This window comes from Synechococcus sp. 'PEA 65AY6A-5F PE A' (assembly GCF_047462575.1).
In the GTDB taxonomy this organism is placed as follows: domain Bacteria; phylum Cyanobacteriota; class Cyanobacteriia; order Thermostichales; family Thermostichaceae; genus Thermostichus.
In genome coordinates this window covers 1-52885 of the sequence record NZ_JAOALE010000011.1, presented here as the reverse complement: position 1 = coordinate 52885, position 52885 = coordinate 1, and the positions used below count along the sequence as shown (strand labels likewise).

General features: G+C 60.1%; 66 protein-coding genes, 2 tRNA genes, 3 pseudogenes and 1 riboswitch (1 of these 72 cut by a window edge). Of the genes and pseudogenes, 42 read left to right on the top strand and 29 right to left on the bottom strand.

The features are described from left to right. From GG26_RS05615 to GG26_RS05605, 3 genes are all read left to right on the top strand, one after another. Positions 1-414, top strand: the 3' portion of a protein-coding gene (locus GG26_RS05615; RefSeq protein WP_414389290.1) for a hypothetical protein. Its footprint begins 138 nt before the window's first position; 414 of the gene's 552 nt are visible here — the last part of the coding sequence; its start codon lies beyond the left edge, outside the window; it ends in the stop codon at positions 412-414. Between the two features lie 106 nt (positions 415-520). Then, positions 521-611: transfer RNA gene (locus GG26_RS05610), tRNA-Ser, on the top strand. Positions 612-659: 48 nt separating this feature from the next. Further along, positions 660-1418 carry a DUF92 domain-containing protein gene (locus GG26_RS05605; protein WP_041438244.1) on the top strand — a complete coding sequence of 253 codons (759 nt, stop codon included), beginning with the start codon at positions 660-662 and terminating at the stop codon, positions 1416-1418. Between the two features lie 254 nt (positions 1419-1672). Here GG26_RS05605 and GG26_RS05600 read toward each other — a convergent pair whose 3' ends face one another. From GG26_RS05600 to clpP, 4 genes are all read right to left on the bottom strand, one after another. Beyond that, entirely contained in the window at positions 1673-2005 is a 333-nt protein-coding gene (locus GG26_RS05600; RefSeq protein WP_011430063.1) for a ribulose bisphosphate carboxylase small subunit, read from the bottom strand. 8 nt (positions 2006-2013) lie between these two features. Beyond that, positions 2014-2421: a RuBisCO chaperone RbcX gene (gene rcbX, locus GG26_RS05595; protein ID WP_011430062.1), complete on the bottom strand. Its 408-nt coding sequence runs from the start codon at positions 2419-2421 to the stop codon at positions 2014-2016. Positions 2422-2491: 70 nt separating this feature from the next. After that, the gene (locus tag GG26_RS05590) at positions 2492-3916 is read right to left on the bottom strand and encodes a form I ribulose bisphosphate carboxylase large subunit (RefSeq protein ID WP_011430061.1); all 1425 of its coding nucleotides are present in this window, start codon (positions 3914-3916) and stop codon (positions 2492-2494) included. Positions 3917-4424: 508 nt separating this feature from the next. Next, entirely contained in the window at positions 4425-5027 is a 603-nt protein-coding gene (gene clpP / locus GG26_RS05585; RefSeq protein WP_011430060.1) for an ATP-dependent Clp endopeptidase proteolytic subunit ClpP, read from the bottom strand. A gap of 131 nt (positions 5028-5158) precedes the next feature. Here clpP and GG26_RS05580 point away from each other — a divergent pair, with 131 nt between their 5' ends. Then, positions 5159-5281 carry a hypothetical protein gene (locus GG26_RS05580; RefSeq protein WP_414346774.1) on the top strand — a complete coding sequence of 41 codons (123 nt, stop codon included), beginning with the start codon at positions 5159-5161 and terminating at the stop codon, positions 5279-5281. A 72-nt stretch (positions 5282-5353) separates the two neighbouring features. Continuing rightward, positions 5354-5426 (top strand) — tRNA-Glu (locus tag GG26_RS05575). Between the two features lie 118 nt (positions 5427-5544). Here GG26_RS05575 and GG26_RS05570 read toward each other — a convergent pair. The 3 genes from GG26_RS05570 to cobO form a co-directional block, all read right to left on the bottom strand. Then, the gene (locus GG26_RS05570; RefSeq protein WP_011430058.1) at positions 5545-5892 is read right to left on the bottom strand and encodes a DUF1815 family protein; all 348 of its coding nucleotides are present in this window, start codon (positions 5890-5892) and stop codon (positions 5545-5547) included. Positions 5893-6637: 745 nt separating this feature from the next. Beyond that, positions 6638-8044, bottom strand: coding sequence for a cobyrinate a,c-diamide synthase (locus GG26_RS05565; RefSeq protein WP_099812197.1), 1407 nt, complete (start codon positions 8042-8044; stop codon positions 6638-6640). 17 nt (positions 8045-8061) lie between these two features. Next, positions 8062-8748, bottom strand: a complete 687-nt coding sequence (cobO, locus tag GG26_RS05560) for a cob(I)yrinic acid a,c-diamide adenosyltransferase (RefSeq protein WP_011430056.1) — start codon at positions 8746-8748, stop codon at positions 8062-8064. Positions 8749-8937: 189 nt separating this feature from the next. Between cobO and GG26_RS05555 the strand changes: the two genes are divergently transcribed. Continuing rightward, positions 8938-9306, top strand: a complete 369-nt coding sequence (locus GG26_RS05555) for a hypothetical protein (protein ID WP_011430055.1) — start codon at positions 8938-8940, stop codon at positions 9304-9306. A 68-nt stretch (positions 9307-9374) separates the two neighbouring features. Next, positions 9375-9485, top strand: a riboswitch (SAM riboswitch). Positions 9486-9787: 302 nt separating this feature from the next. Further along, positions 9788-11047, top strand: coding sequence for a methionine adenosyltransferase (metK, locus tag GG26_RS05550; protein WP_414389282.1), 1260 nt, complete (start codon positions 9788-9790; stop codon positions 11045-11047). A gap of 284 nt (positions 11048-11331) precedes the next feature. Here metK and GG26_RS05545 read toward each other — a convergent pair whose 3' ends face one another. The 6 genes from GG26_RS05545 to GG26_RS05520 form a co-directional block, all read right to left on the bottom strand. Next, positions 11332-11883, bottom strand: coding sequence for a hypothetical protein (locus tag GG26_RS05545; protein ID WP_099812198.1), 552 nt, complete (start codon positions 11881-11883; stop codon positions 11332-11334). A 167-nt stretch (positions 11884-12050) separates the two neighbouring features. Next, on the bottom strand, positions 12051-12626 hold the full coding sequence (locus tag GG26_RS05540) for a tetratricopeptide repeat protein (protein ID WP_414389280.1): 576 nt from the start codon (positions 12624-12626) through the stop codon (positions 12051-12053). An 89-nt stretch (positions 12627-12715) separates the two neighbouring features. Continuing rightward, on the bottom strand, positions 12716-13120 hold the full coding sequence (locus GG26_RS05535; protein WP_143597405.1) for a class I SAM-dependent DNA methyltransferase: 405 nt from the start codon (positions 13118-13120) through the stop codon (positions 12716-12718). 9 nt (positions 13121-13129) lie between these two features. Continuing rightward, positions 13130-13474 (bottom strand): class I SAM-dependent DNA methyltransferase, encoded by a 345-nt coding sequence (locus tag GG26_RS05530; RefSeq protein WP_049749740.1) that lies wholly within the window; start codon positions 13472-13474, stop codon positions 13130-13132. Positions 13475-13483: 9 nt separating this feature from the next. Continuing rightward, positions 13484-13984: a tetratricopeptide repeat protein gene (locus tag GG26_RS05525; RefSeq protein WP_041438233.1), complete on the bottom strand. Its 501-nt coding sequence runs from the start codon at positions 13982-13984 to the stop codon at positions 13484-13486. A 174-nt stretch (positions 13985-14158) separates the two neighbouring features. Further along, entirely contained in the window at positions 14159-16177 is a 2019-nt protein-coding gene (locus GG26_RS05520; protein ID WP_143596958.1) for a hypothetical protein, read from the bottom strand. Between the two features lie 410 nt (positions 16178-16587). Between GG26_RS05520 and rplC the strand changes: the two genes are divergently transcribed. The 23 genes and pseudogenes from rplC (at position 16588) to GG26_RS05405 (ending at position 30087) form a co-directional block, all read left to right on the top strand. Next, entirely contained in the window at positions 16588-17232 is a 645-nt protein-coding gene (rplC, locus tag GG26_RS05515) for a 50S ribosomal protein L3 (RefSeq protein ID WP_414389275.1), read from the top strand. A gap of 51 nt (positions 17233-17283) precedes the next feature. Next, positions 17284-17913: pseudogene (rplD, locus tag GG26_RS05510) on the top strand (50S ribosomal protein L4); the annotation flags it as partial. A gap of 343 nt (positions 17914-18256) precedes the next feature. Then, positions 18257-18556, top strand: a complete 300-nt coding sequence (locus GG26_RS05505) for a 50S ribosomal protein L23 (protein ID WP_011430045.1) — start codon at positions 18257-18259, stop codon at positions 18554-18556. 60 nt (positions 18557-18616) lie between these two features. After that, complete coding sequence (gene rplB / locus GG26_RS05500; RefSeq protein ID WP_011430044.1) at positions 18617-19501, top strand: 50S ribosomal protein L2; 885 nt, start codon at positions 18617-18619, stop codon at positions 19499-19501. Positions 19502-19579: 78 nt separating this feature from the next. Continuing rightward, positions 19580-19861, top strand: coding sequence for a 30S ribosomal protein S19 (rpsS, locus tag GG26_RS05495; protein WP_011430043.1), 282 nt, complete (start codon positions 19580-19582; stop codon positions 19859-19861). Positions 19862-19903: 42 nt separating this feature from the next. Next, the gene (gene rplV / locus GG26_RS05490; RefSeq protein WP_011430042.1) at positions 19904-20275 is read left to right on the top strand and encodes a 50S ribosomal protein L22; all 372 of its coding nucleotides are present in this window, start codon (positions 19904-19906) and stop codon (positions 20273-20275) included. Positions 20276-20316: 41 nt separating this feature from the next. Further along, on the top strand, positions 20317-21063 hold the full coding sequence (gene rpsC, locus GG26_RS05485) for a 30S ribosomal protein S3 (RefSeq protein ID WP_414389271.1): 747 nt from the start codon (positions 20317-20319) through the stop codon (positions 21061-21063). A 55-nt stretch (positions 21064-21118) separates the two neighbouring features. Beyond that, entirely contained in the window at positions 21119-21595 is a 477-nt protein-coding gene (gene rplP / locus GG26_RS05480) for a 50S ribosomal protein L16 (protein WP_011430040.1), read from the top strand. Between the two features lie 17 nt (positions 21596-21612). Continuing rightward, a complete protein-coding gene (gene rpmC / locus GG26_RS05475) occupies positions 21613-21849 on the top strand; it encodes a 50S ribosomal protein L29 (RefSeq protein WP_011430039.1) in 237 nt (78 codons plus the stop codon). Further along, entirely contained in the window at positions 21849-22100 is a 252-nt protein-coding gene (gene rpsQ / locus GG26_RS05470; protein ID WP_011430038.1) for a 30S ribosomal protein S17, read from the top strand. Before rpmC ends, rpsQ begins: the two co-directional genes overlap by 1 nt. Continuing rightward, entirely contained in the window at positions 22097-22465 is a 369-nt protein-coding gene (gene rplN, locus GG26_RS05465) for a 50S ribosomal protein L14 (RefSeq protein ID WP_011430037.1), read from the top strand. The genes rpsQ and rplN overlap by 4 nt, the downstream gene beginning before the upstream one ends. After that, a complete protein-coding gene (gene rplX / locus GG26_RS05460) occupies positions 22465-22863 on the top strand; it encodes a 50S ribosomal protein L24 (RefSeq protein ID WP_011430036.1) in 399 nt (132 codons plus the stop codon). Before rplN ends, rplX begins: the two co-directional genes overlap by 1 nt. A 56-nt stretch (positions 22864-22919) precedes the next feature. After that, positions 22920-23462, top strand: a complete 543-nt coding sequence (gene rplE, locus GG26_RS05455; RefSeq protein WP_011430035.1) for a 50S ribosomal protein L5 — start codon at positions 22920-22922, stop codon at positions 23460-23462. Positions 23463-23522: 60 nt separating this feature from the next. Continuing rightward, on the top strand, positions 23523-23927 hold the full coding sequence (gene rpsH / locus GG26_RS05450) for a 30S ribosomal protein S8 (RefSeq protein ID WP_414389265.1): 405 nt from the start codon (positions 23523-23525) through the stop codon (positions 23925-23927). A 26-nt stretch (positions 23928-23953) separates the two neighbouring features. Then, a complete protein-coding gene (gene rplF / locus GG26_RS05445; RefSeq protein ID WP_011430033.1) occupies positions 23954-24499 on the top strand; it encodes a 50S ribosomal protein L6 in 546 nt (181 codons plus the stop codon). A gap of 2 nt (positions 24500-24501) precedes the next feature. Then, on the top strand, positions 24502-24870 hold the full coding sequence (gene rplR / locus GG26_RS05440; protein ID WP_011430032.1) for a 50S ribosomal protein L18: 369 nt from the start codon (positions 24502-24504) through the stop codon (positions 24868-24870). A gap of 18 nt (positions 24871-24888) precedes the next feature. Then, complete coding sequence (gene rpsE, locus GG26_RS05435) at positions 24889-25425, top strand: 30S ribosomal protein S5 (protein ID WP_011430031.1); 537 nt, start codon at positions 24889-24891, stop codon at positions 25423-25425. A 23-nt stretch (positions 25426-25448) separates the two neighbouring features. Further along, entirely contained in the window at positions 25449-25922 is a 474-nt protein-coding gene (rplO, locus tag GG26_RS05430; RefSeq protein ID WP_011430030.1) for a 50S ribosomal protein L15, read from the top strand. A gap of 108 nt (positions 25923-26030) precedes the next feature. Then, on the top strand, positions 26031-27329 hold the full coding sequence (gene secY, locus GG26_RS05425; RefSeq protein WP_099812200.1) for a preprotein translocase subunit SecY: 1299 nt from the start codon (positions 26031-26033) through the stop codon (positions 27327-27329). Continuing rightward, the gene (locus GG26_RS05420; RefSeq protein ID WP_011430028.1) at positions 27329-27910 is read left to right on the top strand and encodes an adenylate kinase; all 582 of its coding nucleotides are present in this window, start codon (positions 27329-27331) and stop codon (positions 27908-27910) included. Before secY ends, GG26_RS05420 begins: the two co-directional genes overlap by 1 nt. A 38-nt stretch (positions 27911-27948) precedes the next feature. Continuing rightward, on the top strand, positions 27949-28722 hold the full coding sequence (map, locus tag GG26_RS05415) for a type I methionyl aminopeptidase (RefSeq protein WP_011430027.1): 774 nt from the start codon (positions 27949-27951) through the stop codon (positions 28720-28722). 130 nt (positions 28723-28852) lie between these two features. Continuing rightward, positions 28853-29077: a translation initiation factor IF-1 gene (gene infA, locus GG26_RS05410; protein WP_011430026.1), complete on the top strand. Its 225-nt coding sequence runs from the start codon at positions 28853-28855 to the stop codon at positions 29075-29077. Between the two features lie 29 nt (positions 29078-29106). Continuing rightward, entirely contained in the window at positions 29107-30087 is a 981-nt protein-coding gene (locus tag GG26_RS05405) for an alpha/beta fold hydrolase (protein ID WP_011430025.1), read from the top strand. 172 nt (positions 30088-30259) lie between these two features. On the opposite strand, the gene GG26_RS05400 is transcribed toward GG26_RS05405, so the two are convergent. The 4 genes from GG26_RS05400 to GG26_RS05385 form a co-directional block, all read right to left on the bottom strand. Next, positions 30260-31153, bottom strand: coding sequence for a PRC-barrel domain-containing protein (locus GG26_RS05400; protein WP_011430024.1), 894 nt, complete (start codon positions 31151-31153; stop codon positions 30260-30262). Between the two features lie 97 nt (positions 31154-31250). Beyond that, complete coding sequence (locus tag GG26_RS05395; protein WP_414389259.1) at positions 31251-32372, bottom strand: glycosyltransferase family 4 protein; 1122 nt, start codon at positions 32370-32372, stop codon at positions 31251-31253. Between the two features lie 60 nt (positions 32373-32432). After that, on the bottom strand, positions 32433-32894 hold the full coding sequence (locus GG26_RS05390; protein ID WP_228375465.1) for a ubiquinol-cytochrome c reductase iron-sulfur subunit: 462 nt from the start codon (positions 32892-32894) through the stop codon (positions 32433-32435). 308 nt (positions 32895-33202) lie between these two features. Continuing rightward, entirely contained in the window at positions 33203-33631 is a 429-nt protein-coding gene (locus tag GG26_RS05385) for a hypothetical protein (protein WP_099812202.1), read from the bottom strand. A 118-nt stretch (positions 33632-33749) separates the two neighbouring features. Between GG26_RS05385 and glmU the strand changes: the two are divergent. The 6 genes and pseudogenes from glmU to GG26_RS05355 form a co-directional block, all read left to right on the top strand. Then, positions 33750-35099 (top strand): annotated as a pseudogene (gene glmU, locus GG26_RS05380) (bifunctional UDP-N-acetylglucosamine diphosphorylase/glucosamine-1-phosphate N-acetyltransferase GlmU); the annotation flags it as partial. Next, on the top strand, positions 35082-35615 hold the full coding sequence (locus GG26_RS05375; protein ID WP_346426061.1) for a PPC domain-containing DNA-binding protein: 534 nt from the start codon (positions 35082-35084) through the stop codon (positions 35613-35615). The pseudogene glmU and the gene GG26_RS05375, both read left to right, overlap by 18 nt. 117 nt (positions 35616-35732) lie before the next feature. Continuing rightward, a complete protein-coding gene (locus GG26_RS05370) occupies positions 35733-36209 on the top strand; it encodes a pentapeptide repeat-containing protein (RefSeq protein WP_011430019.1) in 477 nt (158 codons plus the stop codon). Positions 36210-36231: 22 nt separating this feature from the next. Beyond that, complete coding sequence (locus GG26_RS05365; RefSeq protein WP_011430018.1) at positions 36232-36507, top strand: lipopolysaccharide assembly protein LapA domain-containing protein; 276 nt, start codon at positions 36232-36234, stop codon at positions 36505-36507. 147 nt (positions 36508-36654) lie between these two features. Further along, the gene (locus tag GG26_RS05360; protein ID WP_011430017.1) at positions 36655-37935 is read left to right on the top strand and encodes a 4-hydroxy-3-methylbut-2-enyl diphosphate reductase; all 1281 of its coding nucleotides are present in this window, start codon (positions 36655-36657) and stop codon (positions 37933-37935) included. A gap of 5 nt (positions 37936-37940) precedes the next feature. Then, positions 37941-38903 (top strand): AEC family transporter, encoded by a 963-nt coding sequence (locus tag GG26_RS05355; protein ID WP_414389254.1) that lies wholly within the window; start codon positions 37941-37943, stop codon positions 38901-38903. Here GG26_RS05355 and GG26_RS05350 read toward each other — a convergent pair. Both GG26_RS05350 and GG26_RS05345 read right to left on the bottom strand, forming a co-directional pair. Continuing rightward, complete coding sequence (locus GG26_RS05350) at positions 38900-39094, bottom strand: hypothetical protein (RefSeq protein WP_099812204.1); 195 nt, start codon at positions 39092-39094, stop codon at positions 38900-38902. The two genes, GG26_RS05355 and GG26_RS05350, sit on opposite strands and share 4 nt — an antisense overlap. A 130-nt stretch (positions 39095-39224) precedes the next feature. After that, positions 39225-40763: a hypothetical protein gene (locus tag GG26_RS05345; protein ID WP_414389251.1), complete on the bottom strand. Its 1539-nt coding sequence runs from the start codon at positions 40761-40763 to the stop codon at positions 39225-39227. 93 nt (positions 40764-40856) lie between these two features. Here GG26_RS05345 and GG26_RS05340 point away from each other — a divergent pair, with 93 nt between their 5' ends. After that, positions 40857-41858: a YgfZ/GcvT domain-containing protein gene (locus tag GG26_RS05340; protein WP_414389249.1), complete on the top strand. Its 1002-nt coding sequence runs from the start codon at positions 40857-40859 to the stop codon at positions 41856-41858. A 15-nt stretch (positions 41859-41873) separates the two neighbouring features. Here the strand turns inward: GG26_RS05340 and GG26_RS05335 are convergent, their stop codons facing one another. The 8 genes from GG26_RS05335 to GG26_RS05300 all read right to left on the bottom strand — a co-directional run bounded on the left by GG26_RS05335 (position 41874) and on the right by GG26_RS05300 (position 47944). Then, positions 41874-42128: an HNH endonuclease gene (locus GG26_RS05335; RefSeq protein ID WP_414389247.1), complete on the bottom strand. Its 255-nt coding sequence runs from the start codon at positions 42126-42128 to the stop codon at positions 41874-41876. 3 nt (positions 42129-42131) lie between these two features. Continuing rightward, positions 42132-42467: a KGK domain-containing protein gene (locus tag GG26_RS05330; RefSeq protein ID WP_414389245.1), complete on the bottom strand. Its 336-nt coding sequence runs from the start codon at positions 42465-42467 to the stop codon at positions 42132-42134. A 15-nt stretch (positions 42468-42482) separates the two neighbouring features. After that, a complete protein-coding gene (locus tag GG26_RS05325; protein ID WP_414389243.1) occupies positions 42483-42860 on the bottom strand; it encodes a KGK domain-containing protein in 378 nt (125 codons plus the stop codon). Positions 42861-42895: 35 nt separating this feature from the next. Continuing rightward, the gene (locus GG26_RS05320; protein WP_414389241.1) at positions 42896-43291 is read right to left on the bottom strand and encodes a KGK domain-containing protein; all 396 of its coding nucleotides are present in this window, start codon (positions 43289-43291) and stop codon (positions 42896-42898) included. Positions 43292-43347: 56 nt separating this feature from the next. Further along, positions 43348-45873: a dynamin family protein gene (locus GG26_RS05315; RefSeq protein ID WP_414389239.1), complete on the bottom strand. Its 2526-nt coding sequence runs from the start codon at positions 45871-45873 to the stop codon at positions 43348-43350. 114 nt (positions 45874-45987) lie between these two features. Continuing rightward, positions 45988-46647 carry an SDR family oxidoreductase gene (locus GG26_RS05310; protein WP_099812211.1) on the bottom strand — a complete coding sequence of 220 codons (660 nt, stop codon included), beginning with the start codon at positions 46645-46647 and terminating at the stop codon, positions 45988-45990. A gap of 244 nt (positions 46648-46891) precedes the next feature. Next, on the bottom strand, positions 46892-47710 hold the full coding sequence (locus GG26_RS05305) for a CsgG/HfaB family protein (RefSeq protein WP_414389322.1): 819 nt from the start codon (positions 47708-47710) through the stop codon (positions 46892-46894). 3 nt (positions 47711-47713) lie between these two features. Continuing rightward, positions 47714-47944 (bottom strand): hypothetical protein, encoded by a 231-nt coding sequence (locus GG26_RS05300; RefSeq protein WP_240527684.1) that lies wholly within the window; start codon positions 47942-47944, stop codon positions 47714-47716. A gap of 323 nt (positions 47945-48267) precedes the next feature. Between GG26_RS05300 and GG26_RS05295 the strand changes: the two genes are divergently transcribed. From GG26_RS05295 to GG26_RS05275, 5 genes are all read left to right on the top strand, one after another. Next, on the top strand, positions 48268-48450 hold the full coding sequence (locus GG26_RS05295) for a 50S ribosomal protein L32 (protein ID WP_011430004.1): 183 nt from the start codon (positions 48268-48270) through the stop codon (positions 48448-48450). Positions 48451-48544: 94 nt separating this feature from the next. Then, positions 48545-48943, top strand: coding sequence for a J domain-containing protein (locus tag GG26_RS05290; RefSeq protein ID WP_011430003.1), 399 nt, complete (start codon positions 48545-48547; stop codon positions 48941-48943). Between the two features lie 127 nt (positions 48944-49070). Continuing rightward, complete coding sequence (locus tag GG26_RS05285; RefSeq protein ID WP_414389236.1) at positions 49071-49334, top strand: DUF3143 domain-containing protein; 264 nt, start codon at positions 49071-49073, stop codon at positions 49332-49334. A 6-nt stretch (positions 49335-49340) separates the two neighbouring features. Beyond that, positions 49341-50099 carry a hydroxyacylglutathione hydrolase gene (gloB, locus tag GG26_RS05280; RefSeq protein ID WP_414389234.1) on the top strand — a complete coding sequence of 253 codons (759 nt, stop codon included), beginning with the start codon at positions 49341-49343 and terminating at the stop codon, positions 50097-50099. 170 nt (positions 50100-50269) lie between these two features. Further along, positions 50270-51340, top strand: coding sequence for an EAL domain-containing protein (locus GG26_RS05275; protein WP_414389232.1), 1071 nt, complete (start codon positions 50270-50272; stop codon positions 51338-51340). On the opposite strand, the gene GG26_RS05270 is transcribed toward GG26_RS05275, so the two are convergent. Both GG26_RS05270 and GG26_RS05265 read right to left on the bottom strand, forming a co-directional pair. Continuing rightward, a complete protein-coding gene (locus GG26_RS05270; RefSeq protein ID WP_011429999.1) occupies positions 51291-52481 on the bottom strand; it encodes an MFS transporter in 1191 nt (396 codons plus the stop codon). The genes GG26_RS05275 and GG26_RS05270 overlap by 50 nt on opposite strands. Before the next feature lie 41 nt (positions 52482-52522). Next, positions 52523-52789, bottom strand: a pseudogene (locus tag GG26_RS05265) (DUF190 domain-containing protein); the annotation flags it as partial. Positions 52790-52885 lie beyond the last annotated feature (96 nt).

Here is a 52885-nt window from a genome sequence, read left to right as displayed (position 1 = left end):
GAGGAAAATTTGCAGGGCTGGATTGCCTTCTGTGGCCTGCGGGTTAACCACGAGGCCGGCAATGTCCTGTACTGGCAAGGGCAGCCGCTGCGGGCCAGCCGCATTCGCTTTTTCGTAAGAAATGTAGCCTGGCGCTATGGCTTCTCTTTCTCCACTAGCATTCGCTCCCCTCTCGGCAAAGGGATCCCCACGCCTTCGGAGTGGCGCTACCCCGGTCTTTGCCGCTACGGCCTGGTGCTGTTCCAGCCCAACGCCCGGTTGGTGGCCCGGCAGGTCTGGGAATCCTCGCCGGAGCAGCCGCAAGAGGTGGATCTGGATCCCAACTTGGATATCGCCTTCAACGTCAATGACGCCAAGGGCAGCTACGGCGACAACAGCGGCAGCTTCGATATCTATGTGCAGGTGGTGAACTGAGCTGCAGCAGGGATCCCGCTCGAGAACAGTTGCCGGGTGGGATCCCATCTTCTACAATAGGTGAACCGGCGGCTGGATCCCAGCTTGCTGAGGTCTCTGCCGCTCTGGAGAGGTGGCTGAGTGGTCGAAAGCGGCTTCCTGCTAAGAAGTTACGGGGCCCAAAAGCTCCGTCGAGGGTTCGAATCCCTCCCTCTCCGTTGTTGTGGCCAGTTCCTAGCCGCCCTTGCCGGTGGTGGAGGGCACCCATGGGTCAGGCGTGGCTGCTGAGTCAGTGGGGGGTGGCGCTCTGGCTCAATCTGGCCTTGGTGGCGCTGGCCCTGCTGAGCCCCCAGAAGGCGCTGACGCGAGCTGGGGTTCTCCACGCGGGCCTGCTGGGCCTGTTGGTGTGGGGGGGCCTGGGAGGGCGGGGTTACCTGGTCGTAGCCGCCTATTTTTTAGTCGGCACCGCCGTAACCAAGCTGGGGATCCGCCGCAAGCAGGCCCAGGGGATCGCCGAAAAGCGAGAGGGGGCGCGAGGGCCGGAAAATGTCTGGGGATCTGCCCTGACGGGAGCTGCCTGTGCGGTGGGATATGCGCTTTTTGCCCATCCCCTCTGGTGGTTGGGGTATAGCGCCAGCTTCGCCGCCAAGTTGGCCGATACCGTCAGCAGCGAGGTGGGAAAAGCCTACGGACGTCAGACCTTTTTGATCACCACCTTGCAGCCGGTGCCAGCAGGCACTGAGGGAGCCGTCAGCCTGGAGGGATCCCTGGCGGGGGTGGCGGCAGCAGGAGGGATGGCCGCCTTGGCCTGGGGCATTGGCGGAGAATGGGTGGGAGGGAATCTCCTATGGTTGGGAATCTGCTGGCTGGCCGGGATCCTGGCCACTTTGGCAGAAAGCTGGATGGGGGTGGTGTTGCAGCCTCGCTTGGCTTGGATGAGCAATGAAGTGGTGAACGGCATTCAAACGACCCTAGCAGCTCTTTTAGCAGTGGGTCTGGGGGCGCTTTTGGGGATCGGATCCTAAAAAGATGCCCAAGCGCTCCGCGCCGCTGCCCTCACCCCCAGCCCTTCTCCCTCTGGGAGAGGGGAGTTAGAGCGTTGCGTAGCAATAACGAGGCAAAGAACCGTTTCGTTGCTGTTTGAAATGACTGTATTTTTGAGATTGAGAATGGCGCCGTTGCCATTGGGAATGGCTATGCAAAGCAAGAAAATAAAGAGGGAGAAGCTCTCCCTCTGCGCCGATTGGCTGGGAACTAGACCGATTGCTCTGGACCTCTCCTAGCGCAGGCCGCTGGGCTTGTAAACCAAGAAGCTGAGCACCTGGCACTGCTTAATGTTGTCGAAACCCACCACACGGATGAAGCAATTGGGGTAGGCGCTGCGGCAGGCCTGTACCTCGGTCAGCACCTCCTGGGGAGAAGTGGCGCTGAACAGGGGCAATTTCCACAGCGTCCAGTAGTGGTCGGTGGGCTGCGAAGACTCGTTGAATTCGATGGCAGGAATGTAGCCTTGATCCAAGATGTACTGCACCTGCTTGAGGATCTGCAGATCCGTCATCGGAGGCAAGTAGGAAAAAGTTTCGTAGCGGCGCTCTTTCGGCAAGGTTTGCATGACTGAAGTTACTCCGTTTCAGGTGTAGGGTTCTGAAGAGGGGATCCCGCTTCCGGGTGCGTGGCCAGCGGGGATCCCGCTGCTGAGGTAAGCCGTTCCAGGTGGCTACGGCGGTGTTCCATGTTGGCTTGCTGGATGCCGGTCTTGGCCATCTCCGGCAAGTAGTCCACCACCTCCGCCGCAATGTGCTCGCGAACGGTCATGATGCGATAGGCCAGGTCAGGACGCTCTGCCAGCAAAGCCCGCAGGTAGGTTTCCCCCTCCTGAAGGTTTTGCCGAGCCGAGAACTGCTGCAGCCACAGGGCCCTGGGAGGATCCGTCTCGCTCAGTTGGGCCAGCACCGTGCGCATTGCCTGATAGGTCAGGTAGCTGATCAAGGTTTTGGCCGTATCTTTGGCGATCTGTTTCAGATCCATGGCCAGTCCAGGGGTAAGCCGAAGCAGCGGGGCAAGAGAACTCTGGGGATCCCTTGCCCCCGGCAGATCTCTAGAGCGTATCGACGGGCTTGAACTCGAACTTGATCTCCTTCCACAGCTCGCAGGCAGCCGCCAGTTCCGGCGACCACTTGGCCGCTTCGCGGATGATCTCGTTGCCCTCACGGGCCAGATCCCGACCCTCATTGCGGGCCTGGATACAGGCTTCTAGGGCCACCCGGTTGGCAGTGGCGCCTGGCGCGTTCCCCCAGGGGTGTCCCAGGGTTCCGCCACCAAACTGCAGCACCGCGTCGTCGCCGAAGATCTCCACCAGCGCCGGCATGTGCCAGACGTGAATGCCACCGGAGGCCACCGGCATCACCCCAGGCATGGAGGCCCAATCTTGGGTGAAGAAAATGCCGCGGGAGCGGTCGGCCTCCACGTAGTTTTCCCGCATGAGATCCACAAAGCCCATGGTGATGGCGCGGTCGCCCTCCAACTTGCCCACCACCGTACCGGCATGCAGGTGGTCGCCGCCGGACATGCGCAAGCACTTGGCCAGCACCCGGAAGTGGATGCCGTGGTTTTTCTGGCGGTCAATCACGGCATGCATGGCGCGGTGAATGTGCAGCAGGATGCCGTTGTCGCGGCACCACTTGGCCAAGCTGGTGTTGGCGGTAAATCCGGCAGTCAGGTAATCGTGCATGATGATGGGGGCACCGATCTCCTTGGCAAACTCCGCCCGCTTGAACATCTCCTCACAGGTGGGCGCCGTCACGTTCAGGTAGTGCCCCTTGATCTCGCCAGTCTCTGCCTGCGCCTTGTGGACAGCCTCCATCACAAAGAGGTAGCGATCCCGCCAGCGCTGGAAGGGCTGGGAGTTGATGTTTTCGTCGTCTTTGGTGAAGTCCAACCCGCCCCGCAGCGCCTCGTACACGGCCCGTCCGTAGTTTTTGGCGGAAAGGCCCAGCTTGGGCTTGATGGTGCAGCCCAGCAGCGGACGGCCGTACTTGTTCAACTTGTCCCGCTCCACCTGAATGCCGTGGGGAGGGCCCTGGAAGGTCTTCAGGTAGGCCACCGGGATCCGCACATCCTCCAGCCGCAACGCTTTCAAGGCTTTGAAGCCAAAGACGTTGCCTACAATCGAGGTGAGCATGTTGGTGACCGAGCCTTCCTCGAACAGATCCAGCGGGTAGGCGACGAAGCAGAAGTATTGATTCTCTTCGCCCGGGACCGGCTCGATGTCGTAGCAGCGGCCCTTGTACCGATCCAAGTCGGTGAGCAGATCCGTCCACACGGTTGTCCAGGTGCCGGTCGAAGATTCAGCCGCCACAGCCGCCCCGGCCTCTTCGGGGGGAACGCCCGGCTGAGGAGTAACCCGGAAACAGGCCAAGACGTCGGTATCCTTGGGCGTGTAATCGGGCGTGTAATACGTGAGTCGGTAATCCTTTACGCCGGCTTGATAGCCCTTTTTGGTTTGGGTTGCTGAGTAGGCCACGTTGATCTCCCTCTAAACGAATCACAAAACCAGAAAATGCCATTCACGGATGCAATCAAGAGGCAAAACTCAGGGCCAAAACCACAGACCACCGAGTTTTCGTGAATGAACTCGCCTCACAACTGTGAGGCCCTACTTGGGCTTCGAGACAGTCTTCATCCAAGCGGATGTAAAGTCCTAAACCCTCCTTTTCAAGCGCTGCCAATCGCTAGCCTCAACCGCCTGGATTTTGGAAATCCAGTGGCGAGATTTCTATACACTGTCTAGGCTAGAACTTTGACAAACACAAGCCTACATTGGTTTAATCCTAAGCTATCATCCGCAAAGACAGGCTGATCGTTACTTTCTTTATGAGTTCGATTAGTTTGATTAAAGTAAGCCCCCTTGGTTGGCGCCGAAAATATAGATTTCTTTGGCTTTCTTAATATCCCTGGGTGGGATCCCTGGAAAAGGCAAAAGCTCCCTTGAGAAGGGAGCTGGGTGGGTTTGTCTGCAGCGGCCAGAGGGGCTAAGAAACGGCGGCCAAGGATGGTTGGGGTCTCCTGGTGATCACCTGGTCGATGAGGCCGTATTCTTTGGCCTGCTCTGGAGTCATAAAGTTGTCGCGGTCGGTATCGCGCTCGATGCGCTCCAGGGGCTGGCCAGTGTGGTAGGCCAGCAGGCTGTTGAGACTGTTTTTGATAAAGAGGATCTCTTTAGCCTGAATCTCGATATCGGTGGCTGGCCCCTGGGCTCCACCGAGGGGTTGGTGAATCATGATGCGGGCGTGGGGAAGGGCAATGCGTTTGCCTTTGGCACCTCCTGCCAGCAAAAAGGCTCCCATGCTGGCGGCCAAGCCAATGCAGATGGTGGAGACATCCGGCTGAATGTGCTGCATGGTGTCGTAGATGGCCATACCGGCATAGACGGAGCCGCCGGGAGAGTTGATGTAGAGGTAAATATCTTTCTCGGGGTCTTCAGATTCCAGGTAGAGCATCTGGGCCACGATCAGGTTGGCAATGTCGTCGTCCACCTGGGTGCCCAAGAAGATGATCCGATCCCGCAATAGACGCGAGTAGATATCAAAGGCGCGCTCGCCGCGTGCAGATTGCTCAATAACGGTGGGAATCATGCCAGTCCAAGCGATGGGTTGTTACTTTTTAGTGTAGTGTAAGCCACTGGACGGCTGCTCCGCCTAGGACGGTTTGCCGCCCTGAGGCTGTGCTGCGTTGCTCGGAGCCAGCAGCCTGTAAAGTTGACAGCTTGAGGCCTAGCATGGATGTGATCCCGGATGAACCCCTCGTGATTGCCGGCTTGCTGGGCCTGGCTCTGCTGGGGATTTTGATCCTGAACTTGGCAGAACGGGACTCGGGAGACGCCGACTAGGAGAGGACATAAGTTTAAGTTGACAAAATTACACCTCTCTCTTTACAATCAGAATCGCGTCATTTCTGGGATGCCCCCATCGTCTAGAGGCCTAGGACACATCCCTTTCACGGATGCGACAGGGGTTCGAATCCCCTTGGGGGTATGAAGGCCGGTGACAAGTGTTGGAGGGGGAAGGTGCTCGGGAGGCGCCTTGAGTCTAGCTTAGCTTCGGCTAGGCCCAAAGGGCCGTAGGCTAGGCTTCTCATCCAACTGCATGGGAATCAACTGCTGGCAGCTAGAGCTTCTGCCGGCGCGGCAGCAGCAACCAGATCGTCTTTGATCAGCTCTGCCAGATCCTGGAGTTGGCGAATGGCTTCTGCCCCTTCTAACTTCATTAGCTCCCGGTCATCCCGCATCTCCGTCCAACTGATGGAGCATTCGGAAACCAAAAAGCGAATCAAGTGCCCCTCCCGTAAGCTGACCATGAAGGAGGCGCTCTCAAATGAGGTGCCGCAGGTGTAGCAAGAAGCCGGGTAGCCCCGCTTCTCCAAAACAATGGCCAGAGCCTGCAAACTCATCACCAGGTCTTGAACGTAGCTGCGGTATTGTTCCGCCAACCGTGCGAACATCACACTCCTCCCATAGCGAGTTGGCCCATCGGGGCGCGTTCTAGTAATTTATGCCTAGTCACTTAGAGTCATATCTAGCATAACGATCGACAAATCCTCAAGAAAGGGATCCGTTTAGCATCTCTCCAGAGACTAAGCAAGACTACTGAAGGCCAAATAGCATGCTAGGCAAAGTCTAAGGCAGGAGGATGTTGTATTTAACACTCCTCTCAGAACAGACATTAAAGTTTACCCTAATTCAAAACTCTTGCCCGCTGGGATCCGATCCCTGCCGAGAACCGGTCAGTTTTCCTTTGGCGGGGCTTGGGCCTTGATCCCGAAGTGCTTTATCGGTGAAGATTTTGCCCACCCTTTGGCCAGGACGATTGTGGCACGTCTAGAAAGGGTTGACCCGTTTGCGAGGTCAAGTGGGCTAGGTCTTACAGACGGATGGAGGTAGGATAGGTTCCCGAGGAATTGTGGTGGGAAAAGGCTGAGGAATATCACGGATAACTAGAGGGAAACACTCGATGCTGTGGCCCGGGGATTGGGAAGAAGGGAGACTGATTGCTCAAAGAGTCTCAAAGCAGTTGGGGATCGCTGAAGCCTGCTATCGGAGCGGATTTTGAACCCTGAATGGCGATCTTTTCACTGATCTGCTTTGAATCTGCTTCCAGAGCAGGGCGGCAGCTTTTTTAGACAATTGCCGGAAAGCGGCTAAGGCGGACGCAGCAACGGGAGACTGGGGCTGCATCGCTGCTTTATTTTAAGCGGGATCAGGAGCGCCTTGAGCAATTCTTAAGAAATTCTGGAGTAGCCGCACTGCCAGATCGGGACGGGATCCCCAGTGAAGGTGCAGATAGGAGGCGTGCAGGCGCTGGCCGGCCCAGCCTTCCCGGTGGGGCGGGGATCCCCAGCTGTAGATTGGGCTGGGGGAGGTGGGGGTGCTGCGGGAGCGGTGAAATTCGTGCCCGCGTAGGCGATCCCCGGCCTCGACCAGCAGGGTGGGGCGCAAAACAGTGGCCTCGCGGTAGCCCAGACACAGCCGGCTGCCCATGTCCACCGTGATGGGCAGCAGCCCGGCCATGGGGTAGGTCTTTCCCTGCAAATCGGTGAGAGATCGTCCCAGCACCATCAGTCCGCCGCATTCGGCATACAGGGGTGGGTGGGCGGGCGGCGGTGGCTGTCGGGCTATTTTCTCAGAGAGGGTGGCGGCAAACAGTTCTGGGAACCCGCCCCCCAAGAGCAGGCCGTCGCAGGGATCCGGCGGCCACAGCCCCACCTGCAGGGGAGAGTACGCCAGCAGCTCGGCGCCACAGGCCCGCAGCAAGTCCAAGTTGTCGGCGTAGTAGAAGTTAAAGGCGGCGTCTTGGGCCACCCCTACCCGAACCCGTTCACGGTGGCGGGACGGAGTCCTTTCCGCGAGAGAGGGGATCCCTGGCCATAGCTCTCCTGCTGCCGGGGGAAGCGTTCGAATCAGCGGCAGCAGCTTGTCCCAATTCAGGTGCTGCTCGGCCAGGTCGGCCCAGGCCTCCTGCCAGTGGGGGAAGTGATCCAGCTCTGAGACGGGCACCAGCCCCAGGTGGCGGCTGGGCAGGCGCAGATCCTCACGGCGGGGCAATTGGCCCAAAACCGGGATCCCTACCGCTGCCGCCGCTTGCTGTAAAATCTGGCCGTGCCGCTCCGAGGCCACCTGGTTGAAAATGACGCCGGCGATGGCCAGGCCGGGATCGAAGCGGCTCAGGCCGTAGAGCAAAGCGGCCACTGTCATTCCCATGCCGCTGCCGTCGATGACCAGCACCACGGGGATCCCCAGCAGGCGGGCCACATGGGCGCTGCTGGCAAAAAAGGGCTCCGTTCTGCTCGTGGGATCTGGCGGGGATGCGGGCGCCCGCCCATCGAAGAGGCCCATCACCCCCTCTACAATTGCCCCATCTTTGCCCTGGCAGTGGTGGCGAAAGCAGCGCTGCACAAAGTTCTCATCGGTTAAAAAGGGATCCAAGTTACGACAGGGGATCCCGCTCACCGCCGTGTGGAACAGGGGATCGATGTAGTCAGGCCCCACCTTGAAGGGCTGGATGCGCAGGCCCCGCCGCCGCAGGGCGGCCAACAGAGCCAACGTGACGGTGGTCTTGCCGCTGCCGCTTGTGGCTGCCGCCAGCAGAATGGCCATCTTGCCCCACCCAAGGACTAGAACTCGATGCCGATTTGCGCTTTGATCCCTTGGTCGCGAAAGGGATGCTTGATCAAGGTCATCTCGGTAACCAAGTCGGCCCGCTCGATCAGGCCTGCCGGCGCGCCCCGCCCAGTTAGGATCACGTGCACTCGCTCCGGTTTCTCGGCCAGGCCGGCCAACACCTGCTCCAGGGAGAGATACCCCAGCTTGAGGGCAACATTGATCTCATCGAGGAGCACCAGGTGGTACTCGCCGCTGCTGAACAGCTCCCGCCCCTTTTCCCAGGCCGCCTGCGCGTGGGCGATATCCCGCTCCCGATCCTGAGTTTCCCAGGTAAAGCCCTCCCCCATGGCGTAAAAGGCAATTTTCCCCAGCTCCAGCTCGGGATGGGCGGCCAACTTGCGCAACAATTTGGCTTCGCCCGGATCCCAGGCCCCCTTGATAAATTGCACCACCCCCACCGATAACCCTTGGCCGAGGGCACGGAAGAGGGTGCCGAAGGCCGCTGTGCTCTTGCCCTTGCCCTGCCCCGTATAGATGATCACCAAGCCCTTGTCGTCGCGCATGCTCGCCAGGCGCTGCCGCTGGATCTGCTGGCGGCGTTGCATCCTTTGGCGGTGTCGCCGGTTTTGTTCGGCTTCCGGCTCGGGGGCCGAGGTGGGCAGGGATCCGGGCGTTTCCGGCAGGGGAGAGGGGGGCATGGCTATGGAGGGTTGGGAAGCCGCAGGAGGGGTCTGGCAGGCCGAAGTTTTCGCTCAGCAGACTGCTCTTCATCCTAATCTGGCTTTCAGGTTTTCAGGTTTCAGGAGAGTTGGGGCAGATGGGTTAGGATCCCTGTCAAGCCAGAAGTTGGGTTTTGCTGCATACTCATCCCCAATTGGGCTGGGATCATGAAAGAGCCGGCTGCCGCTTTTCGAGATAGCCTGCTGATGTACTCTTTCATCTGGGCCGTGCTGGCGATAGGGTGTTTTCAAGTCTTGCCACGCCTGGAAATTGCCTCTGCTGCCCAGTTGCAGCCGTGGCTGGGGCCCGCCTATCTGGCTGGGCTGGGTGGATCCCTGTTGGCGGCTTTGGGATCGATGTTGGCCGTCTTGGCAGAAACAGCCGCGGGCGCTGCCAGCAAAAGACACCTGCATCGCCTAGCTTGGGCGCTGGGGACGGTCGGTTTTCTCGGCGTCCTCTTTCCCTTGGGCTTGGCCAGCGTCTTTTTTCTCAGGGCCGCCCAGTCCACCGACTGGTGGCAGAAGCTGTTGGACTGAGGCTCACTCAGCAACCATTTTTTTGACAAATGCGTCGAGGTTAGGGGTACGATAAGGACAAGTTCCGTTCTTTATCCAGAGCAGACTGAGGGATCAGGCCCAACGAAGCTGCGGCAACCGGCGGAAGCCTCCGCTACGGTGCCAACTCCTGCGGTTAGTCAGTAACCGAAAGATAAAGGAATAAAGCTTTCTCTAGAGGACAGTCCTCTTGCCAGGGGGACTTTTCTGACGACTTCGCCCTTTAGCGCTTCCCAATAGCTCTGGTTGCAGCAGCGGAGCGAGGCTCTATTGCTTCGGCGGCAAAGTCCTCGGTGCGATACGGCGCTCTTGCTCCTGCGTCGGCCACGGCCTAGGTCTGTTCTTCTGCTCGGCTGAGGTGGAAGGGATCCCTGCTCAGGCCGGCGGATGATGAACGGCAGCAGCAGGCTCTGCTTTCTGGGCAGTTCTTGGTTGTATCTGTTTCGTCTTAAGGAGAGGTTCGTTGTCCAAGTCGTTTTTGTTTTCCTCAGAGTCGGTGACAGAAGGGCACCCCGACAAAATTTGCGACCAGATCTCTGACGCCATCGTGGATGCCCTCTTGACGGCGGATCCCTTAAGTCGAGTGGCGGCAGAGGTGGTGGTGAATACAGGCATGGTGATCCTGACCGGGGAGATCACCTCGCAGGCGCATGTCAACTTCACCCGACTGGTGCGGGACAAGGTGGCCGAAATTGGCTATACCGACGCCAAGAACGGCTTCTCTGCAGAAAGCTGCGCGGTGTTGGTGGCTTTCGATGAACAATCCCCCGACATCGCCCAGGGGGTGAACTTGGCTCTGGAAAGTCGCACATCTCAGGAAGATGAATTCGACTTGATCGGGGCCGGGGATCAGGGCTTGATGTTTGGCTTCGCCTGCGACGAAACCCCCGAGTTGATGCCACTGCCCATCAGCTTGGCCCACCGCCTCAGCCGCCAGTTGGCCGCGGTTCGCAAAAACGGCACCCTGCCCTACCTGCGTCCGGATGGCAAAACGCAGGTGACTGTAGCCTATGAGGAGGGGCGGCCGGTGGGCATTCACACCCTGCTGATCTCTACCCAGCACACGCCGACCATCGGTGCCATTACAGAAGAGGCAGCGGTGCAGGAGCGGATCCGCGCCGATCTCTGGGAGGCGGTGGTGCAGCCGGTGTTTGCCGAGCTGCCCATCAAACCCGATAGCAACACCCGCTTCCTCACCAATCCCACCGGCAAGTTCGTCATCGGCGGACCCCAGGGGGATGCCGGCCTGACCGGACGCAAGATCATCGTCGATACCTACGGCGGCTATTCCCGCCACGGGGGCGGGGCCTTCTCCGGCAAGGATCCCACCAAGGTGGATCGCAGCGCCGCCTATGCCGCCCGCTATGTGGCCAAGAACATCGTGGCCGCCGGCCTGGCGCAAAAATGCGAGGTGCAGGTCAGCTACGCCATTGGGGTGGCTCGTCCCATCAACCTTTTGGTGGAAACTTTTGGCACCGGCCGCATCCCCGATGAAGCTCTGCTGCGGCTGGTGCAGCGCCACTTCGACCTGAGGCCGGCGGCCATTCTGGCGCAGTTCCAACTGCGAGAGTTGCCCCGCCAAAGGGGAGGGCGCTTCTATCAAAACGTGGCGGTCTACGGGCACTTCGGGCAAACCCATCTGGATCTGCCCTGGGAGCGCACGGATAAGGCTGCCCTGCTGCGGGAGGAAGCTTTCGCCGGGGCGACCGCCATCCTAGGCTAGGGGGATCAAGGGGGACAGGCTGGGCTCAATGCCTGCCCTGGTGCAGTTGCTCGACAAGTGGGATAGCTCCGGCAGGATAGGCTGTGCACAGCCAGTTCACTGCCGCCGTGGAGCCTGGCGTCGAGAACTCCCGCTCAGCCCTGATAGGCTATGGCGGGAGCTTGACCTTCAACGCCAGTCTTGACTAGACCTGACACTCCTATCCCCCATCCCGCCAAGCTCTGCTGGGGTGGGAGCAGGCCGGAGTTTGTGATGGCAAGGATCCCTGAGGCAAAATCGCAAACTCACCCAGGCTGCCCTTGGGATGGCTGGTCAGGATCCACAGGGTCGGCAAGCTGCAGCTCCAAAGTTACCAAAAGCTCCGTCCCACCAGCGCGAGCCGCCGAGGAGGTCGGCGGGGCAGGATGAACATGAACGAGCAGGTGGCGCAGCTTGGGCGGGAGATCCTGCAGCTCATCCAACAACAAGTCGAGAGAAATGGCCGATTCTCCGGAGAAGAGGGATCCTCTCCTGAGCGGGGCTGGGAGCGGTGAGGGAGGGCGGGCAAAAGAGCTGGCGGCAGTCGAGACCAAAGACCGGATCAGCTCCTGTTGTTCCCGCCACAGGGATTGGCTGATTTCGGGGGGAAAGGTGAGGTGAGGAGCGCCACGGCGCTGCCAGAGGCGGAGGATCTGTTCCACAGAGGTGGCCTTGTAGCGACCCTGGTAGAGGGCTTCCAGCAGGGCCGCCGGGATCCAAGAGGCTGGGAACTGTTTGCTCCAGCGCTCCACCCAGGCCTGACTGGCTTGCCCCTCTAGCTCAAACCCGTAGCGCTCCAAAAAGGTCGCGGGATCCATCAGGGCCCAAGGACACTCAACCCAAGGCTAACCCAGATCCGGCGAGATAAAAGGGAGATAAAGCCTTATCCCCGGATCCCGCAAGACAGCTCCCGTCAGAGGATGCCGCTGTTGGCCTTCCATGCAGGCTCTGTGAAGAGGCCATGAAGCTGCAGTACGGTGAAGACTCAGTGGTCAACAGGCCCCAGCCCCAGCGCTGCCTCCAGAGCGCGATCGCTGTCGGGAAATTGCGCCAGCAGCCGCCCTAGGAAGGCAGCCTCTCCCGTCAGGCCGTCCAGACTCATGAGCACATCCCCGGCATAGCGGCTCTGCGGGAAGCGGGCCAGCAGCTCATTGCCGGCGTAGATTGCCTGGCGGGCATAGCCGTCCCGCAAGGCTTTGGCTGCCAGAAAGTAGCGATCTCCAGGGTCGCCGGGATCCACGTAGTCGGGCAGCGGCGTGTCAAAGGCGTAGCTGCGGCGGCTTGGGTCGGCGGATCCTCCCCAGCGAGCCAATACGGGGTAGGTGAGCGGAAACCAGCGGTCGCTTGGGCCGGGATCGAACGCTGTCACATCTCCATAGCCGGAGAAAGCGGCGTACCGATAGAGGATCAGATCCCGGTGCATCTGCAGCCGTAGCCGCTGCAGAAGGGCGTAGGCCCCGCCAGGAGGCCGGCGGCGAGGGCCAGCGTTGCCACAGGACGAACGGGGAAGCGGCGGGACGAGGGCGCAGCAGGCGGGGTGTCCGGATTCATAAAAACCCAATCCAAATCCAGGCGGGCGCCCCCACTCTACTCGATTCTTTCCGGGCGCGGATAGAGGGCCTACAGCCATTTCGGGCCAGCCGCTTTCGATCACGGCTGCCGACGTAAACACCACACGGCTCCGGGCACGTCGGTTTCTCCCTCTCGCCGCAGGGTAAAGTTCTGGTGATAGACGGGATCCAGCCCTGCCCGTTCTGCCTGCTGCAGCACGTAGGCGGCGGAGTGGGCAGAGCGCCCCGTGGTGGATCCCAGCTCGTAGCCGGGGGCGGATCCCTGCTCGACGGTGAAGGCCAAAAGCCCGCCGGGATTGAGCACCCGCCCACAGGCCGGCAAGACCTGGGCCAGATCCCCCAGATAGATAAACACATCTGCCGCCAGGAGCAAGTCGTAGCGCTCTGAGGTCTGCTGCAGCAGCTCCAGCAAGTCCCCCTGAATCAGGTGGTCGTAGATGCCCTTTTGCCGGGCAATCTCCACCATGCGGGCGGAGAGATCCACACCCCGCAACTATCCAACGTAGGAGCGCACCTGGGATCCCGCCAGGCCGGTGCCACAGCCCAGATCCAGCGCCCGCTCAAACCAAGGAGACGCTCCCCCTGCGGCAGCCAGGATCCCTTGCCGCACAGCCTGTGGCCCCTGGTAGTTCAGTTTTTCCAGCAAATGCTGCTCAAAGCGGGGCGCATATTCGTCAAATAGACGTCGCACCCACTCCGGAGGAGTCCTGTCGGGCAGGGGCAGCTCCCCCACAATGGCCAGCATGTAGCGGGCATCGCTGTGTTCGGGCTGCAGGGCGAGCGCCCGCCGAAACCAAGAGCTGGCCACCTCCACTTGTCCCTGCTTCCAAAAGCCCATGCCGATCTGCTAAGGAATGTCTGCCTCTTGCTGGGATCCCTGCCAGGCCTGCAAATAATGGGCCAGAGCCGCCTCGTATTCTCCTCGCATCTGCAGCAGGTCGGCCAGCCCCACCCGCGCCATCAGCAGCGCTGGATCCCGGGCCAGGGCTTGCTCGAAGAGCCGTTGCGCCTGCTTTTTCTCGCCCATCTGCCGCAGTACTCCCCCCAGCAGCGCATGAACCTCAGCGGCCAAGCTGGCGGGAGCAGCAGGGGGACAGGCCACGATGGCCTGTTGGTAGTGCAGCATGGCGGCAGGGTAGCGACCGGATCCCTCCTCGATGCGCCCCAAAAGAGCATGGGCTTGCGTCAAGGCAATGGCCTCTTCCAGATCAGACCGGTCGGCAGCGGCGAGGATCTGCTCACAGAGCTGCCGGCAGCCAGCCCATTCCCCCCGCCGGAAGCGGCCTGCCGCCTGTCGGGCCGAGAGGAGCGGCTGTTTTTTCGCCGGTTTTCCAAAGCCCTTAGCCATCTCCCCAGTGTAGGAGAACCTAGCTTTCTCTCACGATATGCCCACGATAGGGGCATTCCAAATTGGCGACAATCTTGAGCACTCCCCAGTTGGGGATCGACACAACAGACAGCTTCGCTATGCTCTGGAACCTGGGTCTGGTTGCGGCTTGGGATGGGTGTAAGGTTGCTCCTCTCAGGCTGTGGCCATGGCCTTCGCGGCCTTTAAAATGAGGTAATCCAACATGCCGGTGTTCTCTTCGCCGCGGTAGTTAAAAGTGGAGCGCACCAGCCACAGCCCCTTCCGAGTTCGGCAACAGAGGTTGAGCAGCGTGCGAGCCAGGATTTGGTGACGTGCCTGTAGGTCTTGGGCTGCATTGAAAACCTCCCCATCCCACTCCGGCGTCAGCACACGGCTGTTGTAAAGCACACGCCAAAGAGAACGGGACCAAAGCGGATTCGTGATGTCGAACCAGAACTGATAATCCGCCTGCAAACCTCGGTTGATATAGGCCACCGGCGTCGCCACCACGAGGTAGCGGGAATAGTCGGGCTCGAAGCGGCTGTTGCTGGGGGTTTGTCCCGAGCGGATCATGGCCAAAAAGGCACGATCCTCTTCCGCAGGAAAGGCCCGGCGAAACCGTTGTGCCGCGTCGATCAGCGCTTGCAGCAGCTCTTGGTCTTGGGGCAAATCCATCCCCTGGGCTAGGTGCTCGGCGAAAAACCGCTGGAAGAAAGCGGCCAGGGAGGGCCCGCCGCGGTAGCTGCGCAGCCAATCCAGCAGCTTCTGGTAGCGCTCCAGGTTGGCAAACCCCACCCGCTCCGGCTGTCGCACGGCGGTCTTGGGCCGCAGGGAACGCCCTACCGGGTCAAGGGTATCTTCGGCCAGCAAAGCCGCCCGGATGGGATCCAGATCCAACACCCTGCCCAGGAGCAGTCGCCAGGCCGGCAAGGTGGGAAAAGCTCCCCACTCGGGATGGGCCACTTCCGCCGCCGTCAGCAAAGCCCGCACCAGTGGGTAGCGGATCAACGCCGGGAAAGGGGCGATCGGCAAGACCTCCGGCAACTGCTCCTGCAAGCTCAAGCTCACCCCCGCATCCATGCGAGGCAGCAGGACGGCGATGCGAGAGGCCGGGATCCCGGCCCGCAAAAGCTGCCGGATCTGGGCAACCATCGCCTCCACCGCCGCGAATTGGGTCTCGCCCTCCAGCACCTGCACCCTTGGCAGCCTCTCTGCCAGAGGCTCCGTCAGGGGATGGTCAAACCGCGGATCCAGCACCCGCGCAATCTGCAGTCCCAGGCGGATCATGCCGGCTGAGCCGCGGTAGCTCCCCTCCAGAAGCTGAACCTGGGTGTTTTCCCTCAGAAAGCGAGCCACGGCCTCTGGGATCCCCGTCAAAGAGACCCCGCCGCCGATGGTATAGCTGAAAAACTGGCTTTGCAGATGGGCTTGCCCTTGCCGGTAAAACTCCAGCGCCACCCCGCAACTGTCCTCCGCCTGATCCACGATCAAGTGATCCCACTCCTGCCAAAACTCCGCCAGCGGCAGGATGTGCTCGCCAAACAGCCGGATTTGCAGGCCGAAGTCCAGGGATCCCAGCCGCAACCCCACCTCCCACAGCCGCTCCACACAACAGCCCATCGCCTGCAAGGCCTCTGCCCGCCCCGGATCCCCCTCCGCCGGCCAGGCCGCCGCCAGCCGGGATCCCACCGCTTCCGCCGCCAAACCCGAAGCCCCCGCAATATAGGCAGCGCTGCTGATCTGATCCCAAATCTGGAACTCCTCCAGCCCAAGATCGGCAAAGACCTCCCCATGCCGCGGACACAAAGCACAGGCTCGCCCACAGAGAAATTGGGCCAGATCCTTGGCCAAGGGAATTGGCTCAAACGAGCGCGGCAACTGGGGAACCCGCTCGCACACCTGCGGCCAGTGATCGGCCAGAGAGCGCCCCACCCGCTGCAAAAACGTCTCGATCCGCCACGGGCCCACCCAGCTCGAGCTGAGCTGCTGTAAGCGCCGCAACACCCCCTCTGCCTGCCGCTGGCTGCGCACCAAAAACAAGATCCGGCCCGGATCGGTTCCCGCCCGCAACAAATCCAGGTAGCGATCTACACAAGCCTGGGTCAGCCCGCTGCCCGCCCACCCCATCACACTCCTAAAAGGAGGTGGCTCTTGCCGTCGATAGCTCTTTTCGCCCACCAGAGCGGCTTTCACAGTCGCTGCCCCCCGACCGAGCCATTTTCTCGGCAAAATCTGGACAAACAGGTCTTCACCTCATTATGATGTACTACTGTTGCCAATTAAGTCCGCCCGCTCTGACGACGGCTCTCGGCAACCTAGCGTACTGCTAAACCAGATACTGCCTCTTTGCAGGTAAGTCTGAGCAGTCTTTGAAAGCAGTTTGGCGTGTGATTTGAGGGTGAATTAAGCAAAGGGAGCAGCGCTGCTGGCGCTGTTTGGCCTGCGGGGATCCAAAGATTCCTTTTCGTTGCTTTTTCGCCTGAGCGGGCAGCCTCAGCTAGTCCTGAGCTTCCTGCTGCCGCGCCGTTGCTGCCTGGATCCGGCTCATTGAGCCAGTTGCAAGCTGACAGAAGCGAGTCGCAGAGGCTCGAGAGGAGGTTCTCGTGGCGCTTGGCATCCTTGGAAGAAAAGTCGGCATGACCCAGATCTTCTCTCCGGAAGGGTTGGCCATTCCGGTCACGGTCGTGCAGGCGGGGCCTTGCACGGTAACCCAGATCAAGACCCAAGCCACAGACGGCTACAACGCCGTGCAGTTGGGCTACTGGCCCACCGCCGAAAAGCACCTCACGCGAGCCCAGCGGGGCCACCTGAGCAAAGCGGGGGTGACGGAGCTGCTGCGCCACCTGCGCGAGTTCCGGGTCGACCAGCCAGAAGCTTACCAGTTGGGGCAAAAGATCACCGTCGAGATCTTCTCTCCGGGCCAGTTGCTGGATGTAGCCGGCACTTCCATCGGGCGGGGGTTTGCCGGCTACCAGAAGCGGCACCACTTTGGTCGCGGCCCCATGTCTCACGGCTCCAAGAACCACCGCCGACCGGGTTCTGTTGGCGCCGGCACAACCCCTGGCCGCGTGTTTCCGGGGCTACGCATGGCGGGCCGGATGGGAAGCTGCCGCGTCACCATTCGCAAACTGCAGTTGGTGCAGGTGGATCCGGAGCGGAACTTGCTGATCATCAAGGGCTCTGTGCCCGGCGTGGAAGGGGGGCTGCTGGAGATTACCCCTGCCAAGCAGGTGGGCAACAAACGCTAGGAAAGGGATCCCTGGCAAAGGCTGACCAGCATCTGCAAAGACGAGGAAACCATGGCAAGTTGTGTGGTGAAAAATTGGCAAGGGGAAACGGTGGGCAGCGCGGAGCTAAGCCTCAAAGTTGCCCGTCCCGAAACGGCCTCCCACATCCTCTATCTAGCTCTTCGCCGGCAGATGACCAACGCCCGCCAAGGCAACGCCCACACCAAGACCCGGGCTGAGGTGCGCGGTGGCGGCCGCAAGCCCTGGAGGCAAAAAGGCACCGGCCGGGCCCGCGCCGGCTCCATTCGCTCCCCCCTTTGGCGCAAGGGTGGAGTGATCTTCGGCCCCCGCAAGCGGGAGTACAACCTGGCCATGAACCGCAAAGAGCGGCAACTGGCTCTGCGCACTGCCCTGCAAAGCCGGGTGGAAGACCTGATCGTGGTGGAAGATTTCCAGGATCAGCTCAACCCGCCCAAGACTCGCGCCGTGGCCCAAGCTCTGCTGCGCTGGGGGGTGATGGAGGATCAGTCGGCACTGCTTATCGTCGCCGAGCGCTCGGAAGCCGTCGAGCGAGCCGTACGCAACATCGCCCGCGTCAAGCTGATCGGCCTGGATCAGCTCAATGTCTTTGATCTGCTCAACGTCGATTGGGTGCTGATTACCACCTCTGCCCTGGAGAAGCTCAAGGCCCGCTGGGGATCCGGCGCGGCAGCAGCAGCTCCAACCCAAGCCGATCGCCTTGAAGATCAGGCTCAGGCGGCAGAGCGAGAAGCTCGGCCAGTCGAACAAGCAGAAGGTCAAAGCCAGGAGCAGGAAGAGCAAGCAGAAGCTCAAGCCCAGCCAGAGGCTCCCCCGGCGCAGGCTGATCAGGCTAATCAAGTAGCTCTAGCAAACCCACAAGTTCAGGAAACCCAGGAAGAAGAGCTGGCCCAAGCACAAGAGCGAGAAGTTCAGGGACAAGCGGAACTAGCCCAAGAAGCAGAGCCCCTTGCCCAGCCGCCAGCTGGCGAGGAGGCCGAAACAGCCGCAGCAGAGGAGGAAGACAATGACTGAGAGCAAGCGGATCCTGGCCGATGTCCTGTTGCGTCCCGTCATCACCGAAAAGGCAACTGCCCTGATGGAACAGCGCAAATACGTCTTTGAAGTGATGCCCACTGCCACCAAGCCGCTCATCCGAGCTGCCGTCGAGGAGATGTTTGGGGTGCGGGTCACCGCCGTCAACACCCTTAAACTGCCCCGCAAGCAGCGGCGGGTAGGCCGTTCTGTCGGCTATCGCAGCCGTCCCAAGCGAGCCATCGTGACCTTGGCCGAAGGCGACTCCATCACCCTCTTCCCCGACACCTAACCAAACCCCTCTTCCCGCTTCGAGTTTTATTGCCACCCGTCCTTCACCCCCCCTCGAGCCATGGGCATTCGTACCTTCCGACCCTATACCCCCAGCACCCGCCACATGACGGTCTCCAACTTCGAGGAGCTGTCGCGGGACGAAAACGGCAAGCGGCCCAGACCGGAGAAGTCGCTGCTGCAATTCATCCACCGCAAAAAAGGGCGCAACAACCGCGGCGTCATCACCTGCCGCCACCGAGGCGGCGGCCACAAGCGGCTCTACCGCATCATCGACTTCCGCCGCGACAAGCGCGGGATCCCGGCCACCGTCAAGACCATCGAGTACGATCCCAACCGCAGCGCCCGCATCTGCTTGGTGGAATACGAAGATGGCGAGAAGCGATACATCCTCGCTCCCCGCAACCTCGAGGTGGGAGCCACCATTATGGCGGGGCCCGATGCCCCCTTTGAGCTTGGCAACGCCATGCCCCTGGAGCGGATCCCGCTGGGGACGGTGGTTCACAACGTGGAGCTGTATCCCGGCCGCGGTGGGCAAATTGTTCGCGCCGCCGGGGCCGGCGCCCAAGTAGTAGCCAAAGAGGGCAAGTATGTCTCCCTCAAGCTGCCCTCCGGCGAAGTCCGCATGATCCGAGGCGAGTGCTACGCCACCATCGGCCAAGTGGGAAATGTTGACCACAGCAACCTCAGCCTCGGCAAAGCGGGGCGTAGCCGCTGGCTAGGTCGCCGTCCCCACGTGCGCGGCTCGGTGATGAACCCTGTCGATCACCCCCATGGCGGTGGGGAAGGAAAAGCCCCCATCGGCCGCAGCACCCCTGTCACCCCCTGGGGCAAGCCCACCCTGGGATACAAAACCCGCAAACGCAACAAACCCAGCAACAAGTTCATCGTGCGCGGTCGCCGTCGTGGCGGCCGCCGGGACAAGAGCGGGAGGGCCGCTCAATAAGAGTCCGGCCATCTGCTGCGCCCCTGAATTTTCTTTTTCTTTCGACCCTTACCAGCTTGCCAGACTGTTGAGGTTGCTATGGGACGTTCACTCAAAAAAGGCCCTTTTGTCGATGCCAAGCTGCTTCTCAAAATCGAGAAGATGAACGAGCGCAATGAGAAGCACATGATCAAAACCTGGTCGCGAGCCAGCACCATCCTGCCCGTCATGATCGGCCACACCATCGCCGTGCACAACGGCAAGCAGCACGTGCCCATCTACATCACCGATCAGATGGTGGGCCACAAGCTGGGGGAGTTCGTCCCCACCCGTACCTTTCGCGGCCACGCGGGCAGTGACAAAAAAGCTGCCCGCCGTTAAGTCCAGCAACGAACAGAAGAGGCAATAAGCTAGGAGAGCGCCATGGCCGATCCATCCCCTGAAATCAAAGCGGTAGCTCGCTACATCCGCATGTCCCCCTATAAGGTGCGGCGCGTGCTGAACCAGATCCGGGGGCGCACCTATGCCGATGCCCTGATCCTGTTGGAGTTCATGCCCTACGCCGCCTGTGAGCCGGTTCGCAAGGTGCTGCGCTCGGCGGTGGCCAATGCCGAACACAACAACGGCTTGGATCCTCGGGACCTGGTCATCAGCAAGGCCTACGCTGACCAGGGGCCGACGCTGAAGCGATTTCGCCCCCGCGCCCAAGGTCGTGCCTACCCAATCCGCAAGCGCACCTGCCACATTACCATCGCCGTCCGGCCCATAGAACCTGAAGCGGCGACGGCCTCCTAGACGCCTGTACCCCCAGACTTTACCCCTCAACTGACACCACCATGGGACAGAAGATTCACCCCACCGGTTTCCGCCTCGGCGTTATTAAGGAACATCGCAGCCGCTGGTTTGCCGAGCCAGCTCGCTACCCAGCCCTGCTGCGAGAGGACGATCTCATCCGCGCCTACCTGACCAAGCAGTTGAGCAGCGCCGGCCTGGCCGACATTCAAATTGAACGCAAAGCGGATCAGATCGACCTCGAGATCCGAGCCGCTCGCCCTGGAGTGGTGGTTGGTCGTGGGGGATCCGGCCTCGACGCCCTGCGCCAGGGCCTGCAGAAAGAGCTGAGCTCACACGGTAGCCCCGAGCGAACCATTCGCATCAATGTAGTAGAGGTCACCCGTGCCGATGCCGAGGCGGTTTTGCTGGCAGAAAACATCGCCCAGCAGTTGGAGCGGCGGATCGCCTTTCGCCGCATCGTGCGCCAGGTCATCCAGCGGGCCCAGCGGGCGGGGGTGCAAGGGATCAAAATTCAAATTGCCGGGCGGCTGAACGGAGCCGAGATCGCCCGCACCGAATGGACCCGGGAAGGGCGGATCCCTTTGCACACCCTGCGGGCAGATATCGACTATGCCGACCACATCGCTCAGACCACCTTTGGTGTCATTGGGGTCAAGGTCTGGGTTTTCAAAGGAGAAGTTCTCCCCGGGCAGGAACGGCCCGAACAAAAAGTTCCCCTGCAACAGCCCAAGCGGCGGCAGCAGCGGCGGCGGCCCACTTTTGAAGACCGCTCAGCAGTGGAGGCCTGAGGGCCAGCACCCGAAAATCCAGGGATCCCCATCGCAGTTGATTTAAGGAACGGCCATGTTAAGCCCCAAACGAACCAAATACCGCAAGCAACAGCGCGGGCGCATGAAAGGCAAAGCGACTCGCGGCAACCGCATCAACTTTGGGGAATACGGCCTTGTGGCTCTAGAACCCGCCTGGATCACCGCGCGGCAGATCGAGGCCAGCCGTCGGGCCATGGCCCGCTACGTCCGGCGGGGAGGCCAAATCTGGATCCGCATCTTTCCCGACAAGCCCGTTACCCAACGGCCTGCCGAAACCCGCATGGGATCCGGCAAAGGCAACCCCGAATACTGGGTTTGCGTCGTCAAGCCGGGCCGTATCCTCTTCGAGATGGGAGGAGTTCCTGAAGCCACGGCCCGAGAGGCGATGCGCCTTGCCGCCCAAAAGCTGCCGATCAAAGTCAAGTTTGTAACCAAGGCTAACTTTGAGGAGCCGGAACCTGTTCAGAAAGCAGCTCCAGAAACAACAGAAGTAGCAGCCAGCGCTATTTGAGGGAGGAGAGTTGAGCCATGCCCATGCCTAAAATTGCCGACGCTCGCGCCCTATCCGACGAAGAATTGAGCCAGGAGATCTACGCCGTCAAGAAAGAGCTGTTCGAGCTGCGTTTGCAGCAGGCCACGCGGCAGTTGAACCAGCCCCATCTCATTCGCCTGCGCAAACACAAGCTGGCCCAACTGCTGACCGTTGAGTCAGAGCGCAAGCGCGGCAAGTCCTTGTCCTCAACTCAGACCCAGAAGGAGGAGTAATGCCTGCTCGCGAAAAGATCGGCGTTGTCGTCAGCAACAAGATGCAAAAGACAGTGGTCGTTGCTGTGGAAAACCGGGTTGCCCACCCCAAATACGGCAAAATCGTCGTCAAAACCAAAAAGTTTAAGGCCCACGACGAAGAGAACCGCTGTCAAGAAGGGGATCTGGTGCGCATTACGGAAACCCGTCCCCTCAGCCGCACCAAGCGTTGGCGAGTGGCCGAAATCATACGGGAGGTCAAGAAACTATGATTCAGCAGCAGACCATGTTAACGGTAGCTGACAACACCGGCGCCCGCAAGCTGATGTGCATCCGCGTCCTGGGCAGCAGTGGCCGTCGCTACGCCAGCCTGGGAGATGTGATCGTTGGCGTCGTCAAAGACGCCCTGCCCAATATGCCGGTCAAAAAATCCGACGTCGTCAAGGCTGTGGTCATCCGCACCGTCGATACGGTACGCCGCCCCGACGGCATGTGCATCCGCTTCGACGACAACGCTGCCGTGATCATCAACGACGACGGCAACCCCCGCGGAACCCGCGTTTTCGGCCCTGTAGCCCGCGAGCTGCGGGAGAAAAACTTCACCAAGATCATCTCCCTTGCCCCGGAGGTTCTGTAATGGTTCGTCCCCTCAAGCCCAGCCAAATTCGACGGCTGATTCGGCAGACCGGCGTTCGCAAGCACCGCAACAGCCTACGCTACAAAATGCGCATCAAGAAGGGAGATACCGTCCAGGTGATCTCCGGCGACGACAAAGGCAAAATCGGCGAGGTGCTGCAGGTTTTTCCCGAACGCAACATGGTCTTGGTGGAAGGGGTAAACATAGTAACCTACCACCGCAAGCCGCAACGGGAAGGCGAAAGTGGTCGCATCGAGACCAAAGAAGCCCCGATCCACGCCTGCAAGGTGATGCTCTATTCCAAGAAGCAGGAAGTGGCCAGCCGTATTGGCTATCAAATCACCGCCGATGGCCGCAAAGTCCGTGTCCTCAAGAAAACCGGCGAGATCCTCGACTAGCCGTCCCTTTTTCGATAAAGCTCTGACCCAGCCCAGAGCCCCCAGGAGAACCGACCATGCCCCAGCGTCTGCAAATCCTCTACAACACCGTCATCGTTCCCAAGCTGCAAAAAGAGTTGGGCTACACCAACATCCATCAGGTGCCGCGTCTGGAAAAGATCGTGATCAATCGCGGCCTGGGAGATGCCTCCCAAAACGCCAAGGCCCTGGAATCCTCCATCGCCGAGATCAGCGCCATCACGGGCCAGCGTCCGGTGATTACCCGCGCCAAAAAGGCGATTGCCAGTTTCAAAATCCGCAAGGGCATGCCGGTTGGCCTGATGGTGACCCTGCGGCGGGAGCGCATGTACGCGTTTTTGGATCGGCTGATCAACATTGCCCTCCCTCGTATCCGCGACTTCCGTGGCGTCAGCCCCAAATCTTTTGATGGGCGGGGCAACTACACCCTTGGTATTCGCGAGCAACTGATCTTCCCCGAAATCAACTACGACTCTGTAGACCAGATCAGAGGTATGGACATCTCCATTGTGACCACCGCCGAAACCGACGAAGAGGGCCGTGCCCTGCTCAAAGAGTTTGGCATGCCCTTTGCCTCTTAAGGTTTGCCCATCTGCAATTGTCTCGACTTGATCGATCTTCCGAGGAGCACCGACCCACCCATGGCCCACACCAACGACACGATCGCCGACATGCTCACCCGCATTCGCAATGCCACCATGGCTCGGCATGAATCGGTGGCGGTCCCGGCCACACGCATGACCCGCAGCATCGCTCGCGTTCTTCATGAGGAAGGTTTTGTGAGCGACTGGAAGGAAGAGGGAGAAGGGAGCCACGCTCAGCTTGTGTTGCGGTTGAAGTACAAGGGCAAAGGTCGTAAGCCGATCATCAATGGCCTGAAGCGGGTGAGCCGGCCCGGGCTGCGAGTTTACTGCAACCACAAAGAACTGCCTCGGGTGTTGGGAGGAATTGGGATTGCCATCATCTCCACCTCCAACGGCATCATGACCGACCGGGATGCTCGCAAGCAGGGCATCGGCGGCGAAGTGCTCTGCTACGTCTATTGAGTTGTTCTCTTGCCAGGAGTTGGCCCATGTCTCGCATTGGCAAACGCCCCATCGCCCTTCCTGCCAAGGTAGAGGTTCAGATCGAGGGGCAGCAGATCTCGGTAAAAGGCCCGAAGGGAGAACTGTCTCGCAGTTTGCCCCCCTTGATTGCGGTGCATCAAGAAGCCCAGACGCTCAAGGTCAGCCGGGTCAACGAGTCTCGCCCGGCCCGCCAACTGCACGGCCTCTGCCGCACCTTGGTTGCCAACATGGTGGACGGCGTATCTAGGGGATTTGAGCGCAGGCTGGAATTGGTGGGTGTGGGCTACCGGGCTTCCACCCAGGGCAACAAGTTAATCTTGAACGTTGGCTACAGCCACCCAGTGGAGATCCCTTTCCCGCCAGGGATCCAAATAGCGGTTGAGGGCAACAACGTCATCGTCGTCTCAGGTATCGACAAAGAGCTGGTGGGCAACACGGCGGCGCGGATTCGGGCCGTCCGTCCGCCAGAGCCCTACAAGGGCAAAGGGATTCGCTATGTAGGGGAACAGGTTCGTCGCAAAGCAGGTAAATCCGGGAAGGCCAAGAAGTAGCTATGAAAATCACTCGCAAAGCTGCCACCCAACGTCGCCATCGCCGCATTCGCCGCAAGGTCTTCGGGACGCCCGAGCGGCCCCGTTTGGCCGTGTTTCGCTCCCATCGCCACATCTACGCCCAGGTGATCGACGATGTAGCCCAGCACACTTTAGTCTCTGCCTCCACGCTGGACAGGGAGCTGCGGGAAGCCTTCAAAGACATTGGCACGGCCACCCGAGAGGCTGCCGCCGTGGTGGGTCGCTCCGTCGCCCAACGGGCCTTACAGGCAGGCATTTGTCAAGTGGTGTTCGACCGCGGCGGCAAGCTCTACCACGGGCGTGTCCAGGCCCTGGCGGAAGCCGCCCGCGAAGCAGGCTTACAGTTCTAGGCCCTGAGGAGATGGCATATGGCTGAGCAAAGAGAACGTCGCAGAAGCAAAAAGAGCCGCGAAGAGCAGACTAGCGAGTGGCAGGAGCGGGTCATCCAGATCCGGCGCGTCACCAAAGTAGTTAAGGGCGGCAAAAAGCTGAGCTTCCGGGCCGTGGTGGTGGTGGGCAACGAGCGCGGCCAGGTGGGGGTTGGCGTGGGCAAAGCCAACGACGTCATCGGGGCTGTGCGCAAAGGAGTTGTGGATGGCAAAAAGCACCTAATCGAAGTGCCCCTCACCAAGGGTCTGTCTGTACCCCATCCCATGCGGGGATCAGGCGGTGGGGCCACTGTCCTGGTGATGCCGGCAGCTCCCGGGACAGGGGTCATCGCCGGGGGAGCGGTGCGCACGGTTCTGGAGCTGGCGGGCGTGCGCAACAGTCTGGCTAAGCAACTGGGATCCAGCAACCCCCTCAACAACGCCCGTGCCACCATTGACGCGCTGCGGCGGATGCGCACCTTTGAGCAGGTAGCTGAAGATAGAGGGATCGACGTGCGCCGCCTGTTTGGTAAGTAACAGCAAGTTAGCCGGAGGTCAGTATGCGACTAGAAGACATTCGCCCCCAACCAGGTTCGACGCGGCGGCGACGACGCCTGGGCCGTGGCATCGCTGCTGGACAGGGAGCCTCCTGTGGCAAGGGAATGCGGGGACAGAAGGCGCGCAAAGGAGGCGGTCCCCGGCCCGGCTTTGAGGGAGGCCAGACCCCCCTCTATCGGCGGCTGCCCAAGCTCAAGCACTTCCCCCGCTACGTGCGGCGCCCCCAGTACACCCTGATCAACCTGCGCGCTTTGGCCAAGTTGCCCGCTGGCAGCGAGGTCAGCTTGGAAAGCTTGATGGATTTGGGGATCGTGACCACCAACGATGGCCCGCTGAAGATCTTGGGAGACGGGGAAGTGGGCGTGCCCCTGACGATCAGAGCGGCTGCCATCACCCCCTCAGCCCGAGCCAAGGTCGAGGCAGCCGGGGGTCGGGTGGAGCTCGTGGGATCCCAGACTGCTTCCGCTGGATCCTAAAATTGGGCTGCAGTTTGCAGCTTCTCTATTTTGCCGACTTTCCCACCGGCAGCGTAGAGTGGTAAATAGCTCACCTTGCCTTTCCCTTCCGCGAGGTTTTCTAGATTTATGGCTGACCCACGAGGCTCCGCTCCCTCCGCCCAAGAGACCTTCATGCAGATGGCCATGGCTTCTGGCCTGCGCAGACGTCTGTTTCTTACCCTAGGCCTGTTGCTGTTGGTGCGGCTGGGCATTTACATTCCCATCCCCAGTATTGACCGAGCTCGCTTTGCCGCCGAAGCCGCCAACAGCCCTGTGTTTGGCTTTCTGGATGTCTTCTCGGGCGGCGGTATCTCCGCTTTGGGGATCTTCGCCCTCGGCATCCTGCCTTTCATCAACGCCTCCATCATCATGCAACTGCTGGTCTCGGCCATTCCGGCCCTGGAGAACCTGCAGAAAAACGAGGGGGAGCAGGGGCGGCGACAGATTTCCCAGTACACCCGCTACGTTACCCTGATTTGGGCCATCATCCAGGGCATCGGCATCTCCTTCTGGGTGCGGGAGTTCGCCAACACCAGCAACGAGTTGGCCTTTGTGGCCTCCACCACCCTGGCCCTGACGGCAGGTTCCATGTTTGTCATGTGGTTGGGGGAGATGATCACGGAGAAGGGGGTGGGCAGTGGGCCGTCGCTGTTGATCTTCGTCAACATTGTCGCCACGCTGCCCCGCGCTCTGGGCCAGACCATCAGCCTAGCCCGTGCTGATAGCAGCACCATCGGCGGCATCTTGGTGTTGATGGCCGTCTTCCTAGCCACCATTGTCGGCATTGTCTTCGTCCAGGAGGGCAGCCGCAAAATCCCTATTGTCTACGCCAAGCGCCAGGTGGGCAACAAGCTATTCCGTGAGCAGAAGAGCTACCTGCCCCTGCGGCTAAACCAGGGGGGCGTGATGCCGATCATCTTCGCCTACTCGGTGATGTCCCTGCCCTTTGCCTTGGCCCAGTACACCCAGAACCTGACTTTGGTGCAGGTGGCCAACCTTTTGGCCCCTACCTCTTGGTTTTACATTCCCTTCTACTTCGTGCTGATCCTCCTCTTCAGCTATTTCTACGCCTCTTTGATCATTAACCCGGTGGATCTGGCGCAGAACCTGAAGAAGATGGGGGCCAGCATTCCGGGAGTCCGCCCGGGCAAGGCCACTGCTGAGTACATCGAAGGGATCCTCAACCGGCTGACCCTGCTGGGGGCCTTGTTCTTGTGTGCGGTGGCCATCATCCCGACGACGGTGGAGCGGGCGACCGGCATCACCACTTTTCAGGGCTTGGGGGCAACTTCGCTGCTGATCCTGGTGGGGGTGGCGATCGAGACCTCCAAACAGATCCAGACCTACGTCATTTCGCAGCGTTACGAAGGGATGGTCAAGCAATAGTGCCGAGGTTAATCTTTTTGGGGCCGCCGGGAGCGGGCAAGGGCACCCAGGCAGAGCGGCTGGCAGCGATCTACCACACGCCCAAAATTTCTACAGGCGACCTGCTGCGGGCAGAGGTGAAAGCCCAAACGCCGCTGGGGTGCCAGGCTAAGGTGTACATGGATGCGGGAGAGCTGGTGCCTGACGAGGTGTTAATTGGGATGGTGAAGGGCCAGTTGCAACACTCGCCAGCGCAGGGCTGGATCCTGGACGGCTTCCCCCGCACCCTGGCGCAGGCGGAGGCTTTAGAAGAGCTGTTGCGGGAGTTGGGGCAAGACTACGACCACGTTCTCAACCTGGAAGTGCCGGACGACGTGGTGGTGGCACGGCTGTTGGCCCGCGGCAAGGAGCAGGGGCGCAGCGACGATGCCGATGAGGCGGTGATCCTCAAACGCTTGCAGGTGTATCGGGAGCAGACGGCTCCGCTGATCGACTTTTACGAGGCCAGGGGTCGTCTGCGACGGATCGATGGCAACCAGCCGATGGAATCGGTACAAGAACATCTGCGGGCTCTCTTGGAAGGCTTCAGGAGGACAGCGTGATCAAGACGGGGGCGGGAAATCTCTCCCCGCGGCGGGGCATGCAGCTCATTGAGATCAAGTCCCGCCGGGAGGTGGAGAAGATGCGGCGGGCCGGGCGGGTGGTGGCCCAGGTGCTGCAGGAAATTGCCGAGTGTCTGGAGCCAGGCTGGACAACGGCAGACATCGATGCCTATGCCGAGCGGCGGGTAGCGGAGTTGAATGCCCTGCCCAGCTTCAAGGGCTACTACGGCTTTCCCGCCTGTGTCTGTGTCAGCGTCAACCATGAGGTGGTACACGGGATCCCCAGCCCCCGCAAAGTGGTGCAGCCGGGGGACATCGTCAAGGTGGATTTTGGCGCCATGGTCGAAGGCTGGCATGCCGACTCTTGCATCACCATTGGCCTGGAGCCCCTCGGCGATGCCGCCCGCGACCTGATCGACACAGCGGCCAAAGCGCTGCAGACGGGCATTGACCACGTGCGCCACGGCGTCTGGCTGCAGGATGTCTCAGGCGCCATCGAGGACTACATCCAGGGGCGGGGCTACTCCGTGGTGAAGCAGTACGTCGGCCACGGCGTGGGGCGCAACTTGCACGAGGAGCCGCAGTTTCCCCACTACCGCACCCGCGACCTTCCCAATCCCAAGCTGCGCTCCGGCATGACGGTGGCAATCGAGCCGATGGTGAATGCAGGGGGAGAGGCCACGCGGGTGCTCTCGGATGGCTGGACGGTGGTGACGGTGGACGGCTCTTGGTCGGCCCAGTTTGAGCACACGGTCTTGATCACGGACTCTGGGGCTGAGATTTTGACGGATCGCACCCCTTTTCAGTCCTAGGGATCCCTTGCTGAAGGGCGGCAACGGCTAGGATAGAAGAGGTGGAGTATTGTTTCGGCTCTTAACTCGCTCTTAACAGGGCGGGTTTCCTATCGATATTTCTGTTGTGTTGTTTTTTAAGGAGGGTTCCTTGTCTAAAGAAGACGCCATTGAAGTGGAAGGGGTGGTTACCGAGTCCTTGCCCAACGCCATGTTCCGGGTGGACCTGGACAACGGCTTTAACGTCCTTGCCCACATCTCCGGCAAGATCCGCCGCAACTACATCAAGATCTTGCCCGGCGACCGGGTCAAGGTAGAGCTCAGCCCCTATGACCTGAACAAAGGGCGCATCACTTACCGCCTCAAGAAAAAGTAGCCGTCTGGCCTTAGCTGGGGCCGCTGAGCATGAAGGAGCTGAGCCAAGTTCTCAAAACCGGCCTCTGGGTTGCGGCCGGCGGGGTAAGTGCCCTGGCCGTGCTCAACGCCTGGATCGCTTCTCGAACCCAGCCTCTGCCCAGCCTCTTGCCGGGGGAGGAGAGGCACTATTTTTGGCGCGGCCACCGTCTGTTTTACAAGGTTGCGGGATCCGGCCAGCCCTTGTTGCTGCTGCACGGCATCGGGGCCGGCTCTTCCAGCTACGAGTTTCGCGCCGTGATGGCGGAGTTGGGCCAGCACTATCAGGTTTACGCTTTGGATTTGTTGGGTTGGGGCAACTCGGAGCGCCCCGATCTGGAGTACACCGGCCACCTATATGTCCGGATGATCGGGGATTTTGTCGGCCAGGTGATCGGGCGCCCCTGCCACGCCATTGCCAATTCTCTCTCGGCAGGGTTTGTGCTGCGCTCGGCCCGGCTGCAGCCTCAGCACTGGCAGAAGCTGCTGCTCATCGCCCCTCTAGGAGACAACAGCCTTGTCCCCGAGGCGCTAGGGATCCCTTTGGCTGAGGCGGTGTATGGTCTTCTCAGCTTGCCGGTTTTGGGGCTGGCCTTTTACAACGTCATCACCACCCCCTGGAGTGTACGTCTATTTACGGAGCAGAGCCTGTTCTCCCCTGGGTACGCTCTGGATGAGGCGGTGGTGGACTACTACTATCAGGCGGCCCACCAGGCGGGGGCCCAATTTGCCCCCCGTTCTTTTTTGACCGGCAAGCTTAACTTGCCCATTCAGGAGGACTTTCGCGTGGTGGACAAGCCGATGGCTCTGGTCTGGGGAGAAAACAACCGCCTTACTGGATCAGAACAGGCGGAGCGGTATCGTGCCTTGCGCCCAGAGGTGCCGATCTATCGACTGCCAGGGGCTGCTTTTCCCCACATCGAAGCGCCGCAAGCTTTTTTATCGGTGGCTTTGCGCTTTTTGGCCGAGGCCGATCCTGCCCTGCCAACCTAGGGGATCCCCGAGCAGGGAAAACTCACGCCTTTGCCGACTTTTTGCGGCGACTGTCCGGTCAGTCTGGTTTTTTCCAATCCAGGAAGAGTTCTCAGGCTCAGGCGCTCCGGCTGACATGGGGTCACCCCTAGGCCGTCACTTTGGGAGAGAGGAGCGAAGCCGGGCTCAGAGCTCAGGTTGGCTCCCCGGTATTCTCCTCCCAGGGGTCCCTATCCAAAGGGGAGCTGGGAGCGGCCGGGGCAGAGTCAGGAGCTGGCTCGGAAGGGGGGGCTTCTGCTTTGACGTACTCTTGCTCCCATTCTGGCTGCTCGGCAGCAGGAGCAGGCTCGGGCCGACGAGGAGGCGCCGCCTCGGCCTGGGGTTCAGGCTCTGCTTCGGGATATTCCTCTTCTTCGCCCTCGTATTCTTCGTCGTATACTTCCTCGTAGTTTTCCTCGACGGCAGGTTCATCAACGGCCCTGGGCAGGGCGGGGGCGGAGCCAGTGTCGACCAGCCAGGAGGGCTTGCCCAGGCCGAGGGTTTCCAAGATCCCTTTGGTCAGTTGGGCTAGGCGGGTTTCGGCGCCATCGGCCACGATGAGGCGATCGCCGCCGATGGAGACGATTTCATCAGCAGAGAGGAGGTAGGTGCTGAGGATAAAGCCGGGCAAAAAGGTCAGGCCGAGGTTGGAGAGGATCAAACCGGTGATTAGGCCGGAGACGGAGTTGAATTCGAAATCTTTGACTTTTCCAAGGCGGATCCCTTCTTCGGTAATCACCTCGCTGCCGACTACCCGGCTGAGACCCTCCAACTCCAAGTCCTCGAAGACTTCATCGCTGGGGACGAGGATGGCGTCTTGTCCTAGGGCCGTGACCTGCCGCAGCTCCAGAAAACGCGGCGATCCGGCAAAGGCCTTTTCCAGCACTCCTAGCACCAGGACTTGCCTAGCTTCCAGATCTGCCCAAACTTCGCTAACTACTCCAAGCCGGGCGGCATTGGCTTGGCTGATCACCTGCGTTCCCAGAACCTGTGACCGCCGACGAACCTCTGATCGCACCAGCGCAACAGATTCTTTCCCAGTCGTCATGGTGGTTTCCCCGTCGTGAGTCGAAGTGTCCGCGTCAGTGGGCTGGTCATCCGGCCCCAGGCATCAAAATCAAATAGTACCATTGCCTGTCTTCTCCCTAGCGGGCTGCCGGGATCGGATCCTGGACAATTTGCTCGCTCCAGGCCAGAAACCGCTCTGTCATGGCCTGCAGGGAATAGTGCTCTTCTGCGTGCTGTCGGCAGCGGCTTCTAGCGATCTGATCCAGGCGTTCCACCGCTGTTGCCAGAGCTGCCACGTCGTCTGGCTCCACCACCCAGCCGGTCTCGCCATCGCGGACAATTTCCGCCGGCCCGCCGCGGCGGTAGGTGATCACCGGCACACCGCAGGCCAAGGCTTCCACCGCCACCAGGCCGAAGGCTTCCACCCACTTAGGGGTCATGATCAAGGCCGAGCAGTGGCCCAAGAGCCGCTGCATCTGAGAGGTGGGCAAAAACCCCCGGTAATCCAATTGAGCCCGCGGGTACTGTTCTCGAATCTGCTGCCAGTAGGCCGGGTCTTGCAGGTGGCCCAGGATCAGCACCGGCCTCCCCGTCTTCTCGGCCAGGGCGGCGCAGTCTTCCAGGCCCTTTTCGGGGGCAATGCGGCCAACCCAGCACAGGGATCCGTTCCCCTCTGGCACAAACTCGTAGCGGCTGAGGTCGACGCCGCAGGGCAAATAGACAAAGGGATCCCGACCAGCCGCCATCTGGGCCCGGGCAAAGGCAAAGGTCTGGGCTTGGGCTCGCGAGTGTACCGCCAGCCGGCCAGGATAGGTGAGCGCGATGCGCTCCAAGGCCTGGTCAACGGCATCGCTAAGGGAGCCCATGCTGACGATATGGGCCACCGGCGTGCGGAAAAAACCTGTCAGGTAGAACGAGAGCCAGTCGTAGCTCCAGTTCACGATGAGCTCAAACTCATCCTGCAGTTGGGCAGCCCGCCGCCAGAGGTTGGCCAACAGAGAAGGGATGGAAAGGCAAACCGGCTCGTCGCGGCGCTGGCTCTGGGCATAGGGCGGGGGGAGGCCGGCCACCGCCTCGATCACCCCTTCCGGCAAGTCGACACTGCAGGAGCCCTCAGGGGCCAGCACGCGCACTTGGGCTCCCCTCTCAAGCAGGCTCCGCGCCAAGTTGACAAGGTTGAGCTCCACCCCGCCGCCAGCTCCCGATCCCAGGGGCCCAACGGGGGTGGAGACAAACAAGAAGCGGTAGGTACGAGGCATGGGCGCCCTAGCAGGCTCGACCCCTTGCTGGCTAGTCTGGTTGACCCTGGGGGGACAAGGTCAGGTTCTGGCCACGAAGATTTCCCCTTTCTCCACCTTAACTTTGTAGGCGGTCAGGTCGGCATTGGCCGGGCCACGGGTACGGCTGCCATCGGCGGCAAAAACTGAGCCATGGCAGGGGCAGACGAAGTTCTCCCCCCGCCAGTCCACGTCGCAGCCGGCATGGGGACAGGCTGCATCCAGAGCCAGCAGCGAGTCTTCCTTTTGGGGATCCCCGACTAGCCAAAGGGTGGCGGTGTTTTTCCCAAAGGCGTCTTCTACCTTGAAGGGGCCTTCTTTAAGATCTTCTAGCGTTGCCACTTTAACGAACTCCGGCTCAGCCGCTTTGGGGCCCGAAGCAGCACCCTGGGCAATGGCACGGTTAAAACGGCGCTGAGCCAAGGCAGGCAACAGGCCCACCAGCGAGCCAAAACCAAGCGCCAGCCAACGAAGAAAACCGCGACGATTGTTGTACATGGCCATGTGTCCTGAGATGGATGCAAGGTGTCGGTTAGGAACCAATCCAAGCGTGGCCTCCCAAACGGGACGCTAGCCCGGCGGCTCCTCTTAATATTTTGTTACACTAGGACAGCTTCAGCCAGCGCGAAACCGCACTTTTATGGGATTCTGGCGAAGGTCGGTCGGGCCTGTCCCTAGATTATGGGGAAGAACCGCCCACCCCTTCTAAGCATCGCCAGTCGGTTTCTTGGTCTGAGAGTGGGGAGGGTGTCAACGGGCTTGCTGTGGAGGGGGGATAGGTCGGAAATATCTTGGAGCAATCGCAGTCCCACTCACGAGATCTCGCGAAGGTAGCGGCGGCGCTCCTCGTATTCGGCGCGGGTAATCAAGCCCTGCTTCAACTGGATCTCCAACTGCTGCTCGGGATCCCGGACTTCCCGACTTTTCGCACTGGTCCAGTCCAGCTCGATGAGATCTCGATTGAAGCGAAAATCGAAGTCCTCATTGGTCATGGTGAGAAACCACAGCCCTTCCAGCAAACAAAGGGCGCGTACCCCGTAGCCGAGGAGCTGCAACGGGATGGAAGGAACGAACACCATCAGCCCCAGCACCAAGTAGCCCCAGCCCCAGCGCCTGTGGCCCATGTAAAAACGCTGCAGCCCTGGGATCAGCACCCCCAGCACCGCCAGCCAACCGGCCACCTCGCGCACCAGGCGCTGACGTTTCTGAAGGGGGGTATCAGAGCTTTTGCTCTCCGCCATCGTCTGCCCCACCTACACGTGCCACTAGGCTAGCTCAAGTGGCACGCGGCTCTGTCAAGCTACAGTTTGAGCAGGATCCTGCCGCATATACTTTATGGGGGCAGAGTCTGGGGGGAACATGGCAGAACGAGATCTGGCGGTGGCGATCCTGGCGGCGGGCAAGGGCACCCGCATGCGGTCGCAGTTGCCCAAGGTGCTGCACAAGCTGGGATCCCTGTCTTTGATCGAGCGGCTGCTGCGCACGGTGCTGACGTTGAAACCCCAGCGCTGTCTGGTGATTGTGGGGTACGGGCAGGAGCAAGTGCGCCGAGCCCTGCAGGAGTACCCGGTCGAATTTGTGGAGCAGGCGCAGCAATTGGGCACTGGACATGCGGTGCAGCAGCTTCTGCCCGTTCTGGAGGATTTTCAGGGGGATCTGCTGGTGGTCAACGGGGATGTGCCTCTGTTGCGGGCGGAAACCCTGCAGGCGCTGCTGGAGCGCCACCGCCAAGTTCAACCGGATGTGACCTTGCTCTCGGCCCAGGTGGCGGATCCCTACGGCTATGGGCGGGTGTTTTGCGATGCCCAGCAGCGGATCCTGGAGTTGGTGGAAGAGCGAGACTGCACCCCGGCCCAACGGCAAAATCGCCGCATCAACAGCGGGGTGTACTGTTTCCACTGGCCGGCCCTAGCAAGGGTGCTGCCCCGTCTGGGCCGGAACAACGCCCAGCAGGAGTACTATCTCACCGACGCAGTTAAACTGCTGGAGAAAGCCATCGCCCTGGACGCTGAGGATCCGCGGGAAATCGTCGGCATTAACGACCGCCGCCAACTGGCCCAAGCCTACCAGATTCTGCAGGATCGCCTCAAGGAAGCCTGGATGGAAGCCGGGGTCACCTTTGTGGATCCCGACAGCGTCAGCCTGGAAGAGACGGTGGAATTGGCCCCCGATGTGGTGATCGAACCCCAAACCCACCTGCGGGGCGTCTGTCGCATTGGGCCGCGCACTCGTCTAGGGCCGGGCAGTTGGATCGAGTCCAGCACCATCGGCTCCGATTGCCACATCCTCTACTCGGTGGTCAGCCACAGCCAGATCGGGGATCGCGTCTGGGTAGGCCCCTACGCCCACGTGCGCCCTCACAGCCAGATCGGCGACGGCTGCCGCATCGGCAACTTTGTGGAAATCAAAAACGCCCAGATCGGATCCCATACCAACGCCGCCCACCTGGCCTACCTGGGCGACGCCAAGCTGGGATCCCAGGTCAACATTGGCGCCGGCACGATCATCGCCAACTACGACGGCCAGCAGAAGCACTTGACCGAAATTGGGGATCGCAGCAAGACAGGCGCCAACTCGGTGCTGGTGGCCCCCCTCAAGGTGGGATCCGATGTCACCATTGCCGCCGGCTCCACCATTCCCGCCCGCTATCCCGTGCCGGACGACTGCCTGGTGATCGCCCGCGCCTACCCGGTGGTCAAGCCGGGCTGGCGACCGGGGAGCGCTGCTGCTGGCCGCCCCCAGCCTCTACCCACGGGATCCCTGCGCGTCTACCCCTTGCGCCTGCTGCCCGGCCAAGACCTAAAGCAGGAATTGGAGCGCTTTGCCCGCCAGCAACCCCTGCAGGCGGGGTTTGTCCTCAGCGCCGTCGGCAGCCTCAGCCAAGCCACCCTGCGCCTGGCCGATCAAACCGAGGATTACCTATTGTCGGAACGCCTGGAGATCCTGGCTTTGAGCGGATCCCTGTGCCCGGACGGAGTCCATCTTCACCTCGCCGTTGCCGATGCCCAGGGCCGAACTTGGGGAGGGCACCTGCGCCCCGGCTGCCTCATCTACACCACCGCCGAGATCGTCCTCGCCGACAGCCTGGAGTACCGCTTCTCCCGCCAGCCGGATCCGGCCACCGGCTACTTGGAGCTGCACATTGAAAAGGTGGCAGAAGCAACCCCGCCCTCTCCCCAGAGGGCAGATGGGACAGGGGTGGGGATCCCTTCTTGCCCGCCGTGAGCCGCAAGCGGCTGTAGATGGACGGTATAATGGCCAACATTTAGCATTGAGTCATTAGCACCTCGTTTGGCAATCAAGGGTTGCTGAAATAAACTCGGCAATTGGGGGTACCCGGCCATGCCCCGAGTGACCACTGCAGAGGAGCTGCTGGCAGAATATGCCGCCGGCGAGCGCAACTTTCAAGAATCCAACCTGGTGGGCGTGGATCTGGTGCGCGCCACCCTGCAGGGGGCGAATCTGAGAGGGGCCAACCTTTCCTTTGGCAAGCTGAGTGGAATTAACTTGCAGGAGGCCGATCTGCGGGGGGCCGATCTCAGCTCCGCCAACCTGATGGGGGCCAACCTGCGCGGGGCCAACCTTTGGGAAGCCAACTTGATCGGCGCCGATCTCAGCTTTGCCGATTTGCGGGAAGCCAACTTGCACGGGGCCTACCTTTGGGAAGCCAAGCTAACCCGCGCCCAACTGCAGGGATCCGACCTGAGCGGGGCAAAAATAGGCGGAGCAGTGCTGACGGGCGCTGACCTGAGCGGCGCCATCCTGCCCGATGGCACAGTGCAGCCCTGGGCTGCTCCGTCGGCCAGCAAGGCAGAATAGAACTGTTGCGACGGGATCCCTCATGCTGCTGCTGTTCAACCTGGCCTTGACACTGCTGCTGGCTTTGGGAGTGGCAGTCCTGGCCGGACAAAACCCCACCCCCCTGACCGTCCATTTTTTAATTTGGCGCTCGGTGGAGCTGCCCTTGGGATTGCTCATCGCCGTGGCCATCGGCCTGGGCCTGTTGACGGCGGGGCTGGGCTCTTTGCTTTGGCCGGGGCGCAGCTTCTCCCTGACTGCCCGTCAGCTCCAGGAACGGCTGCAGCAACTGGAAAGGCAAGATCAGCCGCTGCCTTAGCCGCCCTGGCTCTTGCCGATCGAGTCTGGGATCCCTTCAGATTTTTGTGGGCTGTCCTGCCGCCGGAGTGACCCACGCACTCAAGACAGGGCGTAAGCTGAGAGAGGATCCCTTTGCTGTTAGCGGTGCACAGCCCGAGTGACAACCATGCCTCATTCCCAACCCTCTTCCCCGGCTAGCTCCCCCCAGGATCCGCGCGCCCTGCGCAAGGCCCTGCGCAGCTCCAGCAACTACTTTGCCAAAGGGTTTGAAGAGCACAAGGATCAGGCCCAACGGGAGCTGCAAACCACCTACAAAAGCCCCCTGGTGGAGCAGATCCGCGCCCAGTCCTACTGCTATCGGCAGGGGGATATCACCATCCATCTGGCCAAGGCCTTTGGCTTCTGCTGGGGGGTGGAACGGGCGGTGGAATATGCCTACGAAGCGCGGCGCCGCTTTCCGGATCGCCAGATCTGGATCACCAACGAGATCATCCACAACCCCCTGGTCAACCGCCACCTGCAGGAGATGGGGATCCGCTTTGTGGAGAAAGGCCCGGACGGCAAGAAAGACTTTTCCCAGATCCGGCCTGAGGACGTGGTGATCTGGCCTGCCTTCGGGGCAAGTGTCTCAGAAATGGAGTTTTTCCGGTCGCAGGGCAACGAGATCGTCGATACCACCTGCCCCTGGGTATCCCGTGTCTGGAACCAGGTGGACAAGCACCGCGCCGCTCAATTCACCTCTGTGATCCACGGCAAGTACAACCACGAAGAAACCGTGGCCACCAGCTCCTTTGCCCAAAAATATCTGGTGGTGCTGAACCTGGAAGAGGCGGAATGGGTCGCCCGCTACATTTTGCACGGCGGAGATGCGGCAGAATTTCGGCGCCGCTTCGGCAAGGCCACATCTCCCGGCTTCGATCCGGATCGGGATCTGGAGCGGATCGGCATCGCCAACCAGACCACGATGCTGGAAGGGGAAACGCGCGCCATTGCCAAGCTGTTTGAGACCACCATGCTGCGCAAATATGGCCCCCAGGAGCTGGACAAGCACTTCATGAGCTTTAACACCATCTGCAACGCCACCCAAGAACGGCAGGACGCCATGTTCGAGCTGCTGGAGCGGCCCTTGGACGTGGTGGTGGTAATCGGCGGGTTTAACTCCTCCAACACCACCCACCTGCAGGAAATTGCCCTGGCCAAGGGGCTGCCCTCCTATCACATCGATGGCCCCGACTGCATCCAGCCCCCCAACCGCATCCGCCACAAGCCCCTCCACCAAGACCCAATTGTTACCGAGGGGTGGCTGCCCGACGGGCCAGTGCAGATTGGTATTACCTCCGGTGCCTCTACCCCCGACCGCGTCGTGGAGGAGGTGATCCTACGCATCTTTGCCCTGCGCGAACAGCCGCAGACCCCTCCGCAGGGATCCCTTCCCCTCGGCTTCTAGAAGGCGTGCTCACCACTCTTTTTCAGGTCTACCTCCCCCTGCTGGGCTGGACGCTGCTGGGGTTTGTCCTGCAGAGAGGGCTACCTCCCCCCTGGCGCCATTGGCTAAATCCCCAAGCGCTGGGCCGCTTCATGTTTTGGGTGGGGGTTCCCCTGGGCACCCTTGGGTTTATGCAGACGGCGGACCTCTCTGGCCAGCTCTGGGCGGCCCCTTTGGTCTGCTGGCTGGCCACAGGGCTAGGGTATACCCTGGCCAGTGCCTGGCTGCAGTGGCAGCACCACACCTGGCAGGGGAAGAAAGATTGGGATCCCTGGCTTTGGAGCAGAGCCCGGCGAGGCAGCTTTTACCTGACAGCCACCCTGGGAAATACGGGTTATTTGGGCTACCCCATCTGCTTGGCGGTGGGCGGGAGCGCCTACTTTGGCTGGGCTTTGTTTTACGACCTGTTGGGCACCCTCTTGGCCGCCTACGGTCTGGGAGTCTGGGTTGCCAGCCGCTACAGCGCTTCCTTCATCCCTCCCCGGCAGGCTATGCTCCGAGTCCTGAGCAGTCCCACTCTCTGGTCTTTCTTTGTCGGCCTGGCAATGGCTCGCCACCCTCTCCCAGAATGGCTGGCCCAAGGGCTGACTGCCTTTGCCTGGAGCACGATTCCCTTGAGCTTAATCCTTTTGGGCATACGGCTAGCCCAGGTGCCGCACTGGGGATCCCTTCGCCCCGCCGCCGCGGCCCTCTTCATCAAAATTGTTGTCCTGCCCCTTTTGGTGGGCCTGGGGTTAGCCTTGACCCCCTATCCCCCCTTGGCCAAGCTGGTGCTGGTCTTGCAGACCGGCATGCCTCCTGCTATTGCCACCCTGGTGCTGGCGGAGGAATACGACTTGGATCGGGAGCTAACAGCAACAGCCTTGGCCCTAGGCTACGTGGCGGCCCTGCTGACCCTACCTTTCTGGTTGCTGCTGTGGGGAACCTAGTAGGCCAGGTGAGAGAGGGTTTGCTCCAGGTAGCGATGTACCAGACGATCCAGGTCAGCCTCCTGGCTGGGCAGTTCCCGTCCTTGGAGCCATCCGCGGAAGCCCGAGCTTTCCACGATGGCCTGGCGCAACGGCTTCCAAACCGCTTGGGCGCGCCGTTCTGTATCGGGGCTGAGAGCAGGACTGGTCATGGTTTCTGAAGAGGAAGCTGAGAGCAGACTGAACTCAGGATAGCCCGGATCCCTGTTGGCTTTAGCTCTCTAGGATACAAATCTGCCTATCTCTCTCCCTGAGGGAGAGGGGCTGGGGGCAAGGGGATCCCTAAACGAACAATTGGCTGCGCTGCTGGATGCGCAGGGCTGGCCCCAAGGCATTGAGGAGGGCAACGCCATAGCTGCGGGCAACGATGCGGCTATCCAAAATCGCCACCCAGCGGGTGGGCAAGCCGGAGGCTTCACCTGCTTCTGCGCCTTGTCGCAGAGGTGCAACAGCCCGCTGCAATTGGCTGGCCGCCACTGGCAAGAGGTATTGGCGGAACCAGTCCTGTTGGGTGCGCTGCAGATACTGCACCCGTCCGGCCACCCTTGGATCCTCCATCGAGGGAAAGGGCAAGGTGGCAATGGCCAGCAGTTCCGGACAGGGCAGGCTGGCCTTGTGCTGCAGCCAGTAGGGCCAGTCGCAGACCAAAATGCCCTTTTCTCCGGGAAATAGGCTGTTTACCCGCACCCGCGAGCCAAATTCGGCAGCCAAAGCAGCCCCCACCTGTACCTGCAGAGGTTGATCCGACACCAGCACCACCACAAAGCCCTGCACCTGCGGGATCAGGCTCCTTAGCTCCTGCAACAGGTGCTCCCGGAAGAGGGGGCTGTTGGGCAAGGGCAGCCGCGGCAAGTAGAGGGAAAGGCTCGGCAAGGGCTCCCCGCCGGAACGGATCCAATCCTCGCCTGAGCTGAAGCGCAAGGGCGTCAGATCTGGCAAGCCCAGGCGCCAACGATAGGCCTCCGCCTGCCGATCCAGGTCCAGGGCCTCGCCGATGATCACTACCGGCTGAGTGGCCCAGATGGGTGCCAGCCACTCGTGTAGAGCCGCCGGGCTGTGGTAAAGGGTGAGGCGACCGGTCTCGCGGTCAGTTTCCGCCCACCAAACCCAGCGGGAAGCGGGATCCCCCTCGGCGCAGAGCCGCTGGCGGAGCTGATCCCAAGGATCCGGCAGCCAGCCGGCGTAGCTCACCACCAAAGACAGCGCTGCCTCCAGGTGAGCCTGTTCATCTGCCTGCAGGAGGCAGCGAGAAAGCGGTCGCCGCAAAAGCTGCAGGGCTAAATTCACCTGGGCCTGGGAAAGCCGCTCCGCCTCGGCAGGGAAGATCTGCCGCAGTTGCTGCCAGTGACTGGCTTCCAGGGTGACCGTCAGCGCCTGGTAGGCCCACTCTTCCAGGTCTTCGGCTCCGTCCAGGATGAGAGGGATCCCAGTCGGCATCTCTGCTCCCCTCAAGCGAGCCCGCAGCCAGTCCAGGGGATCCACCAGCAGCAACCCCTGAAAATCGGGATCCGGCCAACGGTCTTTTTGCAGGACGGGCTTGTGCAACTGCAGGGTCTGCCGGAGCCAAGGGATCTCTTCTCCCAAGATTTGCGCCTGCACGGACACTGTGGCACAGAGCAACGTGGCACTCGGCCACATCAACGCCGGCAGCAGATAGCTGAGGCGGTGCTGGCCCCCGGCGGGCACCTGAATCAAGGTGCTGCGACCCAACCGCAATCCCCGTGCCACCATGCGGGCCATTGTCAACTGATGGGGCCACACGGCTTCGGGAGACCGCCGCAAAAGCTGTCGCAACTGTTGGTGAACCTCAACCTCGATCACAGTCAGTACGCCAAGGATCTGCCACAGGCGCTAGGGTGAACTAGCCTATTCTAGGGTAGGGAAGAAAACCAAAGAGCACCCCTGGGGTGAGCGATGTCTGCTATTTCTGCTGTTCACACCACCTTGACCGCGCAAGAGCAAGCCGCGCAGAGGGGATCCCTGCTCTTGGATCGCTCCGAGTGGGGCCGCCTGCGCCTGCAGGGATCCCCTGGCTTGGACTACTTGCACAGCCAGAGTACTCAGGATCTCAAGGCTCTCAAGCCCGGCCAGGGGGCAGATACGGTATTTGTCACCCCCACAGCAGGGATCCTAGATCTGGCCACGGTCTACGTGGAAGAGGAGGCCTGCTGGATTTGGACTTCGCCGCAGCGGCGCAGCCTGCTGATGCAGAGCCTGGGGCGTATGTTGCCCTTTGTGCGCGGGGCCCAGCTAGCCGATGTGACCGGGCAGACCTTTGCCTTTGGGCTAATTGGCCCCCAGAGCCAGGCCCTTTTGGAGAAGGGGGTGGCTGCAGAAGGGATCCCGACAAAACTGTATGAGCACCGCCAGGTAGAGATCCAGGGGATCCCCGTCCATTTGGCCTGCGGCAGCGGCCTCGCCCAGCCAGGATTTACCCTCTGGGGGGCTAGCGAACACAAAGCTGCCCTTGTCGACTATCTGATCCAAGCTGGAGCAGAGCTGGCCTCACCTGAACTTTGGGAAGCCCTGCGCCTAGAGGCCGGTCGCCCTGCCGCCGACCGCGAGCTGACCCCCGACTACAACCCTTTGGAAGCCGGCCTGTGGCATGCCATTTCCCTCTCCAAAGGGTGCTACATCGGCCAGGAAGTCTTGGCCAAGCAGGTAACCTACCGGCGCATCCGCCAAACCCTCTGGGGGATCTGCCTCCAGGGCGAGGCCCAGCCCGGTGCCGACATCGTGCGGCAAGGGGAGAAGATCGGCGTGTTAACCAGCGCTGGCCTCACCTCCCAGGGCCACGTGGGCCTGGGCTATGTGCGCACCAAATTCGCGCCCGCCGAAGGATGGGAGGTGGAGGTTGGTTCAACAACCGGCCTCCTCACCCGCCCGCCCTTTTTGAGCTTTCCGCCCGTTGTTTGAGGAGATCTCAGCTCCCTAGAGATCGAAATGGCGGCGAAAGCGGGGATCCCACCTGTCCTTTTTGCGCTGATTACAGACTTTGCACAGGGTTTGCAAGTTGCTGATGTCGTTGCTGCCGCCCTGGGCAAGGGGGATGATGTGATCAACCTGAAGCTGCACCTCGGGGGGCGATTTGCCACAACTGCGGCAGCGGAAGCCATCCCTTTGGAAGACATACTCCCGCACAGATGGTGGGATCGGGATCCTCTCGCCAGGTTTTTTCTCTTTCATCCACTACTCACCTGTATTGCGAAAACTATCTAGTTCGGAGTCTCGAGATGGGCTATCGGGAGTAAACTCGAGACAAACTTTAAGGGATATCTTGCCCTCAGCCCAATCCTTTCTAGGCTGTAAGATTCGGGATTTTACTCCCTCTACTAAAGCTCTAATTTCTACGTGAACCTTTTTTGAGCGAAGGTAGCCATTTGTTCGTGCGATATCTGCAAGAAAGTAATCAATAATTGCACTGTGCAAAACGCTGGGAAGATAGATTTGGTTGCCAATCGCAACGGCAGTTTCTTTGTCATCTGCTTTGAGAAGTATCGAGTCGAACACAGCCTTGTTTCCCATTGCTCACAGACTTCGCTAGCCAGTATCTTCTCGAAAGGGATCCAGAGGAGATTCACTGCTTGCTGATCCTGGATCTTCTGGCTCAAACTCAACTGCTGCTACCAGCTTTACCCTAACTCTGCCATCAACCCATGGCAAGCCAGGACGTAAAAGTTTAGCAGGAACCCCTCTCGCATCAGTTATTTTGCCCAAATTGACCGAGCTATAGTCAACTGAAATGTTTCTGGCTCTAAGTTTATTATATAAACGAGATCCAAAGTCATCATAAGCACTTTCCAAGCAAGCTTTGGTAAATTCTTGTGAGTAGATCAGGCGTCCTCCTACATCAATAACAGTATTTGGAAAAGTATCTATCTGGACAAAGCGCTCTTGAGGTTGCTCCTCGCCTGACACTGCCCCGGCCTCCTAATGCATTCCGCCAGCTTAAGCTATTCCTCGTCTGTGCGAAGATCGTCCAGAAGAGATCCATCGCTACTCTCTGAGCCCGTATACTCTGGCTCAAACTCTACGGTGATCCGCAACCTTACCCTGCCCTTCTCCCACTCCTTCTTACCCGGCACCAGGAGCTGACAGGCAAGGCCCTGATCAAACCACTTCGCTTCTTGCAGTAGCTTTTCTTCAGGCCGGGGAGCAAGAAGGCTGCTAGCAATATTAAGCAAGTTTTCGGGTGGAAGGATCCCTGAGGATCTCAAGGCCGCAATAAACAGGCGATTGAGCTCTTCTTTTTTAGGTAAATCCTCTTGGGCTGCTTTGACCAGGCTGGCAACCTTGAAAGTTTTCTCCCCTATAGAGAGGATCCCTTCTGAGTGTTGCTGCAAGGGCATGGACTTAGACAAGAAAACCTCACCCCCCTTCAAATAGTAAGGAGAAACAAGCCGCTCTACTTTAGGTCGTCAAGTATGCTGTCCAGCTCAGGGAAAATCTTGCCTAAGTCAGAGACCTCATCACTTGGCCCGCTTTTGCTGGCTGGCTGCTCGGGAGAACTTGCTGAGGTGTCGGCTGATTCGCCGGTCAAAGAAGGCTTAGGTAGAGAAATCAAGGGCAAAAGTTCGCGACCTAAGCCCATAGCCTGTAAGCATAGGTTGATCCCAGAAACAGCTTGGTTGTAGCTATCGATCTTTGCTTCTAGATCCCTTAGACGCTGTTGATTTAAGGCAATTCTTTCTTCTGCTTCTTTCCTAAGCGTCGCCTCCATAAATTGCTTTGCTTCGGGATACTTTTGCAGAATTTCGTTAGCCACTTCCTTAGCAACGGGCAAGAGCTGAGTCTTGAGGGTATTGTTGGTTTCTTGCCGGAAGTTAGAGCGTATTGTCTGGACGACTTTGGGCTCAAAGTCAAGCTTGAGCAATTGCCGGATCCCGGGCTCGGCATCTCGAATAGCCGAAATATCGTAGGACTGAGACGTTTGCTTCAGAACTTCCCGGAACTGATAGATTGAGAAAGTACCCTCATCATAGAAACGAGGACTTTCTCTTAGATACCGATCGCACTCCTTGCGAGCACCGCTGACTAATGCAGTGCGAACTTTTTCCCTAACCTCTAGTAGTTTCTTCTCTAGGTCACCGTCGGATCCCAGTAGGCGAAACAACTGCTTGTAGTAGTCTGCACTGCGTACACGATCGATAAGCCGGCGAAAGGAGTTCTCTACAACTGTGGTGGCAGACTCGACCAGTATATCCTCTAGATGGTTTGACAGGTAGTAAAGGGCTTCAACCAGGACAGCCAAAAAGGGAGCTGTGGAGTTACGGTGGTGGATGCAGACAGCTTGGCTATAGGCATTGTCTACTGAAAATGTGTCCAGAAGCTCATCCAGCCTGCGCACCATCTTGGCCTGCAGCTTTCGAAAGTCAGACTCAAACTCTTTATCTGTTCCGTCAATAATCTCGTTGACCATAGTTTGAATATGTTCGTCGAACTCTTGACCAATTTTATTCAACTGCTGGTTAATGAGCATTAACTCATGGGCAATCATGCTGTCAACTTCTCTCGGCTGGCTATCCAAGTCTCCATAAAGATCTATATAGGACTTTCTGAGCTCAATACACAGAGGCTGCAGGTCATCGGCAAGAGCTATAAACAACTGCGGTCGCTTTTCTTCCGTCAGATAGCGAGTAATCCCACTGCGGAATTCTTCTATGCCGCTATCCTTGATCATGTACTCAACTAGGGGCATGCCCCACTCGTTTAGAATTCGAATGTAGTTATCGATAGGAGTCTCATAGCCATGCACGGAAGGGCGGAAGGGGGATCCAACAAGTCTTCCTGAAGAGCTGCAGTACTTAACAAACTCGCTAATAAACTGAGGTGTTTGCTCTCTGCCACCCAGCTCCTTTATACTTTCCGAAAAGATGGTATCGAGGCCAAACCTCGTTTCTCGAGTCGTTGCCTTGATCTGCGAGCCGTAGAAGCCCAGCAGGGCGCTGGTTTTAAATAGGCGGGCTTGGCGAAACTGTTGGTCAATGATAGCCTCTAATCTCTGCCTTAGCTGGGAGTTGTACCAAGTTTCATCAATGCGGTTGAACACGTAAAAAACTCGATCCCGAATGCTGTCGCTGCTCTGGATGTGCTCAATGAGTTCTGTTTCTTCTTTAGTCAGCTCACCCGTAGTAGCACACTTGAGGACGCAGACAACTGCGGAAGTGTTTGGATCGGCAATTTTTTGATAGGTGCGCTCGGCGTCCGCTTTAACCGGAGCATCGATTCCAGGGGTATCGACAATAACGTTTCCGTCTTCTAATAGAGGATGATGGCAGTAGTACTCGATCTTCCGCAGAACTGCACTATTGGCACCGCGCCGGGCAAAACTGGCCGCTTCTCTTAGGTTGCCAAGGTTAAGCTGTTCCATCGAGAAGACTCTGTTTTCGGTTGGGTGAATTCTGGCGCGGTTTTGCTGGAAACCTTCAATTAACAAGCGCAGCGCATCTGCTTGCTTTGCCCGTTCCGACTTGCTTTTGCCGCCCTCTTGGTGAACAATGGCCTCAGCCTGCTCTTTTAGGCGATTGAGTGTGGCTTCCTCTAGGTTGTTGCCACTGGGCAGGGCTAAGCCCAAGCGAGTGCAGAAGGCAGCCATCTGTTCCTGTACCTGGTGCTCGCTGAGGAAGGTGAGTACTACCCTCTCGGCGGCAGGCTCTGCATAGGAGATGTAGCACTCTGTCCCTGTGGCGTGTCCTTCGGCGCTGTAGAGAAGCTCCCTTTCTAGCAAAGCGTTGATCAACATCGACTTGCCGGCGCTAAAAGCACCGGCGAAGACAATCTCAAAGGTTGGGGAAATAGCCTTGCTCAGCGAAGCTTGAATTCGGGTTGTATCTTGCTTTCCTGAAAGGGTGGGATCCTGCTGCCAGAGGTTTAGAATCGTTTCAACGTGCTCCCGTAAGTTTTCGCACTGAGGCAAGAGTTGCACAGCCATCTCAGGGATCTCCGCTAGGGCTGGGGAGATTATAACGCCCTCAGCCCTAAGGGGAAGGTTCTCATGCTACTTTTCTTCAGATAAGGCACCCTTTGATGGCTAACAGCACAGAACCTAGCTTGCCAGGGCAAAGAGGTCGCTCCACTCGCGGTTGGGAACGCCGGGCTTGGCGATGATCTCGAAGATGCGGTTTTTCGCTGCCGGTTGAAACAAGCTTTCGACAGCTACCTGGGCAACTTTGATGCGAGGGACGCTGCCCTCAAAGAGGGTATCGGCCTTGGAGAGGACAATGCCATCTTCGTTGTCCTGGTTTTTCAGGCCCCCTGGCCGAATGATGGTGTAGGTGAGGCCGCTTTTTTGCAAGTATTCTTCGGCTTGCTTTTTCCACACCAAGATCAGCCAAAACAAGTTGAGAGGATGGAACAACTGAGACACGCACAGAGAAGAAATCAAAACAAAGTGTTGGATCCCTTTGGCCTTGGCTACATCCACTAAGTTCTTGGTGCCTTGGTAGTCCACTCGGTAGGGCAGAAAGGGATCCCAACTGGGCCTAGCGCCAGTAGCGCAGAGCACCACCGTGCATCCTTCCATGCCGGCTTCCAGCGTGGCCGGATCCAGCACATCTCCCACCACCACTTCTGCTTCGGGGGGCAGAACCCGAGCGGCCAACTCGCGGCTGCGCACCAGCGCCCGTACCGGGATGCCGCGGCCCACCAACTCTTGGACAATGCGCCGCCCTGTTTCTCCTGTAGCCCCTGCAACAAAAGCCTTCATCCTCTCCCCCTGCCAAACTGCTTAATGTGACGGTGGCGGTTCCAGGTTCCATGCTGGCCTTGCTAAGACCATTATCTTCCCAAAATCCGCCCAGGCAGGGATCCTGTCCATGCGACAGGGGTAGTCGCGGCAACCGCGGGCGCCAGCTTCGATCCCGGCAGCCGGCCAGCTCCAAAACATCCTCCGCTCCACCGCCGGGTAGACCTGCGGTTCAAAGGGAAGGGATCTTGAAAGTCTTGAAGCTTTATTGAATAGGTTTGGCCACATCCCCCACCTTAAAGCCAGAGCTGCTGAGAATGCGGCCCACACTGGATCCCTGATCCACCTCTGTCAGTTGGATCTGGCCAGCGGGCTCAGTCAATTTGCGCAGGACTGCCCCCGTGGCCGGATCTTTAACCTCGCGAACGACGCGCTCCACAGACAGGATCAATCCCACGCGGTAGCCGTCGCTGCTGCCCTTGTTCAAGATCACCTGGTTACCATAGACATCCGCCACCAAGGCATCGACGGTCGGCAAAGAGCGGGGCTGGGCCGCTAAGCGACTGGCAAAACCGGCCAACTGCTGGGCAATTTGCTCCACCGCCTGTTGGCTGGCCAAAACCAGTAGCTTTTCTTCGTTGCTGGTGGCCGATCCCCCGCCAAAGTCGGCAACCGTGACGGTGCTATCCGACTGGCTGACGTTGCCCCGGCCCTCGACCACGGCCAAGATCTCCGCCGTGCTGGTGCTCACCAGGCGGGCATTGAGCTGCACGTTGGCATCAGCATCCACCACCTCGGCCCCCACCGCCAGCGGGAAGCTGCCGAAGGGGGTCAAGACCCGCGCCTCACCCCCAGAACGGCGCACCGACACATCGAACTGGGTAACACTGCCGAGGATCACAGCATCGACCCCGAGGATCCGGCCCACCTGAGCGGCGGTGTTGGCATCTAAGCGCCCCGATAGCCCCAAGTTCTGCTCGGCCAAGATCGCGTCCAGCCGCGAGGGCTCGATAACCGAAAAGGTGCCATCTCTCACCAGCCGATCCACCAGCAGATCGCTCACCCCCCGGGATGCCTCGCGCAGGCTTTAGGAATTGCTGAGGCTGCTGAAATCAAAATCCAAAACCGCAACGCGCGGGCGAGTGGTGGGTTGAGGCGCTTGTCCTACCTGGCTGGGGGCAGAGAGATTGCAGCGAAGGTCTTGGGGAAACTTCTGGCACAGCTCCGGATTGGTGGATTGGGCAGCCACCGGGATCCCCATCCAACCCAAGCTCAGCAGCGGGATCCCGAACAGCAGAATGGAAGAGAGGCTGCGCATGGTTGAGCGATCTCCTAGATCGAAGAGGTGGCCACAGTCCATTCTCAGCTTGCACCCAAAAGCGGGGCGGTGACCGGCATCACCTGGGCGCCTGTTCCCAGAAGATGTCCTATACTCTACCGATTCCAAGGCCATTGGGAGAAGGGATTGAGAAGGTTGGCACAGAGGAGTTGACAGATCTCAACAGTTAAGACTGAGCAGAGATGCTCGCCCTTTGTGAGTTGCCGGAAAAAGCTTGACCCGCTTTATTGGGCCGGGTTTAGATTGGGATCGAGCGTGCAAACTCAGTGTTAGCCTAGTAAAGCTGTGTTTTTGTACAAGCTATGCCTGTTCCTAAGAAGAAAACCTCCAAAGCCCGCAGTCGCAGGCGGTATGCGGTTTGGCTGGGCAAAGCCAAGCTTCAGGCCCAGCGGGCGATGACCATTGGGCGCGCCATCCTCAGCGGTCGCAACACCGGCTTCTACTACCCCAAAGCCAAGTCGGAAGAAGAGGAGGGAGAAGAATAGGGATCCCCATAGCCGGAAGAGTGGTTTACATTGGGGTCAGGCTCTCTTGAGAGCTGTTCTGCTACCTCCCAGTCTTGGCTGTTCAGCGACTTGCATGCGCTCGTTGACCTCTCTTACCTACTACCAGCGGCTGGGCTTGTCTCCAGGGGCCTCTCCTGAGGACATTCGGCGGGCCTACCGGCAGTTGAGCAAACGCTACCATCCCGACACTTCTCCTCTGGCGCCAGAGGTGGCGATTCGTTGCTTCCAAGAACTCCAGGAAGCCTACCTTGTCCTCAGCAACCCGGCAAAACGGGCCATCTACGATGCCAGCCTGCGGGCGGTGACGGCCAACATGGGATCCCCCGGTGCTGATTCTCTGGAGCTGCGCATGGAAACCCGGCCTCTCTCGGCGGGCGAGCTCTGCGCCCTGCTGCTGATGGGCTCCACCTTCGTGGCGTGTTTGGTGTTGGCGGTTGCTTTGGCCTGGCTACGGGAGGGTGGGGTGGGCTGACCAACTCCGGTTGCTTGTGGATGAGGTTAAGACAAAGCGCTCAGGGCTTCCCATTGATAAGGTGCTTGAATGGAATAGGTTGTTAACTTTTGTTTTGTTCGACGGCTTCTCTGCGCGCCATCTCCCCATGCCTTTGCCTCCTGCAACTACGCCTCTCTACAATCACCCGCTCCACGCCATCGAACGCTGGCTGGAGGATCAGGGCTGCACCCGTGACCCGCAGAATGTGGAGCAGTGGTTTTGCGAGCGGCCCGGCTGGAAAGCCTGCCTGCGCCTGGAGGAGACCAGCATTTGGGTGCGCTATACCTATCCTGATGGCAACACCAAAACTCTGTCTTTTCCCTATTCGCTAAGCCGCCAGGATGTAGAGCAGGCCATTTTTGAGGACTAGCCGGCTATGCGCATTCTGCAACTGCCTGCCCTGCGCGACAACTACATCTATCTGCTGCACGATCCCGAGACGGCCACGGCAGCGGTGGTGGATCCGACACTGGCCGAGCCGGTGCTGGATAAACTGGCTGAGCTAGGGGCGGAGCTGGTGGCCATCTTCAACACCCACCACCACCACGACCATGTGGGGGGCAACCTGCAACTTTTGGCCCGCTACCCCCGTGCCGTCGTCTACGGCAGCCAGGCGGATCGGGGACGGATCCCGGGCCAGACGGTGGAGCTGCAGGCGGGAGAGACGGTGGCATTTGCGGGCCGGCAGGCGAAGGTGCTGTTTGTGCCCGGCCATACGCGGGGACATGTTGCCTACTACTTTCCCGAAAGCGGGGATCTCTTCTGCGGCGATACCCTGTTTGCCGGGGGATGCGGGCGCCTCTTTGAGGGCACCCCGGAGCAGATGCTGGGATCCCTGGATCAACTGCGGCAGTTGCCGGAAGCCACGCGGGTCTGGTGTGCCCACGAATACACCTTGAACAATCTCAAGTTTGCCCTGACGGTGGATGGGGACAACCCCGACTTGCAGGCGCGCTACCAACAGGTGGTGGCCCTGCGCCAGGCGGGATCCCCAACTGTCCCCAGCACCATCGGCGAAGAGCGCCGCACCAATCCTTTTTTGCGCTGGGATCAGCCGGCTTTGCGGGCGGCTACGGGCGCTCAAGATCCGGTGCGGGTTTTTGCCCGGCTGCGGGGTATGAAGGATCAATTCTAAGGCTGGCCGGAACGCGAACGGGGCCGAGTTGTGATTGGGATCCTGTCCTGACGCTGGGGATTCCCAGTTTGCTTTCCGTAAGATTGGCTTCTTTTTTCGGGAAGGCGGGACATACTGCTAAGTAAGATAGGTAACCTCGGTGGGCCTGCATGGCTACTCCCTAAGCCCCCATGTCTTGTCTTGACTGCCCAGCTCTGCCCACCTTTATGCAGGAGGCAGGGCGTTTGTTTCTCTGGCTGCCCACTCCTCATACCCACCGGAAAATCTGGCAGGCCCTGGAGGCCAAGACAGAGGTTCCCGTTCAACTTTTGGAAGACCTTGGCCTAGTTGTTGCCATTGCCCAGGGGGCCCTCAAGAAGACCCTGGAGACAATGGCCGAGGTTCTCTCCCAAGGAGAGATGCAGGCCAGCCGCGCCTTGTTTTTGCCTGGGGATAGGGATCCCTGCTGGCAAGATTGCGCCCGGGTGGAGTCGTTGCTGCAGTTGTTCCACCGCACCCAAGCCGAGCTGTTGTTGGAATTGTTGAAGGAAAACCGCCTCACCACCTATTTCCAGCCCATTGTCCGGGCGCGGGATCCCGCTTGGGTGGTGGGCCACGAAGCGCTGGTGCGGGGGTTGGACAGAGAGGGCAAGGTCATTGGCCCGGACTTGCTTTTTGCCACGGCCCGCGAAGCCGGGTTGCTCTATCACCTGGACTTGGCTGCCCGCCGCACGGCCATTGCTGCCGCCACCCAGCACCGCCTCGAGGGGGATCTGTTCATCAACTTCAGCCCCACGGCCATTTACGACCCAGCCTTTTGCCTGCGCTCTACTGTCTGGGCCATCAGCCGCGCCGGGATCCCGCCAGAACGGGTGGTGTTTGAGGTCAATGAATCCGACCGCAGCCCCGATTTGGATCATTTGCAGCGGATTTTGCGGTTTTACCGGCAGGCGGGCTTTCGGGTGGCGCTGGATGGCCTGGGCGCCGGCTACGGATCCCTAAACCTGTTGCACCGGTTGCAGCCAGATGTCATCAAGCTGGATAGGGAGCTCATTCGCGGCGTAGATGGGGATCCCTACAAGGCGGTGATTGCCCAAAAGGTGCTGGAGCTGGCCCAAGAGCTGGGGATCGTCACCCTGGCCGAAGGGATCGAGACGGCAGAGGAGCTGCAGTGGGTGCGCGACCACGGGGTGGACCTGGTGCAGGGCTTTTTCATCGCCCGGCCCCAGCCTGTTCCCCCAGGATTAGGATCCATAGGATAGCTGCCCCCACGGCTTGAGCGGCTACTGAGAAGATGACCAAAGCTGGGAGGAAGAGATCGTAGAGCACCCCCATCAGGGCGCTGCCCAAAAACCAGGCCAGGCCGTAGAGGCTGGTAAACAGCCCAAAGGCAAAGCCCCTCGCCTGGGGAGCCACCATGCCGGCTACTGCCGCCTTCATGACCGATTCCTGAGCCCCCAAGCCAATCCCCCAGAGCACTATGCCCACCACCGCCAGCCCGTAGCTGCCGGAAAAGGCCAGCGGCGCAAAACCGGCAGACAGGACCACCGCCCCCAGCAGGCTCCCCAGCCGGATGCGGTCAAACAGCCAGCCACAGCCCAAGGCCGCCAAGGCATCCACCCCCATGGCCAGGGCGTAGAGCAAGGGGATCCCTGCCTCCTCGCTCCCCGACTGTCGTTGCAGATGGAAAGCAATGAGGGGAAAGTCGGCAAACCCCACGGCCACACAGGCCGCTGCTATGAGATAGAGCCAAAAGACCCTGGAAAAGCCTTGTGCTGGAGCGGTTTCCGGCTCCGGCTCAAAGTCGCGCGGGGTGGGATAGAGCCATCGGGCCAGCCCCAGCACCCCCAGCCCCAGAGCCGCCGGGATCCCCAAGGCCAAGAATCCACCCCGGAACCCGTAGCCGGCGGCAACCATCCCTGCCACCAGCAGCGGCCCCCCCACCGCCCCGATTTGATCCAAGGTCTCGTGCAGGCCAAACCCAATGCCCTGGCCCACCTGCAGAGCCGCATGGGAGAGCAACACATCCCGCGGCGGGGTGCGGATCCCTTTGCCCAGGCGCTCGGCCAGCAAAAGCAAAGCGGCCCAAGGCCAACTGTCCACCCAGGCCAAAGCGGGGATCGCCGCCGTGTTGACAACATAGCCCAGGGTGGTGAGCTGCCAGTGCCCTCGACTGGGCCGAGAGGGATCCCTACTGAGCCGGTCGCTCCAGTAGCCCACGCCCAGGCGCAGCCCATAGGCCAACAATTCTCCCCCGCCGGCCACCAGCCCCACCACCGTGCCGCTGGCCCCCAGGGATCCCAAAAAAGCTCCGGAGATGCTGCGGGCCCCCTCGTAGGTGGCGTCAGCGCAGAGGCTGACGATCCCGAGGAGGAAGATAAAGCGCCAAGCAGAATCGGACATAGCCAGCTCCTGAGGACGGGCAATCCAACTGGGGATCGGGACTATGGCTGGGGCTGAGGAGCGTGATGGAATACTTGGACGCTGTGGCAAGTAACTAGACCGTCGCGCACCAGGTTTTTGACATCCGGCAGAAAGGCCTTGATTTTCTCCGGCGTGTCGATAAACGTTACCAAAATGGGCAGATCTGTGTAAAGCTCGAGAAGGTTGCTGCTGCGAATGTGACTGTTGTGGCCAAAGCTGGCAATGGCTCTCACCATGGTACCGCCCGCCATGCCCCGCCGACGGGCCAGCTCCAGCAGAGCCAGGTAGAGAAGCTTATTTTGTCAGTGATCCGACTCGCTAATGTAGATACAGTCTTTTAATTTAAAATAGGGTACAGGTATTCAAGAGGAAGGAGAGAAAGG

Coding starts and splice junctions, on each gene's coding strand:
- GG26_RS05385 (WP_099812202.1), bottom strand. CDS start 33,631: ATGGCGGAGAGCAAAAGCTCTGATACCCCCCTTCAGAAACGTCAGCGC.
- rplX (WP_011430036.1), top strand. CDS start 22,465: ATGGTTCGTCCCCTCAAGCCCAGCCAAATTCGACGGCTGATTCGGCAG.
- GG26_RS05390 (WP_228375465.1), bottom strand. CDS start 32,894: ATGGCCATGTACAACAATCGTCGCGGTTTTCTTCGTTGGCTGGCGCTT.
- GG26_RS05340 (WP_414389249.1), top strand. CDS start 40,857: ATGTCTGCTATTTCTGCTGTTCACACCACCTTGACCGCGCAAGAGCAA.
- GG26_RS05545 (WP_099812198.1), bottom strand. CDS start 11,883: ATGGATCCCGCGACCTTTTTGGAGCGCTACGGGTTTGAGCTAGAGGGG.
- GG26_RS05570 (WP_011430058.1), bottom strand. CDS start 5,892: ATGTTCGCACGGTTGGCGGAACAATACCGCAGCTACGTTCAAGACCTG.
- map (WP_011430027.1), top strand. CDS start 27,949: ATGCAGCTCATTGAGATCAAGTCCCGCCGGGAGGTGGAGAAGATGCGG.
- GG26_RS05365 (WP_011430018.1), top strand. CDS start 36,232: ATGCTGCTGCTGTTCAACCTGGCCTTGACACTGCTGCTGGCTTTGGGA.
- rplP (WP_011430040.1), top strand. CDS start 21,119: ATGTTAAGCCCCAAACGAACCAAATACCGCAAGCAACAGCGCGGGCGC.
- rplR (WP_011430032.1), top strand. CDS start 24,502: ATGAAAATCACTCGCAAAGCTGCCACCCAACGTCGCCATCGCCGCATT.
- secY (WP_099812200.1), top strand. CDS start 26,031: ATGGCTGACCCACGAGGCTCCGCTCCCTCCGCCCAAGAGACCTTCATG.
- GG26_RS05320 (WP_414389241.1), bottom strand. CDS start 43,291: ATGCCCTTGCAGCAACACTCAGAAGGGATCCTCTCTATAGGGGAGAAA.
- rpsH (WP_414389265.1), top strand. CDS start 23,523: ATGGCCCACACCAACGACACGATCGCCGACATGCTCACCCGCATTCGC.
- rplN (WP_011430037.1), top strand. CDS start 22,097: ATGATTCAGCAGCAGACCATGTTAACGGTAGCTGACAACACCGGCGCC.
- cobO (WP_011430056.1), bottom strand. CDS start 8,748: ATGCCCCCCTCTCCCCTGCCGGAAACGCCCGGATCCCTGCCCACCTCG.
- rpsQ (WP_011430038.1), top strand. CDS start 21,849: ATGCCTGCTCGCGAAAAGATCGGCGTTGTCGTCAGCAACAAGATGCAA.
- GG26_RS05405 (WP_011430025.1), top strand. CDS start 29,107: ATGAAGGAGCTGAGCCAAGTTCTCAAAACCGGCCTCTGGGTTGCGGCC.
- rplO (WP_011430030.1), top strand. CDS start 25,449: ATGCGACTAGAAGACATTCGCCCCCAACCAGGTTCGACGCGGCGGCGA.
- GG26_RS05370 (WP_011430019.1), top strand. CDS start 35,733: ATGCCCCGAGTGACCACTGCAGAGGAGCTGCTGGCAGAATATGCCGCC.
- GG26_RS05310 (WP_099812211.1), bottom strand. CDS start 46,647: ATGAAGGCTTTTGTTGCAGGGGCTACAGGAGAAACAGGGCGGCGCATT.
- GG26_RS05270 (WP_011429999.1), bottom strand. CDS start 52,481: ATGTCCGATTCTGCTTGGCGCTTTATCTTCCTCCTCGGGATCGTCAGC.
- GG26_RS05330 (WP_414389245.1), bottom strand. CDS start 42,467: ATGGGAAACAAGGCTGTGTTCGACTCGATACTTCTCAAAGCAGATGAC.
- GG26_RS05600 (WP_011430063.1), bottom strand. CDS start 2,005: ATGCAAACCTTGCCGAAAGAGCGCCGCTACGAAACTTTTTCCTACTTG.
- GG26_RS05400 (WP_011430024.1), bottom strand. CDS start 31,153: ATGACGACTGGGAAAGAATCTGTTGCGCTGGTGCGATCAGAGGTTCGT.
- rcbX (WP_011430062.1), bottom strand. CDS start 2,421: ATGGATCTGAAACAGATCGCCAAAGATACGGCCAAAACCTTGATCAGC.
- GG26_RS05295 (WP_011430004.1), top strand. CDS start 48,268: ATGCCTGTTCCTAAGAAGAAAACCTCCAAAGCCCGCAGTCGCAGGCGG.
- rplF (WP_011430033.1), top strand. CDS start 23,954: ATGTCTCGCATTGGCAAACGCCCCATCGCCCTTCCTGCCAAGGTAGAG.
- GG26_RS05360 (WP_011430017.1), top strand. CDS start 36,655: ATGCCTCATTCCCAACCCTCTTCCCCGGCTAGCTCCCCCCAGGATCCG.
- rplV (WP_011430042.1), top strand. CDS start 19,904: ATGGCCGATCCATCCCCTGAAATCAAAGCGGTAGCTCGCTACATCCGC.
- GG26_RS05505 (WP_011430045.1), top strand. CDS start 18,257: ATGACTGAGAGCAAGCGGATCCTGGCCGATGTCCTGTTGCGTCCCGTC.
- GG26_RS05290 (WP_011430003.1), top strand. CDS start 48,545: ATGCGCTCGTTGACCTCTCTTACCTACTACCAGCGGCTGGGCTTGTCT.
- GG26_RS05605 (WP_041438244.1), top strand. CDS start 660: ATGGGTCAGGCGTGGCTGCTGAGTCAGTGGGGGGTGGCGCTCTGGCTC.
- GG26_RS05530 (WP_049749740.1), bottom strand. CDS start 13,474: ATGGGCTTTTGGAAGCAGGGACAAGTGGAGGTGGCCAGCTCTTGGTTT.
- rpmC (WP_011430039.1), top strand. CDS start 21,613: ATGCCCATGCCTAAAATTGCCGACGCTCGCGCCCTATCCGACGAAGAA.
- GG26_RS05285 (WP_414389236.1), top strand. CDS start 49,071: ATGCCTTTGCCTCCTGCAACTACGCCTCTCTACAATCACCCGCTCCAC.
- clpP (WP_011430060.1), bottom strand. CDS start 5,027: ATGATTCCCACCGTTATTGAGCAATCTGCACGCGGCGAGCGCGCCTTT.
- rplE (WP_011430035.1), top strand. CDS start 22,920: ATGCCCCAGCGTCTGCAAATCCTCTACAACACCGTCATCGTTCCCAAG.
- GG26_RS05335 (WP_414389247.1), bottom strand. CDS start 42,128: ATGAAAGAGAAAAAACCTGGCGAGAGGATCCCGATCCCACCATCTGTG.
- GG26_RS05555 (WP_011430055.1), top strand. CDS start 8,938: ATGAAAGAGCCGGCTGCCGCTTTTCGAGATAGCCTGCTGATGTACTCT.
- GG26_RS05275 (WP_414389232.1), top strand. CDS start 50,270: ATGTCTTGTCTTGACTGCCCAGCTCTGCCCACCTTTATGCAGGAGGCA.
- rplB (WP_011430044.1), top strand. CDS start 18,617: ATGGGCATTCGTACCTTCCGACCCTATACCCCCAGCACCCGCCACATG.
- GG26_RS05395 (WP_414389259.1), bottom strand. CDS start 32,372: ATGCCTCGTACCTACCGCTTCTTGTTTGTCTCCACCCCCGTTGGGCCC.
- GG26_RS05315 (WP_414389239.1), bottom strand. CDS start 45,873: ATGGCTGTGCAACTCTTGCCTCAGTGCGAAAACTTACGGGAGCACGTT.
- GG26_RS05350 (WP_099812204.1), bottom strand. CDS start 39,094: ATGACCAGTCCTGCTCTCAGCCCCGATACAGAACGGCGCGCCCAAGCG.
- GG26_RS05565 (WP_099812197.1), bottom strand. CDS start 8,044: ATGGCCATTCTGCTGGCGGCAGCCACAAGCGGCAGCGGCAAGACCACC.
- rpsC (WP_414389271.1), top strand. CDS start 20,317: ATGGGACAGAAGATTCACCCCACCGGTTTCCGCCTCGGCGTTATTAAG.
- GG26_RS05300 (WP_240527684.1), bottom strand. CDS start 47,944: ATGCGCAGCCTCTCTTCCATTCTGCTGTTCGGGATCCCGCTGCTGAGC.
- GG26_RS05525 (WP_041438233.1), bottom strand. CDS start 13,984: ATGGCTAAGGGCTTTGGAAAACCGGCGAAAAAACAGCCGCTCCTCTCG.
- rpsS (WP_011430043.1), top strand. CDS start 19,580: ATGGGACGTTCACTCAAAAAAGGCCCTTTTGTCGATGCCAAGCTGCTT.
- gloB (WP_414389234.1), top strand. CDS start 49,341: ATGCGCATTCTGCAACTGCCTGCCCTGCGCGACAACTACATCTATCTG.
- rpsE (WP_011430031.1), top strand. CDS start 24,889: ATGGCTGAGCAAAGAGAACGTCGCAGAAGCAAAAAGAGCCGCGAAGAG.